71 protein-coding genes (2 of these 71 only partly in view) are annotated in these 50,476 nt (G+C 58.7%); 45 read left to right on the top strand and 26 right to left on the bottom strand.

Annotated features, from left to right (window positions below; translation table 11 throughout):
* Nucleotides 1–333, bottom strand: the 5' portion of a protein-coding gene (locus tag ACZ9EJ_RS13110) for a GIY-YIG nuclease family protein (protein WP_046642329.1). The gene continues 3 nt to the left of window position 1, outside the view; only the first 333 of its 336 coding nucleotides appear in the window; it begins with the start codon at nucleotides 331–333; the stop codon falls past the left edge of the window.
* 139 nt (nucleotides 334–472) lie between these two features.
* Here ACZ9EJ_RS13110 and ACZ9EJ_RS13105 point away from each other — a divergent pair, with 139 nt between their 5' ends.
* A complete protein-coding gene (locus ACZ9EJ_RS13105) occupies nucleotides 473–814 on the top strand; it encodes a DUF1491 family protein (protein ID WP_046642330.1) in 342 nt (113 codons plus the stop codon).
* 4 nt (nucleotides 815–818) lie between these two features.
* On the opposite strand, the gene ACZ9EJ_RS13100 is transcribed toward ACZ9EJ_RS13105, so the two are convergent.
* Nucleotides 819–1,859 (bottom strand): DUF2336 domain-containing protein, encoded by a 1,041-nt coding sequence (locus tag ACZ9EJ_RS13100; RefSeq protein WP_046642332.1) that lies wholly within the window; start codon nucleotides 1,857–1,859, stop codon nucleotides 819–821.
* Between the two features lie 653 nt (nucleotides 1,860–2,512).
* On the opposite strand from ACZ9EJ_RS13100, the gene ACZ9EJ_RS13095 reads away from it, so the two are divergent.
* The gene (locus ACZ9EJ_RS13095) at nucleotides 2,513–2,689 is read left to right on the top strand and encodes a hypothetical protein (RefSeq protein ID WP_251091071.1); all 177 of its coding nucleotides are present in this window, start codon (nucleotides 2,513–2,515) and stop codon (nucleotides 2,687–2,689) included.
* Between the two features lie 15 nt (nucleotides 2,690–2,704).
* Here ACZ9EJ_RS13095 and ACZ9EJ_RS13090 read toward each other — a convergent pair whose 3' ends face one another.
* Entirely contained in the window at nucleotides 2,705–3,256 is a 552-nt protein-coding gene (locus tag ACZ9EJ_RS13090) for a DUF1254 domain-containing protein (protein ID WP_046630051.1), read from the bottom strand.
* 127 nt (nucleotides 3,257–3,383) lie between these two features.
* The gene (locus tag ACZ9EJ_RS13085; protein ID WP_046629826.1) at nucleotides 3,384–3,977 is read right to left on the bottom strand and encodes a DUF1214 domain-containing protein; all 594 of its coding nucleotides are present in this window, start codon (nucleotides 3,975–3,977) and stop codon (nucleotides 3,384–3,386) included.
* A gap of 375 nt (nucleotides 3,978–4,352) precedes the next feature.
* Between ACZ9EJ_RS13085 and ACZ9EJ_RS13080 the strand changes: the two genes are divergently transcribed.
* Entirely contained in the window at nucleotides 4,353–4,832 is a 480-nt protein-coding gene (locus ACZ9EJ_RS13080) for a hypothetical protein (RefSeq protein WP_255737245.1), read from the top strand.
* Here the strand turns inward: ACZ9EJ_RS13080 and ACZ9EJ_RS13075 are convergent.
* Nucleotides 4,813–7,026, bottom strand: a complete 2,214-nt coding sequence (locus tag ACZ9EJ_RS13075; protein ID WP_046642335.1) for a transglycosylase domain-containing protein — start codon at nucleotides 7,024–7,026, stop codon at nucleotides 4,813–4,815. The two genes, ACZ9EJ_RS13080 and ACZ9EJ_RS13075, sit on opposite strands and share 20 nt — an antisense overlap.
* A 186-nt stretch (nucleotides 7,027–7,212) precedes the next feature.
* On the opposite strand from ACZ9EJ_RS13075, the gene ACZ9EJ_RS13070 reads away from it, so the two are divergent.
* Nucleotides 7,213–7,674: a YcgN family cysteine cluster protein gene (locus tag ACZ9EJ_RS13070; RefSeq protein WP_046630053.1), complete on the top strand. Its 462-nt coding sequence runs from the start codon at nucleotides 7,213–7,215 to the stop codon at nucleotides 7,672–7,674.
* A 10-nt stretch (nucleotides 7,675–7,684) separates the two neighbouring features.
* Here the strand turns inward: ACZ9EJ_RS13070 and ACZ9EJ_RS13065 are convergent, their stop codons facing one another.
* The gene (locus ACZ9EJ_RS13065; RefSeq protein ID WP_046642336.1) at nucleotides 7,685–8,686 is read right to left on the bottom strand and encodes an NADP-dependent oxidoreductase; all 1,002 of its coding nucleotides are present in this window, start codon (nucleotides 8,684–8,686) and stop codon (nucleotides 7,685–7,687) included.
* A gap of 57 nt (nucleotides 8,687–8,743) precedes the next feature.
* On the bottom strand, nucleotides 8,744–9,559 hold the full coding sequence (locus tag ACZ9EJ_RS13060; protein WP_046630054.1) for an oxidoreductase: 816 nt from the start codon (nucleotides 9,557–9,559) through the stop codon (nucleotides 8,744–8,746).
* An 88-nt stretch (nucleotides 9,560–9,647) separates the two neighbouring features.
* Here ACZ9EJ_RS13060 and ACZ9EJ_RS13055 point away from each other — a divergent pair, with 88 nt between their 5' ends.
* The 5 genes from ACZ9EJ_RS13055 to ACZ9EJ_RS13035 all read left to right on the top strand — a co-directional run bounded on the left by ACZ9EJ_RS13055 (nucleotide 9,648) and on the right by ACZ9EJ_RS13035 (nucleotide 14,951).
* A complete protein-coding gene (locus ACZ9EJ_RS13055) occupies nucleotides 9,648–10,079 on the top strand; it encodes a winged helix-turn-helix transcriptional regulator (protein ID WP_046642337.1) in 432 nt (143 codons plus the stop codon).
* A gap of 247 nt (nucleotides 10,080–10,326) precedes the next feature.
* Complete coding sequence (locus tag ACZ9EJ_RS13050) at nucleotides 10,327–11,439, top strand: helix-turn-helix transcriptional regulator (protein WP_080955854.1); 1,113 nt, start codon at nucleotides 10,327–10,329, stop codon at nucleotides 11,437–11,439.
* Nucleotides 11,440–11,590: 151 nt separating this feature from the next.
* Nucleotides 11,591–14,023, top strand: coding sequence for a heavy metal translocating P-type ATPase (locus tag ACZ9EJ_RS13045; protein ID WP_046642338.1), 2,433 nt, complete (start codon nucleotides 11,591–11,593; stop codon nucleotides 14,021–14,023).
* Nucleotides 14,020–14,451 (top strand): Cu(I)-responsive transcriptional regulator, encoded by a 432-nt coding sequence (gene cueR, locus ACZ9EJ_RS13040; RefSeq protein ID WP_046642339.1) that lies wholly within the window; start codon nucleotides 14,020–14,022, stop codon nucleotides 14,449–14,451. Before ACZ9EJ_RS13045 ends, cueR begins: the two co-directional genes overlap by 4 nt.
* A 299-nt stretch (nucleotides 14,452–14,750) precedes the next feature.
* Nucleotides 14,751–14,951 (top strand): heavy-metal-associated domain-containing protein, encoded by a 201-nt coding sequence (locus tag ACZ9EJ_RS13035; RefSeq protein WP_046642340.1) that lies wholly within the window; start codon nucleotides 14,751–14,753, stop codon nucleotides 14,949–14,951.
* Between the two features lie 78 nt (nucleotides 14,952–15,029).
* Here ACZ9EJ_RS13035 and ACZ9EJ_RS13030 read toward each other — a convergent pair whose 3' ends face one another.
* A complete protein-coding gene (locus ACZ9EJ_RS13030) occupies nucleotides 15,030–15,242 on the bottom strand; it encodes a hypothetical protein (protein WP_046642341.1) in 213 nt (70 codons plus the stop codon).
* A gap of 106 nt (nucleotides 15,243–15,348) precedes the next feature.
* Here ACZ9EJ_RS13030 and ACZ9EJ_RS13025 point away from each other — a divergent pair, with 106 nt between their 5' ends.
* Complete coding sequence (locus ACZ9EJ_RS13025; RefSeq protein ID WP_046642342.1) at nucleotides 15,349–15,705, top strand: hypothetical protein; 357 nt, start codon at nucleotides 15,349–15,351, stop codon at nucleotides 15,703–15,705.
* A gap of 168 nt (nucleotides 15,706–15,873) precedes the next feature.
* Here the strand turns inward: ACZ9EJ_RS13025 and ACZ9EJ_RS13020 are convergent, their stop codons facing one another.
* On the bottom strand, nucleotides 15,874–16,503 hold the full coding sequence (locus ACZ9EJ_RS13020) for an outer membrane protein (protein ID WP_046629834.1): 630 nt from the start codon (nucleotides 16,501–16,503) through the stop codon (nucleotides 15,874–15,876).
* Between the two features lie 170 nt (nucleotides 16,504–16,673).
* Between ACZ9EJ_RS13020 and ACZ9EJ_RS13015 the strand changes: the two genes are divergently transcribed.
* From ACZ9EJ_RS13015 to ACZ9EJ_RS13000, 4 genes are all read left to right on the top strand, one after another.
* Nucleotides 16,674–18,098, top strand: coding sequence for an MFS transporter (locus ACZ9EJ_RS13015; protein ID WP_251091070.1), 1,425 nt, complete (start codon nucleotides 16,674–16,676; stop codon nucleotides 18,096–18,098).
* Nucleotides 18,099–18,169: 71 nt separating this feature from the next.
* On the top strand, nucleotides 18,170–19,663 hold the full coding sequence (locus tag ACZ9EJ_RS13010; protein ID WP_046642344.1) for a protein adenylyltransferase SelO: 1,494 nt from the start codon (nucleotides 18,170–18,172) through the stop codon (nucleotides 19,661–19,663).
* Nucleotides 19,664–19,937: 274 nt separating this feature from the next.
* Complete coding sequence (locus ACZ9EJ_RS13005; protein ID WP_046642345.1) at nucleotides 19,938–20,504, top strand: hypothetical protein; 567 nt, start codon at nucleotides 19,938–19,940, stop codon at nucleotides 20,502–20,504.
* A 406-nt stretch (nucleotides 20,505–20,910) separates the two neighbouring features.
* Complete coding sequence (locus tag ACZ9EJ_RS13000; protein ID WP_046642347.1) at nucleotides 20,911–22,170, top strand: DNA-packaging protein; 1,260 nt, start codon at nucleotides 20,911–20,913, stop codon at nucleotides 22,168–22,170.
* Between the two features lie 27 nt (nucleotides 22,171–22,197).
* On the opposite strand, the gene ACZ9EJ_RS12995 is transcribed toward ACZ9EJ_RS13000, so the two are convergent.
* Nucleotides 22,198–22,323, bottom strand: a complete 126-nt coding sequence (locus tag ACZ9EJ_RS12995) for a hypothetical protein (protein ID WP_255736004.1) — start codon at nucleotides 22,321–22,323, stop codon at nucleotides 22,198–22,200.
* Nucleotides 22,324–22,482: 159 nt separating this feature from the next.
* Between ACZ9EJ_RS12995 and ACZ9EJ_RS12990 the strand changes: the two genes are divergently transcribed.
* From ACZ9EJ_RS12990 to ACZ9EJ_RS12940, 11 genes are all read left to right on the top strand, one after another.
* On the top strand, nucleotides 22,483–23,127 hold the full coding sequence (locus tag ACZ9EJ_RS12990; protein ID WP_046642355.1) for a chitinase: 645 nt from the start codon (nucleotides 22,483–22,485) through the stop codon (nucleotides 23,125–23,127).
* A 49-nt stretch (nucleotides 23,128–23,176) separates the two neighbouring features.
* Nucleotides 23,177–23,491, top strand: a complete 315-nt coding sequence (locus ACZ9EJ_RS12985; protein ID WP_046629838.1) for a Dabb family protein — start codon at nucleotides 23,177–23,179, stop codon at nucleotides 23,489–23,491.
* A gap of 40 nt (nucleotides 23,492–23,531) precedes the next feature.
* A complete protein-coding gene (locus ACZ9EJ_RS12980; protein WP_046642348.1) occupies nucleotides 23,532–24,719 on the top strand; it encodes a phage portal protein in 1,188 nt (395 codons plus the stop codon).
* 54 nt (nucleotides 24,720–24,773) lie between these two features.
* The gene (locus ACZ9EJ_RS12975; RefSeq protein WP_007774355.1) at nucleotides 24,774–25,034 is read left to right on the top strand and encodes a CopG family ribbon-helix-helix protein; all 261 of its coding nucleotides are present in this window, start codon (nucleotides 24,774–24,776) and stop codon (nucleotides 25,032–25,034) included.
* A complete protein-coding gene (locus ACZ9EJ_RS12970) occupies nucleotides 25,034–25,339 on the top strand; it encodes a type II toxin-antitoxin system RelE/ParE family toxin (RefSeq protein WP_007774357.1) in 306 nt (101 codons plus the stop codon). Before ACZ9EJ_RS12975 ends, ACZ9EJ_RS12970 begins: the two co-directional genes overlap by 1 nt.
* Nucleotides 25,340–25,563: 224 nt before the next feature.
* A complete protein-coding gene (locus ACZ9EJ_RS12965) occupies nucleotides 25,564–25,899 on the top strand; it encodes a DUF6107 family protein (protein WP_046642349.1) in 336 nt (111 codons plus the stop codon).
* A 200-nt stretch (nucleotides 25,900–26,099) separates the two neighbouring features.
* The gene (locus ACZ9EJ_RS12960; RefSeq protein ID WP_046642350.1) at nucleotides 26,100–26,681 is read left to right on the top strand and encodes an HK97 family phage prohead protease; all 582 of its coding nucleotides are present in this window, start codon (nucleotides 26,100–26,102) and stop codon (nucleotides 26,679–26,681) included.
* The gene (locus ACZ9EJ_RS12955; protein WP_080955856.1) at nucleotides 26,678–28,012 is read left to right on the top strand and encodes a phage major capsid protein; all 1,335 of its coding nucleotides are present in this window, start codon (nucleotides 26,678–26,680) and stop codon (nucleotides 28,010–28,012) included. The genes ACZ9EJ_RS12960 and ACZ9EJ_RS12955 overlap by 4 nt, the downstream gene beginning before the upstream one ends.
* Nucleotides 27,981–29,753 carry a recombinase family protein gene (locus ACZ9EJ_RS12950; protein WP_080955857.1) on the top strand — a complete coding sequence of 591 codons (1,773 nt, stop codon included), beginning with the start codon at nucleotides 27,981–27,983 and terminating at the stop codon, nucleotides 29,751–29,753. Before ACZ9EJ_RS12955 ends, ACZ9EJ_RS12950 begins: the two co-directional genes overlap by 32 nt.
* 86 nt (nucleotides 29,754–29,839) lie before the next feature.
* Nucleotides 29,840–29,986: a hypothetical protein gene (locus ACZ9EJ_RS12945; protein ID WP_476099228.1), complete on the top strand. Its 147-nt coding sequence runs from the start codon at nucleotides 29,840–29,842 to the stop codon at nucleotides 29,984–29,986.
* On the top strand, nucleotides 29,986–30,324 hold the full coding sequence (locus ACZ9EJ_RS12940) for a DUF2958 domain-containing protein (protein ID WP_046642351.1): 339 nt from the start codon (nucleotides 29,986–29,988) through the stop codon (nucleotides 30,322–30,324). The genes ACZ9EJ_RS12945 and ACZ9EJ_RS12940 overlap by 1 nt, the downstream gene beginning before the upstream one ends.
* A 40-nt stretch (nucleotides 30,325–30,364) precedes the next feature.
* On the opposite strand, the gene ACZ9EJ_RS12935 is transcribed toward ACZ9EJ_RS12940, so the two are convergent.
* Nucleotides 30,365–30,544 (bottom strand): hypothetical protein, encoded by a 180-nt coding sequence (locus ACZ9EJ_RS12935; protein ID WP_046642353.1) that lies wholly within the window; start codon nucleotides 30,542–30,544, stop codon nucleotides 30,365–30,367.
* Nucleotides 30,545–30,902: 358 nt separating this feature from the next.
* Complete coding sequence (locus tag ACZ9EJ_RS12930) at nucleotides 30,903–31,163, bottom strand: hypothetical protein (protein ID WP_476099226.1); 261 nt, start codon at nucleotides 31,161–31,163, stop codon at nucleotides 30,903–30,905.
* Between the two features lie 604 nt (nucleotides 31,164–31,767).
* Here ACZ9EJ_RS12930 and ACZ9EJ_RS12925 point away from each other — a divergent pair.
* The 7 genes from ACZ9EJ_RS12925 (at nucleotide 31,768) to ACZ9EJ_RS12895 (ending at nucleotide 34,546) form a co-directional block, all read left to right on the top strand.
* Nucleotides 31,768–32,391, top strand: coding sequence for an NUMOD3 domain-containing DNA-binding protein (locus tag ACZ9EJ_RS12925; RefSeq protein ID WP_476099224.1), 624 nt, complete (start codon nucleotides 31,768–31,770; stop codon nucleotides 32,389–32,391).
* The gene (locus tag ACZ9EJ_RS12920; RefSeq protein ID WP_046642727.1) at nucleotides 32,384–32,788 is read left to right on the top strand and encodes a hypothetical protein; all 405 of its coding nucleotides are present in this window, start codon (nucleotides 32,384–32,386) and stop codon (nucleotides 32,786–32,788) included. The genes ACZ9EJ_RS12925 and ACZ9EJ_RS12920 overlap by 8 nt, the downstream gene beginning before the upstream one ends.
* Before the next feature lie 31 nt (nucleotides 32,789–32,819).
* Complete coding sequence (locus ACZ9EJ_RS12915; protein WP_046642726.1) at nucleotides 32,820–33,083, top strand: NUMOD3 domain-containing DNA-binding protein; 264 nt, start codon at nucleotides 32,820–32,822, stop codon at nucleotides 33,081–33,083.
* Between the two features lie 61 nt (nucleotides 33,084–33,144).
* Nucleotides 33,145–33,354: a hypothetical protein gene (locus tag ACZ9EJ_RS12910; protein ID WP_046642725.1), complete on the top strand. Its 210-nt coding sequence runs from the start codon at nucleotides 33,145–33,147 to the stop codon at nucleotides 33,352–33,354.
* Between the two features lie 29 nt (nucleotides 33,355–33,383).
* On the top strand, nucleotides 33,384–33,680 hold the full coding sequence (locus ACZ9EJ_RS12905) for a hypothetical protein (RefSeq protein ID WP_046642723.1): 297 nt from the start codon (nucleotides 33,384–33,386) through the stop codon (nucleotides 33,678–33,680).
* A 24-nt stretch (nucleotides 33,681–33,704) separates the two neighbouring features.
* Nucleotides 33,705–34,196, top strand: coding sequence for a hypothetical protein (locus ACZ9EJ_RS12900; RefSeq protein WP_476099221.1), 492 nt, complete (start codon nucleotides 33,705–33,707; stop codon nucleotides 34,194–34,196).
* On the top strand, nucleotides 34,193–34,546 hold the full coding sequence (locus ACZ9EJ_RS12895) for a hypothetical protein (protein ID WP_046642683.1): 354 nt from the start codon (nucleotides 34,193–34,195) through the stop codon (nucleotides 34,544–34,546). The genes ACZ9EJ_RS12900 and ACZ9EJ_RS12895 overlap by 4 nt, the downstream gene beginning before the upstream one ends.
* A gap of 68 nt (nucleotides 34,547–34,614) precedes the next feature.
* Here the strand turns inward: ACZ9EJ_RS12895 and ACZ9EJ_RS12890 are convergent, their stop codons facing one another.
* The 3 genes from ACZ9EJ_RS12890 to ACZ9EJ_RS12880 all read right to left on the bottom strand — a co-directional run bounded on the left by ACZ9EJ_RS12890 (nucleotide 34,615) and on the right by ACZ9EJ_RS12880 (nucleotide 35,750).
* Nucleotides 34,615–34,935, bottom strand: a complete 321-nt coding sequence (locus tag ACZ9EJ_RS12890) for an NINE protein (protein WP_080955898.1) — start codon at nucleotides 34,933–34,935, stop codon at nucleotides 34,615–34,617.
* Between the two features lie 100 nt (nucleotides 34,936–35,035).
* Nucleotides 35,036–35,317, bottom strand: coding sequence for a hypothetical protein (locus ACZ9EJ_RS12885; protein WP_476099218.1), 282 nt, complete (start codon nucleotides 35,315–35,317; stop codon nucleotides 35,036–35,038).
* 49 nt (nucleotides 35,318–35,366) lie between these two features.
* A complete protein-coding gene (locus ACZ9EJ_RS12880) occupies nucleotides 35,367–35,750 on the bottom strand; it encodes a hypothetical protein (RefSeq protein ID WP_476099216.1) in 384 nt (127 codons plus the stop codon).
* Between ACZ9EJ_RS12880 and ACZ9EJ_RS12875 the strand changes: the two genes are divergently transcribed.
* The 7 genes from ACZ9EJ_RS12875 to ACZ9EJ_RS12845 all read left to right on the top strand — a co-directional run bounded on the left by ACZ9EJ_RS12875 (nucleotide 35,731) and on the right by ACZ9EJ_RS12845 (nucleotide 39,228).
* Entirely contained in the window at nucleotides 35,731–36,168 is a 438-nt protein-coding gene (locus ACZ9EJ_RS12875; protein WP_046642685.1) for a lysozyme, read from the top strand. The genes ACZ9EJ_RS12880 and ACZ9EJ_RS12875 overlap by 20 nt on opposite strands.
* Nucleotides 36,165–36,488, top strand: coding sequence for a PDDEXK family nuclease (locus ACZ9EJ_RS12870; protein WP_046642686.1), 324 nt, complete (start codon nucleotides 36,165–36,167; stop codon nucleotides 36,486–36,488). Before ACZ9EJ_RS12875 ends, ACZ9EJ_RS12870 begins: the two co-directional genes overlap by 4 nt.
* A gap of 82 nt (nucleotides 36,489–36,570) precedes the next feature.
* Complete coding sequence (locus ACZ9EJ_RS12865) at nucleotides 36,571–37,026, top strand: hypothetical protein (RefSeq protein WP_476099213.1); 456 nt, start codon at nucleotides 36,571–36,573, stop codon at nucleotides 37,024–37,026.
* 368 nt (nucleotides 37,027–37,394) lie between these two features.
* Entirely contained in the window at nucleotides 37,395–37,769 is a 375-nt protein-coding gene (locus ACZ9EJ_RS12860) for a hypothetical protein (protein WP_046642746.1), read from the top strand.
* A 23-nt stretch (nucleotides 37,770–37,792) separates the two neighbouring features.
* Nucleotides 37,793–38,260: a hypothetical protein gene (locus ACZ9EJ_RS12855; protein ID WP_046642732.1), complete on the top strand. Its 468-nt coding sequence runs from the start codon at nucleotides 37,793–37,795 to the stop codon at nucleotides 38,258–38,260.
* On the top strand, nucleotides 38,257–38,580 hold the full coding sequence (locus ACZ9EJ_RS12850) for a hypothetical protein (RefSeq protein WP_046642733.1): 324 nt from the start codon (nucleotides 38,257–38,259) through the stop codon (nucleotides 38,578–38,580). The genes ACZ9EJ_RS12855 and ACZ9EJ_RS12850 overlap by 4 nt, the downstream gene beginning before the upstream one ends.
* A 99-nt stretch (nucleotides 38,581–38,679) precedes the next feature.
* Entirely contained in the window at nucleotides 38,680–39,228 is a 549-nt protein-coding gene (locus ACZ9EJ_RS12845) for a T4SS efffector SepA family protein (RefSeq protein WP_476099211.1), read from the top strand.
* On the opposite strand, the gene ACZ9EJ_RS12840 is transcribed toward ACZ9EJ_RS12845, so the two are convergent.
* Nucleotides 39,225–39,503 (bottom strand): hypothetical protein, encoded by a 279-nt coding sequence (locus tag ACZ9EJ_RS12840; RefSeq protein WP_046642743.1) that lies wholly within the window; start codon nucleotides 39,501–39,503, stop codon nucleotides 39,225–39,227. The two genes, ACZ9EJ_RS12845 and ACZ9EJ_RS12840, sit on opposite strands and share 4 nt — an antisense overlap.
* A 94-nt stretch (nucleotides 39,504–39,597) precedes the next feature.
* Nucleotides 39,598–39,918 carry a DUF6804 family protein gene (locus ACZ9EJ_RS12835; protein WP_046642745.1) on the bottom strand — a complete coding sequence of 107 codons (321 nt, stop codon included), beginning with the start codon at nucleotides 39,916–39,918 and terminating at the stop codon, nucleotides 39,598–39,600.
* A gap of 85 nt (nucleotides 39,919–40,003) precedes the next feature.
* Between ACZ9EJ_RS12835 and ACZ9EJ_RS12830 the strand changes: the two genes are divergently transcribed.
* The 3 genes from ACZ9EJ_RS12830 (at nucleotide 40,004) to ACZ9EJ_RS12820 (ending at nucleotide 42,721) form a co-directional block, all read left to right on the top strand.
* Nucleotides 40,004–40,741, top strand: coding sequence for a DUF2971 domain-containing protein (locus ACZ9EJ_RS12830; RefSeq protein WP_052764736.1), 738 nt, complete (start codon nucleotides 40,004–40,006; stop codon nucleotides 40,739–40,741).
* Between the two features lie 80 nt (nucleotides 40,742–40,821).
* On the top strand, nucleotides 40,822–41,868 hold the full coding sequence (locus tag ACZ9EJ_RS12825; protein ID WP_046642689.1) for an SIR2 family protein: 1,047 nt from the start codon (nucleotides 40,822–40,824) through the stop codon (nucleotides 41,866–41,868).
* 232 nt (nucleotides 41,869–42,100) lie between these two features.
* Complete coding sequence (locus ACZ9EJ_RS12820) at nucleotides 42,101–42,721, top strand: recombinase family protein (protein WP_476099208.1); 621 nt, start codon at nucleotides 42,101–42,103, stop codon at nucleotides 42,719–42,721.
* 86 nt (nucleotides 42,722–42,807) lie between these two features.
* Here the strand turns inward: ACZ9EJ_RS12820 and ACZ9EJ_RS12815 are convergent, their stop codons facing one another.
* Nucleotides 42,808–43,743: a hypothetical protein gene (locus ACZ9EJ_RS12815; protein ID WP_476099206.1), complete on the bottom strand. Its 936-nt coding sequence runs from the start codon at nucleotides 43,741–43,743 to the stop codon at nucleotides 42,808–42,810.
* A 100-nt stretch (nucleotides 43,744–43,843) separates the two neighbouring features.
* On the opposite strand from ACZ9EJ_RS12815, the gene ACZ9EJ_RS12810 reads away from it, so the two are divergent.
* Complete coding sequence (locus tag ACZ9EJ_RS12810; RefSeq protein ID WP_046642700.1) at nucleotides 43,844–44,224, top strand: hypothetical protein; 381 nt, start codon at nucleotides 43,844–43,846, stop codon at nucleotides 44,222–44,224.
* A 262-nt stretch (nucleotides 44,225–44,486) separates the two neighbouring features.
* On the opposite strand, the gene ACZ9EJ_RS12805 is transcribed toward ACZ9EJ_RS12810, so the two are convergent.
* The 8 genes from ACZ9EJ_RS12805 to ACZ9EJ_RS12770 all read right to left on the bottom strand — a co-directional run bounded on the left by ACZ9EJ_RS12805 (nucleotide 44,487) and on the right by ACZ9EJ_RS12770 (nucleotide 49,174).
* Entirely contained in the window at nucleotides 44,487–45,185 is a 699-nt protein-coding gene (locus tag ACZ9EJ_RS12805; protein ID WP_476099203.1) for a hypothetical protein, read from the bottom strand.
* Between the two features lie 191 nt (nucleotides 45,186–45,376).
* A complete protein-coding gene (locus ACZ9EJ_RS12800; RefSeq protein ID WP_046642642.1) occupies nucleotides 45,377–45,682 on the bottom strand; it encodes a hypothetical protein in 306 nt (101 codons plus the stop codon).
* 65 nt (nucleotides 45,683–45,747) lie between these two features.
* The gene (locus ACZ9EJ_RS12795) at nucleotides 45,748–46,398 is read right to left on the bottom strand and encodes an AAA family ATPase (protein ID WP_046642641.1); all 651 of its coding nucleotides are present in this window, start codon (nucleotides 46,396–46,398) and stop codon (nucleotides 45,748–45,750) included.
* Between the two features lie 58 nt (nucleotides 46,399–46,456).
* Nucleotides 46,457–47,221 carry a hypothetical protein gene (locus tag ACZ9EJ_RS12790; protein ID WP_046642640.1) on the bottom strand — a complete coding sequence of 255 codons (765 nt, stop codon included), beginning with the start codon at nucleotides 47,219–47,221 and terminating at the stop codon, nucleotides 46,457–46,459.
* Nucleotides 47,222–47,324: 103 nt separating this feature from the next.
* Nucleotides 47,325–48,296 carry a hypothetical protein gene (locus ACZ9EJ_RS12785; RefSeq protein ID WP_046642639.1) on the bottom strand — a complete coding sequence of 324 codons (972 nt, stop codon included), beginning with the start codon at nucleotides 48,294–48,296 and terminating at the stop codon, nucleotides 47,325–47,327.
* A 49-nt stretch (nucleotides 48,297–48,345) separates the two neighbouring features.
* The gene (locus tag ACZ9EJ_RS12780; RefSeq protein WP_046642638.1) at nucleotides 48,346–48,771 is read right to left on the bottom strand and encodes a hypothetical protein; all 426 of its coding nucleotides are present in this window, start codon (nucleotides 48,769–48,771) and stop codon (nucleotides 48,346–48,348) included.
* Nucleotides 48,768–48,914, bottom strand: coding sequence for a hypothetical protein (locus ACZ9EJ_RS12775; RefSeq protein ID WP_476099200.1), 147 nt, complete (start codon nucleotides 48,912–48,914; stop codon nucleotides 48,768–48,770). Before ACZ9EJ_RS12775 ends, ACZ9EJ_RS12780 begins: the two co-directional genes overlap by 4 nt.
* Nucleotides 48,911–49,174 carry a hypothetical protein gene (locus ACZ9EJ_RS12770; protein ID WP_046642637.1) on the bottom strand — a complete coding sequence of 88 codons (264 nt, stop codon included), beginning with the start codon at nucleotides 49,172–49,174 and terminating at the stop codon, nucleotides 48,911–48,913. The genes ACZ9EJ_RS12775 and ACZ9EJ_RS12770 overlap by 4 nt, the downstream gene beginning before the upstream one ends.
* A gap of 92 nt (nucleotides 49,175–49,266) precedes the next feature.
* Between ACZ9EJ_RS12770 and ACZ9EJ_RS12765 the strand changes: the two genes are divergently transcribed.
* Together ACZ9EJ_RS12765 and ACZ9EJ_RS12760 are read left to right on the top strand one after the other, a co-directional pair.
* The gene (locus ACZ9EJ_RS12765; RefSeq protein WP_046642636.1) at nucleotides 49,267–49,692 is read left to right on the top strand and encodes a hypothetical protein; all 426 of its coding nucleotides are present in this window, start codon (nucleotides 49,267–49,269) and stop codon (nucleotides 49,690–49,692) included.
* Between the two features lie 97 nt (nucleotides 49,693–49,789).
* Nucleotides 49,790–50,476, top strand: partial view of a terminase large subunit domain-containing protein gene (locus tag ACZ9EJ_RS12760; RefSeq protein ID WP_046642635.1) — the 5' portion only. Its footprint extends 747 nt past the window's final position; only the first 687 of its 1,434 coding nucleotides appear in the window; it begins with the start codon at nucleotides 49,790–49,792; the stop codon falls past the right edge of the window.

Below are 50,476 nucleotides of genomic sequence, written 5' to 3'. Positions count from 1 at the left end.
GGTTGTTTCGGCACCGAGTTCGAAAGCCCAGTGGATGAGGCGGTCCTTCAGCGTCCGGTCGCGCAGGTAGCCGGTCAGTTCTTCGTCGATCTCTTCCAGCGGCTCCAGCACGAAATCCTCCGCGCGGTTGGCGTTCCAGGCTGCCTGCAGGCTCCGGCTCACATGGCTGCCGTGCTGAAGCGTGAACCACACGCGGTTCTGGATCTTGTCGAGGTCGCCCGCCCGGCCGACCCATGTCTGGCCGGTCGGAGCCAGCCGGATGATATAGATGCCGGCCGGGGCCTTGCGTTCCTTGTAGGCGGAGATCGCCGCTTTCCTGTCGATGGTGTTCATGTCCTTGCCTTCTTTGATGGAGGTTTGGGGTGGAGGCTCGGCTAATATCACCCGGGTAATATTATGGCAATAATTATATCCGGGTAAAATTGTGGCGAGGCAAGTTTGCGCCCGGTCACGAAGCACCGTATGAGGGGCCATGCGCCTGAAATCCGAAATCGTCGTCTCCGCCATGATCCGCCGCGTCTTCGGGCTCGGCGGTTTTGCCGCCGTCGAAAAGAAGGGTGCGGAGGCGGCGGGCGCGATCTTCATCCGCCAGCGTTTTCGCGATGGGCTGGAAACGCTCTACGCTCCGGCCCCGCAGAACTTCTTCGGCGAGGACGATGGCGGGCGCAAATTCGAGGTGAGGGCGGAGCGGGCCGAGCCGGAAGCCATCCGCGAGATGCTGTCGCGCGAAATGCGCTTCGATCCGGATCTCTGGCTGCTGGAACTGGAGATCGACGACGTCGCCGATCTTTTCGAGGTGGTGAAGCCCGGCTAGGCTTTTATCGCACCCGGTAGAGGCCGTTGAGTGGCTTGCGGGCGCTGGCGGTGGTGCGGATCACCCGCGGCTGGCGGCTGTCCTCCGCGCGGTTGTCGGCGAACATCGGCTGATGCTGCTGTTCCGGGTAGGTGTAGCTGTCGGCGCGGCGCCAGGCCTCAACGCGTTTGCCGCATTCGTCCTCGTCGAGCGCGTCCCAGAGCGCGGCGGCGCGTGTCACGCCGTCCTGTTCCGCACCCAGATGGTCGTAGAGCCGCTGCAGGATGAACAGCGCGTCCTCCGTTTCCATCGCCAGGCCCTTCAGCGTCGCCGCGAGCTGCTGGCCGGAAATGTCGAGCATGATCCGCTCCGAAAGCCAGTGGCTGGCGGAAAGCGTGTCGGCAAGCACGGTCGCGAACAGCCCGGTCTCGCGGTTGCGCGCGAAGCGGACGAGCAGCGCCTCCTGGATCGGCGAAAGGTTGCGCAAGCCCAGCCGGTCGGTGGCGGGCCGGTCGACATGGCCGGCAAGCGCCTTGATGCGGTTGCGCAGGAGTTCGTCGCGCATGTTGCGCTCGGCCTCGTCGACCATTTCCGGCGTCGGCCGTAGCGGCAGGAGCCCGTCGAGGTTTCGGGGCGCATCGCTGCGCTTGGTGCGGTCGTGGCGCAGCCCGACCAGTGCGTCGATCACCGTCGGCGACAGCGCCTCGCGGCGCACGATGGCTCGGGCATGAGCTTCCCCTTGCGTGCGGGCAATCGCGATCAGCGCATCGTCGGAAAGGCAGGTCGAGGAGATGAGGAAAGGTGCAGCCACCGCGATCGGCTGGCTGGCGATGAAGAAGGCGACTGCCGGCGGCACGGTCTTGCATTGCGAGAGCGCTGCGACCGCGTCGCGGCGGGCCTCCTCGGACGAAGCGGAAAACAGGGGGGCGAAGAGCTCGGCGAACTGTCGAAGTTCCGACCGCGAAGGGTACGGAAGACTTTCGAAGCTCGTCACGGTGGCCATCAGCACCACATCCTTTTTACGCATGGCCTGGGGCCTTTCAAGGTCTCGAAACTCATTCGTCACTGGCAAACTCGCAATCACGCAAAACAATCCGGAGTGCCGAACGCCGATCAGGTGTGCCGGAAAGCTCGCCTGGCGTTCTCATCGTACCTTGCCTGGGAAACTCCCGGTGGCGGGCCGTCCGCTCACGCAGCTGTCAGAACATCTGCACGATGGGGTCGCCTTGGTTTAACCGGATGCTAACTCTTGGAGGGTTAACGGTCTGTGAAAATGGTTCGTTTCGATACGCCGGTCATTTCTTGCAGTCCCACTGTTTTAGCCAGGAAATCGCAGGTCCGATCGACGCTTGCAAAGGCTGTGAACCAAACCGGCGCTTCTGCGTTTTGGGGTCGGACAACAGACATGCACCGGTAGCAAGTCCTATATTAGCAGTAATACATTGTTAACGGTGGTCTGGCTGAATCCAGGGGTAACCGGCGTGTATTTGCCGGGTTTCAGATGCCGGATGGCCCCGCGTCCCTGGGACCTTCCAGATAACGGCCGGTTCAGGCGGAACCGGCCGTTTATGTCGAAATGTCGTTGCGCTTTCGAACAAGGCGCACAGGCGAGAAAGGCGCGGATGCCCGGATTGTTTCGGGAAGCGTCAGGCCCTTTGGGAGGGCAGGGTGAGATCGGTCCGTCTTCATCCGTCTCGAATTCCGTAAACGGAGACGAGCATGGCAGAGATCGTAGTATTGAACAGATGGCGCAGCGACAATCAGCGCCGGCCGCAGATCAGGATCGGCGAAAGCGAAAACGCCGGGCAGCTTCTGCTGTTCACCGGCGTGCGGTACGAACGTTTCGAAGACCTGGGCGACCGCAAGGCTGAGAACCACGCGGTGCGTGCCGAATAGTGTAAAAAACGGAGATCAGAACCGGCTTCGGGAGCGCCATTCGAAGGGTGCGCAGGTGGCCTGGTTCAGGAATTGCGACACGATACCCGCAAAGCTTGGTTGCGGGACGAGACTTCTTAAGGCCACATACCCCTCCTCCTCCCGTGCTTCCACCAGGATCGACTGCGAAACCGCCTGCGGCAGCGCCTTGCGCAATGCCGTCAGCTGCACAGGCGACGCGATCACCACGTCCAGCACGCCACCGGCCGACGTCCGGTCATTGATGCTGAACACCTCGTTGGACGACTGGTCGTAGACGCCGAGCGACCAGAAGGGCACGCCTCCATTGGCGGCCGTCAGCCTCACCGGTCCCTCCGAGATATCGAAGGCGCAGACCGCCGCCTCGACGAACGGATCGTCCTTGGAAAGCCCGGCACGGTCCGGCTTTTCTCCCAGCCGGTAGAAACGGTAGATCTCGCCTTCCGCCAGCACCCGCGTATAGGCGTCGCGCTCGCTGAAGTCGGGCAGCGCCAGCACGATGATCAGGTGCAGCAGCGCCGCACCGACGAGGCCGGTGATTACCGCCATCAGAACCTTCAGCGCGAAACCCCGGGTCTCGGCCTTCCGGGACGCGAAATCCCTGGACCCCAAAGCTCTGATGCCCAGGCTTCTGAACCGCAGACGTCTAAATCTCGGACTTCCGAACCCAAGGCTTCTAGACATTGCCGCACCCGGTCTTCTCGATACGCGGCATGGTGAGGTCGATCAGCCCGGAACTGCCGGCCGTCGGCGTGTCGAACAGCGTCAGCGTCAGGCGGAACACGCCGGGCGCAGAGACCGCCAGCCAGTTGCCCGGCTTGGCAGTTGCGGAAATCGCGATGTCGAAACCGCCGTCGCTGCCGCTGTTGCGCAGCACGATGCGGGAATTGAGCGCGGTCGGCAGGTCCGACTGCGCCGAGGGCGGGGCGGCCCCGGGGGCCGCGGCAAACAGCGTCCAGAAACGGGCCGGCGGCGTGTGGCCGGTGAGGCGATAGGAGCAGTTTCCGGTCAGCCGCTCCCCGGCCTGGTCGGTCGAAGCGATGAAGGTGAGGCCCTCGGCGCTTGCGTAGATGAGCTTGCCGGCACTGGCCCGGTGCGATTTCGCGTAAGGATCCGCCTGCGCGGTCTGCGCATCGGGAAAGGCTTCCCACGAGCCGAGCTTGATCGCACCGAACCCGATCGTGGCATCCAGTGCCGCGAGCGTGGACCATATCCCGCCGCCGAAGGCGATGGTGAGCGCGATCGCTATGAGGAAGGGAACACGGAACACGGGTTTGCTTTGGCCCTCGGACAGCTGTGCCAGAGGGTTAGCATTGATTCTGGTGCGAAGGAATGGGTGAGCTGTGTCTTTCCGGCACGCTCGCCTCATGGCTTCCGGCGTGGAGCGAATCGCTTCCCGTGTCTCCTCGGAGAAAAGCCGGCCGCCCTTCCTCCCAGCCCCGCCGGATCGACGGCGAGAGGTCCGCTGCCTGTGCCGGGATCGGTCATCGAAGGCCTTTGCGTGCCATTCCCACACAGGTTCGATCTGAGGGTTAACCCTTTGATAAGATTGTTTCGAGCGGTTCCTGTGACTAAAAACCGCCCATGCCTTGCCCGGTTCATTCCTTGATTACCGTGTCTGCGACGACGTTCCGGAGCAGAGACGATGAGAACATGGATGATGGCAACCGGTGCATTGATAGCCGTGGCTGCGGGATTTTCGGGGGCCTATTACCGCCTGAAACCGGCGCCGGGGCCTTCGACCCCGAAGGACATTTCCCTCGACTTCATGACGCTGACCGAAAGCCAGCCGACGGAGGCGCGCCGCGCCATCGTCGATGGTATCGAGATCTGCCTTCCCCAGCCGGCGCGGGAAGGCTGGACGAGCCCGCCGGTCAAGAACCTCGCGGTCGACAGCTATATCCGCTTTTTCGAGCTGATGGGGCAGGAGGTAGGGCAGGCCGAACGCAGCGCCGAATTCCGTGCCTGGCTTTCGCAGTCAGGCGGCGGCCTGTCGGAGCGGGACCGGATCGCCTTCGGCAAGCTGACTGAGGGCGGCCTGCACGAAGGGGTGACCGCGCTCTGCATCGCCGCGACCGTGCGCGGCAAACTCGGAAGCCAGGGGTTCAGGGGTTTCTGGAACTGACGGCCGTTGCCTCGGCGACCGATCCCGTCGTGGTCTTGTCGGCCACCTTGGCGGTGGCAGGTCCGAGCGGCCGGGCCTCCTTCAGCCTTCCGGCGATCTGCCGCAGCAGGCGGGTGGATTCGGCTGACAGGGAACGCGGACGGATGAGCGCCTGAAATCCGGTATCGGTGGTGCCATCCTTCTTCTTGGCGACGGCGTTGCCCTTGTGGTCGCCGGTCGGCAGCGGGTTGTCGATGCCGGGAATGGCGCGCAACTCGATGCCCTGGTGGGCATAGTCCATCACCGTCTTGAAGGTAGCGGCCGGCAGCGAACCGCCGGTCATGTTGTCCATCGAGGTGAAGTCGTCGTTCCCGAACCAGACGGCGGTCGTGTAATTGCCGGTAAAGCCGATGAACCAGGCGTCGCGATAGCTCTGCGAGGTGCCGGTCTTGCCGGCCGTGACGATGCCGCCGTCGAGCGCGGCCCTGCGGGCGGTGCCGATCACCGGGATCTGCGACAGGATGCGGTTCATCGACGATGTCGCCTGCTCGGAGAGCACGCGCTTGGCCGGCGGTTCGTCGCGGTTGAAGTCGTAGAGCACGTCGCCGCCGTAGCCGAGAACCTGTTCGATGCCGTGGCGGCGCGATTCCATGCCGCCGGCCGGCATCACGGCGTAGCCGGTCGCCTGGTCGAGCACCGTCATTTCCGAAGTGCCGAGCGGGATGGTCTTGTCCTTCCTGAGCGGCGTTTCGACGCCGAAGGCCTTGGCGGTCTTCACGATCACGTCGGTGCCCAGATAGTCCTTGGCGAGCCTGACCGGCACGGTATTGAGCGACTGCGCCATGGCCGACAGCAGCGTCACCTTGCCCTTGTAGGAGCGCGCGTAGTTCTGTGGCGACCAGCCGTTCCAGGTGATAGGCGCGTCTGAAATCGTCGATTCCGGCTTGAAGCCGTTCTCCATGGCCGCCGAATAGGTATAGAGCTTGAAGGACGAACCCGGCTGGCGCAGCGCCTTGGCGGCGCGGTTGAACTGGCTTTCGCCGTAGTCGCGGCCACCGACCATGGCGCGCACGGCCCCGCCGTTCTCGATCATCACCAGGGCGCCCTGCTTGACCTTGAAGCTGTCGCCATATTCGCGAAGGCTCGATTCCACCGCCGATTCCGAGGCCTGCTGCAGGCCCATGTCGATCGTCGTGCGCACCACGACCGAATGTTCGTGGAGCTTGCCGGCCGAGGCCAGCCGCTGCACTTCGTCGAAGGCCCAGTCGAGGAAATAGTCCGGCGCCTTGACGTCGGCGCGGTCGACGACGGTCGCCGGGCTGCGGCGGGCGGCAATCACCTGGCCTTCGGTCATCAGCCCGCTCTGCACGAGGTTGGAAAGCACTTCGTTGGCGCGGGCGCGGGCAGCGGGAAGGTTGACATGCGGCGCATATTTGGCCGGCGCCTTGAACAGGCCGGCGAGCATGGCGCTCTCGGCCAGGTTCACTTCCGTGATGTTCTTGCCGAAATAGAATTGTGCCGCCGCCGCCGCCCCGAACGTGCCGCCGCCCATATAGGCGCGGTCGAGATAGAGCGACAGGATCTCCTTCTTGGAGAGGTTGGCTTCCAGCCACAGCGACAGGAAGGCTTCCTTGATCTTGCGTTCGATCGACCGTTCGTTGGTAAGGAACAGGTTCTTGGCAAGCTGCTGGGTGAGTGTCGAGCCGCCCTGCACGACGCCGCCGGCCTTGGCGTTTTCGCTCATGGCGCGGGCAAGGCCGAAGAAGTCGATGCCGAAATGGTCGAAGAAGCGGCGGTCCTCGGTCGCCAGCACCGCCTTGATCAGGTGGTCCGGCAATTCGTCGATCGGCACGGAGTCTTCGTGGATGATGCCGCGATGGCCGATGACGCTGCCGTAGCGGTCGAGAAAGGTGACGGCGAAATCGCCCCGGTTGCGCCAGTCCTCGTGGGTTTCCTCGAAAGCCGGCTGGGCGAGCGCCAGGAGCACCACGAAACCCGCCGTGCCCAAGGTCATTGCTTCGCCGGCGAGTTCGAAGCCGACGCGTTTCCAGCCGCGGACGCGAAAACGGCGGAAGAAGATGGTGATTTCTTCCCAGATTTCGCCGAGCCGGAAACCGAGGTTCCAGATGGTCGAATCGATCCAGGAATCGATGCGCAGCAGAAGGTGGCGCTTGCTGCGCGGCCGGTCGTCTGATGACTTTGGCTCGTCCTGCACCTTCGGAATTCCCCCGCCCTTTCGATGAGATGTGCTTGACGCGGTCCCTTCAAGGGATCAAGAGCTCTAGCCTCTCACCGTTAATCAGGTTTAGCTGACAAATGGTTGATGCGCGATATCAAAATCGCAACAGGTAAAATGCAGATATCGGGTTTTGTTCCGAACTGCCGCAAATGTGATATCCATATGACCGACGAACCTTTCTGGAAAACCAAACAGCTCGACCAGCTGACCCAAAATGAATGGGAAAGCCTGTGCGACGGTTGCGGCCTCTGTTGTCTCAACAAGCTTGAGGACTGGGATTCCGGCGACGTCGTCTTCACCTCCGTCGCCTGCCGCCTGCTCGACGGGGAGACCTGTCGCTGCAAGGACTACCAGCACCGCCAGGCGACCGTGCCGGACTGTATCCAGCTCACCCCGACCACGGTCAACGAGATCGCCTGGCTGCCGCCGACCTGCGGCTATCGCCTCGTCCGCGACGGCGAGGACCTCTACTGGTGGCATCCGCTGGTATCGGGCGATCCCGATACCGTGCACCAGGCCGGCATCTCCGCGCGCGGCCGCACGGTCAGCGAAAACGAGGTCGACGTGGAAGATTTCGAGGACTACGTGGTCGACTGGCCGCTGACCGTGGGCGAGGAACGCTGAGGACGCGCCGTCACTTCACTGCGACCACGACCTTCCCCTTGGCGCGGCCCTTTTCGACGTAGTCCAGCGCCTCGCTGGTCTGCTCGAACGGGAAGACACGGTCCATCACCGGGCGGATGTGGCCCGCCTCGATCAGCGAGGTGATCTTTGCGAGCTGGCCGCCGTTCGCCGTCATGAAGAGGAACGAATAGTCGACCTTCCGGCGTCCCGCTTTTCTCCTGATGCCGAAGCTCAGCAGGCGCATGACCTGTTGAAGCAGCCAGCCGGAACCGTTCTGCCGGGCGAAATCCGGATCGGGCGGGCCCGAAATGGAGATCAGCTTGCCGCCCGGCTTCAATACGTTCAAGGATTTCTCCAGCGTATCCTTGCCCAGGCTGTTCAGCACGACATCATAGCCCTGCAGCACCTTCTCGAAATCATCTTTCTTGTAGTCGACCACGACGTCTGCCCCGAGACTTTTCACAAGGGCGACATTGGCGGTGCTGGTGGTCGTCGCCACATGGGCCCCGAGATGCTTGGCGAGCTGGATCGCGATGGTGCCGACCCCGCCCGACCCGGCATGGATCAGAACCTTCTGCCCCTTCTGCAGGTTGGCCCGCTCGACAAGGACCTGCCATGCCGTCAGGGCGACAAGCGGAATGGACGCGGCCTCGACCATGGTGAGATTGCCGGGCTTTCTCGCCACATCGGCCTCGTCCATGGCGATATATTCGGCAAACGTGCCGATGCGATCCTGGGCCGGGCGTGCATAGACCTCGTCTCCCGGCTTGAAGTGCCGGACATTGGCCCCGACCCGGACGACGACGCCAGCCACATCATTGCCGAGCACAAGTGGAAGGCGGTAGGGCAGGATAAGCTTGAACTCTCCGTCCCTGATCTTGTTGTCCAGGGCGTTCACGCCGGCCGCATGAACCTCGACCATGACGTCGTTGTCGCGCAATGCCGGCTCGGGTATTTCGCCAAGCCGCAGGGCGCCGCCTTTGCGATAGCGATCGATCAGGAATGATTTCATCAGACTAACTTCCGTTTCCGTGGCGGCCGGCATCGCCGGCGGGCTTGCGATGAATGCTCAGACGGGAAGCCTGTTGAACTTCCGAAGGTTCTTGTCGACGATGGTTTCGGGCAGGAAGCGACGTACGAGGCGGATCTGTCCTGCCATTTTTCCGGCAGTGTAGCGCCGTTTGGGCAATGGCGCATTGGCGGCCTTTACGACGGCTTCGGCGACCACTTCCGGCGCATCTCCCTTCGCGACGATTTCGCGCATCAGCCGTTCCGCGTCGGCGCGGACCGCGTCATAGACGGAAAGCGGCCGGTCAGCGCGCGTCAGGTTCTCTTCGAAGGCGGTGCGGGTTACGCCGGGCTCGACAAGCACGACGCGGATGCCCTGGGTCCGCACTTCATGGTCGAGAGATTCCGAATACCCTTCGACGGCGTGCTTGGTCGATGCATAAAGGGCGTTGAAAGGAGCGGGGATCAGCCCGAGTATCGAACTCAGGTTGACAATGCGGCCCCGCTGATTGGCCCTCATCATCGGCAGGACGGCATTCGTCATCCGAATGATGCCGAACACGTTCACCTCGAAAATGGCCTTCGCCTGCTCGGTCGTGGATTCCTCGGCGCCGCCAAGCAGCCCGATCCCGGCATTGTTGACGAGAAGATCGATCCGCCCTGCGCGGCGCAGGACCTCGTCGACGGCATTTTGGACGGATGCGTCGTCGGTCACGTCGCAGATCAGCATCGTCACCCCGTCGGCCGTGTCCGGCATCGGCTTCCGGCTGGTGCCGAAGACCTGGTAGCCATCCCGCCGCAGCGCCTGTGCCGTCACCCGTCCTATTCCTGAGGAGGCACCCGTCACCAGGGCGACGCCACGTTTTTTCTTGCTCATCGGTTCCGCTTTCATTTTGCGATGGAACATTGTTGAGCGATCAGTTACTATCAAATCAGTACTAAGTCACTACTAAAAAGATATCGACATGAAAAATCTTTCTGACCAGCCCTGCCTGATCGCCCGGAGCCTAGCGCTTGTGGGGGACGCGTGGAGCATGCTGATCATGCGCGACGCCCATGCAGGGCTGACCCGCTTCGACGAGTTTCGCAAGAGCCTCGGCATTGCGCCGACCATGCTGACGGGACGGCTTTCAGGCCTGACGGAGGACGGGCTTTTGGAAAAACGCCGCTATTCCGAGCGTCCGCCACGGGACGAATATGTGCTGACGGAAGCCGGCCGCGACTTTCTGCCGGTTCTGTTTGCGATCGGCGCGTGGGGACGCAAGCATCGCGGTGGTGGCAAGGTGACCCGGTTCCTGGACGCCGAGACCGGAACGGAGATCGATCCCGTCACCATCGACCGTGTTAGCGGCGCTCCGATCGGAACGCGTCCTATCCGGATCTCCGCGCCCGAATGAGCCGCAACTTCGGTTGAAAACCCGGTCCTGAGTCCCGTTGCCGGTGGCTGTCCCTCGGGGCTAAACCGGCGAGCAAGGAACAGGCGGGAAGCGCCTCGAAGCACAGGTTTATTACCTGTCAATGACATAAGTTAAAGCGAGCTACGCGAGTTTTTCAGGTAATTCTACCAGTATGCCCGGGCGTGCGGAAACGCTAAGACTACGGTGACATTCAAGATTCATTCCGAATTCATTCGATGGCACCTAGATGAATGCAGAAGGCACGCTGGCAGACCGCCTCTACGAGGCAGCTCTGGTTCCTGAGCTTTGGACGGAAACTTGCGAGAGGATAGCGTTGGAGGCGGGGTCCAGCACGGCTTCGATCTTCACCATCGACGGCAGCGGCAATCATCGCTACGTCACCACTCCCAATATCGCCGACGCCTTTGCCGAGTTCGTCAGGAGCGAGCACAGGTTCAACAATGTCCGGCCCGCGCGCGGAATGGAGCGCTTCCCTTTCTCCTTCGCCAGGGAAGTCGACATCATGAGCGGCCAGGAATTCGAGGACGACCCGATCCGCCGCGATTTCCTGCTGCCCCACGGCATGGAGTGGGAGGCAGGCTGGGCCTTTCAGGAGCCGACCGGCCATGTCGTGGTCATCAGCATGATGCGCGCCAAGGGCATGACGCATTTCTCCGATGAACAGCTGGCGCACCTCAATCTGTTGAAGCCGCATCTCGCCCGGGCGGCCTACATCTCGTCGCGGCTGGCCTTCAACGAGGCGCGCTCGATGACCGAAACGCTGTCCATGCTGGGACTGCCGGCGGCAGTCATCGGCGACGGCGGCCAGATCATCGCCATGAATCCGGAAATGGAGGGCTTGAGCCCGCGCATCCGCACCGGTGCCGGCGACCGGCTGGTGCTGGAAGGGGCGGGCGCCGCCGCCCTGCTGGACGAGGCGATCGAACGCTACAAGGCGCAGTCTTCACCGACCGTGCAGTCGCTGCCGATGGCGGCGCGCGACGGCATTCCGCCGCTGATCCTGCATCTTCTGCCGGTCCGCCGCGCCGCCCGCGACATCTTTTCCCGTTCGATGGCGGTGCTCGCCGTCACCCAGGTGGGGCAGGTCGGCCCGCCGGACATGCGGGTGCTCTGCGGCCTCTTCGACCTCACCCCCGCGGAAGCCCGCGTGGCGCGCGGTATCGCGCTTGCCCAGACGCCGGAAATGATCGCCACCTCCCTCGGCATCTCGCTCGAAACCGTGCGCTCGCACCTGAAGAAGATCATGCTGAAGACCGGCACCACCCGCCAGGCGGAGCTGGTCCTGCTGCTGTCGGGGCTGAATGCGCCGAGCTTCGGCGGTGGCCCCAAGGATCTCTGACGCCTTTTCCAGCGTCCCATCGTCCGGAAGACCGGCCCGCCCCGAGAGCGATCGGGCCATCCCGCGGACGCCGCCCGAGAATTGCGATTTCACCCCTTGACCTTCCCATGATGGGAAGCTCCACATAGGGTGGGAAAGTGAGGTCCGTCGCATGAACCAGGCCGTCAAACCGATCCACAAAGCCGAGCCCTTCACCGTTCCCGTCGAGGGCATGACCTGTGCGTCCTGCGTGCGCCGCGTCGAGACCGCCGCGGCCAAAGTGCCGGGCATCGACAGGAGCGCCGTCAACTTCGCCACCAAGAAACTGACGGTGGAATCGGCCGAAGGCTTTTCGCCGGAGGAACTGACGAAGGCGATCAGGAAGGTCGGTTACGAGATCCCGCCCGGCGCCATGGACCATGCGATGCGTGAGGCGGGCATGATGCCGCCCGTGGCGCCGACGGCGCAGGCGGGGCACGAACACCACCACGAGCATCACCCCGGGCATTCCGCGCCAGGGGCCCACGACCGGATGGACCACGCCGCCATGGGCCACGACCAGGCGGGGCATGCCGGCGGGCATGACCACATGCACATGCACAAGGGCGAGGAGGGCGTGCTGAAGCGCGACCTGGCGATCGCCTTCGTGCTCACCCTGCCGCTGTTCGTCCTGGAAATGGCAAGCCACGCCTACGATCCGTTCCATCACTGGCTGATGGGCGTGATCGAGACGCAGAACCTTTATTACGCCTATTTCGCGCTGGCGACGGTGGTGGTCTTCGGCCCGGGTTTCCGGTTCCTGAGGATCGGCCTGCCGGCGCTTTTCCGCGGCGCGCCGGAGATGAATTCGCTGGTCGCGGTCGGGGTGCTGGCGGCCTACGGTTATTCGCTGGTGACGACATTTGCCCCGGATCTACTGCCGGAGAGCGCCCGTTTCGTCTATTATGAAGCCGCCACCGTGATCGTCACGCTGATCCTGTTCGGCCGGCTGCTCGAGGCGCGCGCCACCGGCCGCACCGGCGAGGCGATCGAAAAACTCAGCCGGCTGCAGGCCAAGACCGCCCGCGTCGAACGTGACGGCAAGGTGCTGGATATCCCCACCGAACAGGTGGTCGCCGGCGACGTGCTGGTGATCCGGCCGGGCGAGCGCATTCCGGTCGATGGCACCGTGATCGACGGTTCCTCGAATGTCGACGAATCGATGATTTCGGGCGAACCGCTTCCGGTCGCAAAGGCGGCCGGCGCCACGGTGGTCGGCGGTACGATCAACAAGACCGGTGCCTTCCGGTTCCGGGCCGACAAGGTCGGCCGCGACACGATGCTGGCGCAGATCATCCGCATGGTCGAACAGGCTCAGGGGTCGAAACTGCCGATCCAGGGGCTGGTCGATCGGGTGACCGCCTGGTTCGTGCCGGCGGTGATTGCGCTGGCCGCGCTGACCTTCGCCGTCTGGTTTTTCGTCGGCCCCGAGCCGGCGCTCGCCCATGCTCTGGTCAATGCGGTCGCCGTGCTGATCATCGCCTGCCCCTGCGCCATGGGACTTGCCGTGCCGACCTCGATCGTCGTCGGCGGCGGCCGCGCGGCGGAGCTTGGCGTGCTGTTCCGCAAGGGCGAGGCGCTGCAGGAATTGCGCAATGTCCAGATCGTCGTCGTCGACAAGACCGGCACCGTCACCAAGGGCCGGCCGGAACTGACCGATCTGGTGACGGCTGAAGGTTTTGCCGAAGACGAGGTGCTGGCGCTGGTCGCAAGCGTCGAGGCGCAGTCCGAACATCCGATTGCCGAAGCGATCGTCAAGGCGGCCGAAGCCAAGGGCCTGGTCGTGCCGAAGGCGGAAAAGTTCGCCTCGGTGACCGGTTATGGCATCGAGGCGGAGGTGGGTGGCCGCAGGGTTTCGGTCGGCGCCGACCGTTTCATGGAAAAGCTTGGCCTTTCGGTCGAGGCTTTTGCCGAGGCCGCCGCCCGGCTTGGCGATGAAGGCAAGACGCCGCTTTATGCAGCGGTGGACGGCAAGCTGGCGGCGGCCATCGCCGTCGCCGACCCGTTGAAGCCGTCGAGCCGTGAGGCGATCAGGGCGCTGCAGGCCATGGGTGTCGAAGTGGCCATGGTGACCGGCGACAACCGCCGCACCGCCGAAGCCATCGGCCGTCAGGTCGGCATCAGGCAAGTCGTCGCCGAGGTTCTGCCGGAAGGCAAGGTGGCGGCGATCCACGACATGCGGGCGGGTGGCCGTAAGCTGGCCTTTGTCGGCGACGGCATCAACGACGCGCCGGCGCTTGCCGAAGCCGATATCGGCATCGCCATCGGCACCGGCACGGATGTGGCGATCGAAAGCGCCGATGTGGTTCTGGTCGGCGGCGAACTTTCGGGCACGGTTTCGGCGATCGCCATGAGCCGCGCGACGATGACCAATATCAAGCAGAACCTGTTCTGGGCCTTCGGTTACAACGTGGCGCTGGTACCGGTCGCGGCCGGCGTGCTTTACCCGGCCTTCGGCTGGCTGCTGTCGCCGATGATCGCCGCCGGCGCCATGGCGCTGTCGAGCGTCTTCGTGCTCGGCAACGCGCTCAGGCTGAAGACAGTGAAAGTGGGAGAAACGATATGAATATCGGCGAAGCCTCCAGCGCGTCGGGCGTATCGGCCAAGATGATCCGCTATTACGAGGAGATCGGACTGATCCGCCCGATGGGCCGCAGCGGCAACAATTACAGGGTCTATGGCGAGGAGGAGGTGCATATCCTGCGCTTCATCAAGCGCGCCCGCAATCTCGGCTTTTCGCTGGAGGAAACCGAGACGCTGCTGAAGCTCTGGCAGGACAAGGACCGCGAAAGCTCGGCCGTCAAGGACGTCGCGACCGCCCATATCGGCGATCTCGAACGGCGCATCGCCGAGATGCAGGGCATGGTGAAAACGCTGAAACACCTCGCCCATTGCTGCGGCGGCGACAACCGCCCCAACTGCCCGATCCTCGACGACCTGGCGGGGAATGGGGTGGTGGGGGATCGGGCTGCGGGGAAGAAGATGCATGCCTGAAGGTCTCGCGATGGGAATCGCCCCTCATCCGCCTGCCGGCACCTTCTCCCCGCACGCGGGGAGAAGGACATATGCCGCGCCGGCTTCCCTGACATCGAGGCAGTACGCGTATTTCTTCTGTTCGTTATCTCGGAGGGGGCGGTGAGCATGCCGCTTGTGCCCTTCTCCCCGTCAAGACGGGGAGAAGGTGCCGGCAGGCGGATGAGGGGCAATTCCCACGCGTCTGACATGCATCCAGCACACTTGACCTTCCCTCCATGGGAAGGTGCACAACGAAAACATCGAACAAGGAGATTCCGATGACTGCGATTTTCACCGTGCCGGACATGACCTGCGGCCATTGCGAAAAGACCGTGCGCGGCGCGCTGGCGGAAGCCCTGCCGGGCGCGGCGGTGGCGATCGATCTCGCCGCCAAGAAAGTGACGATCGAAGGGGATGCGGTGAAGGCCGAAGAGGCGATCCGCGAGGCGGGGTATTCGCCGGAGCGGGCGGCGGTCTGAAGTGAGATTCCCTGGCCGATCGCGCGCATGGCGTTGAAAACCTTCGCGCAACCATCGCAGATCAGCGCGGCAAGGACCTCAATTCAACACCTGCAGGAGAAGTGATGGTGAGCTAAGGAAACCGCCGGCGACAAGGCCGACAAATCCAAGCGCGAGCGCGCCGCCAAGTCCGTGGTTCTGCCAGCCGAAATAGGCCCCAACGGCGGTCGCCATGGACATGATCAAAACGGTCCAGACGATCTCCAACAGCCAGAGCAGCCTTCCAGCAAGTCTTTGTTTTTCCTGCTCCATGTCCAAGATCAACTTTCGCGAGTACCTTCTTCCCCCGATGTAAGATCGGGCTTCTCCTTTCGCCAGGGGTAGTGTCCGGTCCTGACCGCAACTGAGGGGAATTGATGTGCGCAGAGCCATTCTATCGCTGCTGGTCGTCATTGCCATAAGCACGCTTGGTCAGGCTCAGATGCAGGAAAGCCCTAAGCGTAGCGACTATCCGTTCCAGTGCGGAGCAATCTTTGTGATCCTGGCCAAGGCATACGGCCAATCGGGCGAAACAGCCCGGGCTGTCGGGTATAAATCGAAATTCGATGATCTGTCGCGACGAGCTGAATCCGAGTTTGAGAAGCTCGGCCGAACAAAGGAGGAGGCCCGTGGCTACATGCAGGAGCATGTCACCGCGCTGTCTCTTCTGGCCGAAAAGGATGCGAGCCTCGTCGCCAATTTCGCCCGGCGCTGCAACGAGCTTTTTCCGAGCTAAGCCTCGCCGGGCAGGTCCTTCGCTTCCGACAACAATTTCTCAAAAGAACAGCAGACGCAGTTCATCACCTTCAAGGTGCTGACACGCCCCTGAGGACGCCGGCCGTCCGCCGAGATTCGGCTCCACCTTTCACAAGGTGGAGCAATGGGACCGGTCTGAAACGACGGCTTAGAACTTCACGCCGATGCCGACGTTGATCACGTGCTGCTTGAAGTCGAAATCGGCGCCTGCGAGGCTGCCGTTGCCGAAGTCGTTGTAGCGGTATTCGAGGCGGCCGAAGACATTGTCGGTGAAGGCGTAATCGACGCCGGCGCCGACCGTCCAGCCGTTGAGCATGTCGTCGTCGTCAAAACCGCCGCCGTCGATATGGGCGGTGGTGGCCGTCCAGCCGGCTGCCGCGAAGATCAACGCGCGGTCCATGGCATAACCGACGCGTCCGCGAACCGAACCGGAGAACCCGGTGTCGATGTCGATGCCGCCGGCATAGCTGTTCTCGTTCCAGTCGTAGTTGACGTCGCCTTCGATACCGGCCACGAAACCGCTGGAGAACTGCCAGTTATAACCGACGAAGCCGCCAAGCCTCCAGCCGTCGAAATCGTCCGAACCACCGCCGGGGGCATCACCGTCACCCCAGGCATAACCGGTGTGAGCACCGATATAGGGGCCGTTCCAGGAAAACACGACCGGCATTTCGACGGCCTGCGGGGCCTGCGGTATCTGTTCGACGGCGTCGGCTGCATAAGCAACGGAAGAGGCGGTCATGGCGGCCGACGCTGCAAAAATGAAAAGAGCCTTCATGGATATTTCCTCCGATTGTTGGTGAAAACGCAAATAGTGCGATTTGCTTGGAAAGCTGTAGCTAAAATACAACATCGCAAGAAATCTGCAATTACGCCTTAAGATGCTGAAAAAGCGTAGTTTTAATTTTTGGCTTTCCCCTTGACCTCAATCATGGTTGAGGTTGTAGCGTGCCCCGGACTGAAAAACCGGGCAAGGGGCAGGGCGTGTTGCAGGATGTGAATGTGGGCTGGTCGAGGCTTCTCAAAGGCCGCGAAGGGGCGATGCTGGGGCTGATCTCGGCGGGGATCGGGCTGCATGCCTTCAACCAGTTCGCCATCGTCGCGGCGCTCCCGCCGGCGGCGAAGGAGATCGGCGGCACCGGTTATTTCAGCTGGGCCTATACGCTCTATTTCCTCGGCTCGATCGCCGGCGGTACCGGGGCTGCGGCGATGCGCGACCGTTTCGGCGCACGCTTCATTCTCGTCCTTTCGGCACTGATCTTTGCGGCCGGCGGGCTGCTGGCGCTATCGGCGCCGGCCTTTTCCTGGATCATGGCCGGGCGGCTGCTGCAGGGTATTGCGGACGGTCTGATCGTGGCGATCTGCTACAGCCTCATCCCCGCCAACTTTCCCTCCGCGCTGATCGCCAAGGTGTTTGCGGTGGAGGCGATCGTCTGGGCGGTGGCGGCGATTGCCGGGCCGCTGGCGGGCGGGCTTCTGACCGAAGCCTATTCCTGGCGGGCGTCTTTCCTGGCCGTCTCGCCCTTCGTGGCTCTGCTGGCCGTCTTTGCGCTGACTGCGAAGGTGAGAGTGACCGAGGCGGCGCCGGTGCCGCTCTCCGTCGCCACCATCTCGCTCTGCCTGGCCGCTTCTTTCGTCCTCTCGCTGTCGTCGGTGGTGAGCGGCGGGGCGATGCAGGCCGTGGCGGTGGTCGCGGGCGCGGGGCTTTTCCTGCCGGCGCTGAAGCTCGACGGTCGGATCGGGCCAAGACTGTTTCCGGAAGGCGCCTTCCGGCTGGGTTCGGTGCTGGGGCACGGGTTCTGGGTGCTATTCCTGATGTCGGCGAGCCATTCGGTCGGCAGCGTTTATCTGGCGCTGATGATCGACGCCGTCTTCGGTTTCCGGCCGGCGGTGGTCGGTTATCTGGTGGTGACCATGGCGCTCGCCTGGAGTGCGGTCGCGGTGGTCGCGAGCAGGATTACCGCGCTGGCTCCGAGGCATCGGTGGATGCGCGCAGGCGCATTGTTTCAACTGGTTGGGTTCCTCTGCCTCGCGACTGCGTTCGCGAGCGGCTCGCTGGTGCTGCTGCTCGCGGGCCAGGTGGCGATCGGAACGGGTTTCGGCGTCGCCTGGGCAAGCGTCAACCAGGCGGCGATGGAAGCGGCAGCAAGGCAGGAGCGCGATCTCGCAAGTGCCTTGCTGCCGACGATTTCGACCGCCGGTTACGCGATCGGCGCGGGAGTTGCCGGGATGATCGCTAGCGCGACCGGGCTGGTTTCGGCGCTGGAAAACGGCGAGGCCGGCGGGCCGGCGCTGTGGCTCTACGGGACTGCGGCCGCCGGTGCGCTGCTGACCTTCCTCCTCGGTTTCGGGGTGCGGCTGGCCAAGCCTTGAGTGGCGCAACAAAAGCGCATTTCGCTTGTTCGGCGGGACAGATTTCCCATATTTGAAGAAAAGGTCGCCGCATCCCGGCGGTCAAAGGAGTCCTTCCCGTGTTCCAGTTCGACAATTCCTATGCCCGCCTGCCGGACAGGTTTTTCGCCTCCGTCTATCCCGAGCCGGTGGAGGGGCCGAAGCTTCTGAAATTCAACGGGTCGCTGGCGGAGGAGTTGGGCATCGAGGCGGATTTTTCCGATCCCGCCCGGCTGGCGGCGATTCTAGCCGGCAATGTCGTGCCACCCGGCGCCATGCCGATCGCCATGGCCTATGCCGGCCATCAGTTCGGCAATTTCGTGCCGCAGCTCGGTGATGGGCGGGCGATCCTGCTCGGCGAGGTCATCGACCGCAACGGCAAACGCCGCGACATCCAGCTGAAGGGCGCCGGACCGACGCCCTATTCCCGCAGGGGCGACGGACGCGCGGCTTTGGGACCGGTGCTGCGCGAATATATCGTCTCGGAGGCGATGAACGCGCTCGGCGTGCCGGCGACACGGGCCCTGGCGGCTGTCGCGACCGGCGAAAAGGTCTATCGCGAGACGGTGGAACAGGGGGCGGTCTTCGTGCGGGTCGCGGCAAGCCACGTGCGGATCGGCACCTTCCAGTTCCTTGCCGCCCGCGGCGACAATGACGGGGTCAAACTGCTCTCCGATTATGTGATCGAGCGGCATTATCCGGAGTTGAAGGCGGCGGAAAATCCCTATCTGGCACTGCTGCAGGGCGTGGCGGCGCGGCAGGCGGATCTGATCGCCCGCTGGCTGGGCGTGGGTTTCATCCATGGGGTGATGAACACCGACAACATGACGATTTCGGGCGAGACGATCGATTTCGGCCCTTGCGCCTTTCTCGACGAATACGACCCGATGAAGGTGTTTTCCTCGATCGATCAGGGCGGCCGCTACGCCTATCGCAACCAGCCGGGCATCGGACAGTGGAACATCGCGCGGCTGGCGGAATGCCTGCTGCCGCTTTTGGACGAGGACGAGGAAAAGGCTGTCGAGGCGGCAAATGCCGTGCTGAAGGCGTTCGGCGAGCGGTTCCAGAAAGAGTGGCTCGGGGTTTTCCGGGCGAAGCTCGGACTGTTCTCGGAAGCCGATGGCGATGGCGAGCTGATCCAGTCGCTGCTTGGCCTCATGCACGCGGGGCAGGCGGATTTCACGCTGACGTTCCGCAGGCTCTGCGGGGCAGCAGCAGGGACCGAGGGAGACGAGCTTTTCCTCTCCTCCTTCTCCGACCTCGCCAAGGCGCGCGAATGGCTGGAACTCTGGGGGACGCGGCTCGATGCGGAACCACAGGGGCCGACTGAACGGGCGCAGGCGATGCGGGCCGTCAACCCCGCGGTCATCCCGCGCAATCACAAGGTCGCGGAAGCCCTGGCGGCCGCCAATTACGGCGATTTCAGTTTCTTCGAACGGCTGCTGGAGGCGCTGGAAAAGCCCTATGAGGACCGGCCGGAATTTGCGGACTATATGCAGCCGCCGAAGCCCGAGGAACGGGTGACGCAGACATTCTGCGGGACGTGATCGCCCGTAAATTAATTTTTGCTAATTAGGAAAATAGTCCTTGACGGCGTGACGGTTGTTTGATAGGCTTTAGGCATAGTCGAAGAATTGCGCCGGCAGAAGCCTTCGGGCGGCCGGTGGCAAGACTTCCAGTCAAATTGGCCCGGTCCCCAAAGCCGGGCCTTCTTTTTATCTCGACAATCGGCAGCGGGGACGCGCAGCGACCGGAAACGGACGCGGCGGGATTTTCTGCGCCGAAATCTTGGCCTTTGTTCTGGCCCCGGGGATATCCCAGATGGATGAATTCGAGACGTTCGATCCGGCGCTTTTCGGGCTCTGGACGGAGACGCCTGCCTATGGCGACGGGCTCGTGATGGACGACGCGGTGTTGGCGGATGCGGTGCGCGGCGTGCTGCTGGAGACCAAGTCGGTTGAGGGCGCATTCTCTCCTGGCGAGGAACTGCGGCGGCTCTTGAACGAGATGACCATCGAGATGCGCGACCAGTTTTCGACCTTCCGGAGGATGCGGACCTCCGCGGAGGCAGCTCTCGAGGGTGGCGACGACGCCGCCCAGAAACTGGCGCGCGCCGACGTGAAGGCCGCCACCGACGCCATGTCGCTGATCGTCCGCACGCTCGAAAAGGTCGACAGCCTGCAGCGCCAGCTCGCCCGCGACCGCGACGAGGCCGCCGATCGTGCGGCGGACGAGGGCGGGTATGAGGAGGCTGTGCGTGAGGTCGAGGAACTTATCGAACGGCGCGCCCAGGAGCGTTTTGAGAAGCGGTGTCTCGCGGCTGGTATTGAGATTGGTGAGCCCGGTGGTGCGGGAGGGAATGGAGCGGTACCGCCTGACACCGGTTGAAGACGTTGTCGAAGCTGAGACGATCGAAACGCTGGCTGAATACGGGGAAACGATGGACCGGATCAGCAGTCTGCGGGCTCAGGCGCATGGAGCAATGGCAAAGGGTTATGCGGCGCTCGCTGAACCTGGCTGTAATGAAGGAGCGGCCGAAACGACTGTTGTTGAGGTCGGAGCGGGCGGGTGCGTCGAACTCCCTCTTCTCCCCAGCGGGGAGAAGTCCCGAGCGAAGCGAGGGGATGAGGGGGCCGGCGACGCCGGAGCGGTCGATCTGGCGGATCGAGGAATGCCTGAAGTAGAAATGGTGAGCGGGAAGGTGGCTTCGCCCCCCTCATCCGGTCCTTCGGACCACCTTCTCCCCGATGGGGAGAAGAGGGAGCCCGCGGAGGCGTCTCGGACTTCAGAGAACTTGCCGAGCAGGTGGCGTTACAGCACTCATGTCAGCTACTCCCGCGCCGCAAGCCGGGATTGGCGCCATACCGGCCGCGACGAACAAAAACCGCCCGCCGGAAACTGGCGCACCTGGTTGATCATGGGCGGGCGCGGCTCGGGCAAGACGCGGGCGGGCGCGGAATGGATCCACGGGCTGGCCTCGGCCGGCAGCAGGTCGGAGCTCAGGATCGCGCTGGTGGCGGAAACGCTGGGTGATGCGCGCGAGGTGATGATCGACGGGGTGTCCGGCATCTGCCGGATTGCGCGAAAGAATCGGCCGGATTTCGAAATCTCTCGCCGACGGCTGGTCTGGCCGAACGGGGCGATCGCGCAGATCTTTTCCTCGGAAGATCCGGAAAGCCTGCGCGGACCTCAGTTTCATTTCGCCTGGTGCGACGAGCTCGCCAAATGGCGGCATGCGGAGGAGACTTTCGACATGCTGCAGTTCGGGCTGCGGCTCGGGGCCGATCCGCGCCAGCTGGTGACGACGACGCCGCGGCCGGTGCCGATCCTGAAACGGCTGATCGCCGATCCGGGCACGCGGCTCGTCAGGATTTCGACCCAGGCCAATGCCGGCAATCTCGCTCCGGGCTTCATCTCGGCGCTGGAGGCACGTTACGGAGGAACGAGGCTCGGGCGGCAGGAACTGGCCGGCGAGCTGATCGAGGACCGCGAGGATGCGCTGTGGAAACGCGCCGACCTCGAAACCTTCACGATCCGGTTTACTGGTGCGCTGCGGCGCATCGTCGTGGCGGTCGATCCGCCCTCGGGCTCGGGCGAAAATTCCTGCTGCGGCATTGTCGTGGCAGGGATCGAGCCGAGCGGGCGGGCGGTGGTGCTGGCCGACTGTTCGGTGGAGGGCAAAAGCCCCGCCGGCTGGGCGAATGCGGTGGCGCGGGCCTATGCGCGTTTCCAGGCGGATCGGGTCGTGGCGGAAGTGAACCAGGGCGGCGAGATGGTGACGGCGATGCTGAAGAGCGTCGACGCAGGCCTGCCGGTGACCATGGTGCGGGCGACGCGCGGCAAGTTTTTACGCGCCGAGCCGGTGGCCGCCCTCTACGAACAGGGACGGGTGGCGCATGCCGGCCGGTTCGCGGAACTGGAGGACCAGATGTGCGATTTCGGCCCGGACGGCCTATCTTCAGGCCGCTCGCCCGACCGGCTCGACGCACTGGTCTGGGCGCTGACTGCGCTGATGCTGGAAGGTCACGGAGAGCCGCGCGTACGGGGCGTCTGAGCGCGGCTCATGTTCAGTTGATGATGATCAGCGCGGGGTGGCCGGCTTCGGCTGGGCGCTTTCGCGCATCTGTTTCCACTCGGATTCCATCCGCTCAAGGACATGCTGCGGGATCGGCTTGGAAGGGGCGGCCGGTGCGGGCTGCTGCATCATCGTGATCTCCGTTTTGATTAGAAGGCCGACATGAACGACCTATGGAGCCGTTGGTTCCATACCGTTACGAAAATGTAAACTCCCGCCTAAGCACTTAAAACGATTTAGTTTTTCTAAACCGATTGAAACTTGGTGACAGAAGTCAAGGACAGGTTTTTCATGCAGCTCAACCCACGCGCTTTCTTCGATTTCGTGCGGATGAAACTTTTCCAGGGTCGGCTGCGCGCCGGCCAGGTGGAGGGATTGACGGCGATTCTCGACGGTTGGCAGGCAAGGGTGGGGCAGGGCGGCACGCAGCCGCTGGCCCCATGGTCGGCGCAGCCGCTGGCCTATGTGCTGGCGTCCGCCTTTCACGAGACCGCCGCCACCATGCAGCCCGTCCGGGAGACCCTGGCGGCGAGCGACAGGTTGGCGATCGCGCGGCTGGAGGAGGCTTTTGCGGCAGGAAGGCTGGGATCGGTGAAGACGCCCTACTGGCGGCCGGACGCGGATGGAAAAAGCTGGCTCGGCCGCGGCTTGGTGCAGCTCACTCACCGGCGGAACTACGCGGCGATGTCCGGCGTGACCGGGATCGACCTGCTAGCCGATCCGGGCCGGGCGATGGAGATGCCGGTGTCGGTCGCGATCCTGATCGAGGGCATGCGGCGCGGCTGTTTCACCGGCCGCAAGCTCGACGACTATTTCGGGCCGGGGCGAGCCGACTGGGTGGGCGCGCGAAAAATCATCAACGGCAATGACCGGGCGGAACTGGTGGCACGGCATGCTCGGGTGTTTGCCGAAGCGCTGGACAGGACGCCGCATTGAAGCCCGTGGCGGGCCATGATAGCGAGGCCTCCGCATTGCTGGAGGTTCCATGATACGTCACATCGTGTTTTTCACGGCGCAAACAGGCGAGATCGAGCGGGTCCGGGCGGGCCTTTCCCTGCTGACCGGCAATCCGCATGCATCGATCCTGGAGATCGGCACCAATGTGAAGAGCGACCAGCTTGGCAACGAGGTCGATCTGGTCGTCTATGGCGAGTTCGAGGATGAGGCGGCGCTGGCCGCCTACAAGGCGCATCCGGTCTACCAGGCATCGATCGATATCGTCCGGCCGATCCGCGAGATCCGTTTGGCCGCCGACTTCGACAGCGCAAGCGCGGTGAAATCGCCCCTGCCGCTTCCCTAAGGCGGGCCTTGGCGCCCGCGATCGAAAAGGACAATCCACCATGAAATCTCCATTCCGGCGCCCGTGGTTTTCCACGGGTGGGCGACGGGCCGTGCCTGACATCCAGAAGACCGAGGCCCAGAAGACGGAGACCAAGATGGCCTCCGGTTTTGCGATCGTCTCCGGCGAGGGGGCGGCGCATTGGTCGGGACGGTCCTATGCGGCGCTGGCGCGGGCCGGTTTCATGCGGAACCCGGTCGCCTATCGGGCGATGCGGATGATCGCGGAAGCCGCCGCGGCCGTGCCCTGGCTTGCCTATGACGGGGCAACCGAGCTTGCCGAACACCCGGCGCTGGCGCTGCTGCAGCGACCGAACGGGCGGCAGGGCGGTCCGGATTTCTTCGAGGCGCTCTACGGGCACCTGGCGCTATCCGGCAATGCCTATGTCGAACCGCTGTCGATCGGCGGGGATTTGCGCGAGCTGCATCTGCTCAGGCCCGACCGGGTGAGCGTGGTCGAGGGCCGCGACGGCTGGGTGGCGGGCTACGATTATCGCGCCGGCGGCACCACGCGGCGGCTGCCGGCGGAGACGGATGGCGTCGCGCTGCTGCATCTAAAGCTGTTTCATCCGCTCGACGACCATTCGGGCTTTCCGCCGCTCGGGGCGGCGGGTGCCGCGCTCGACCTGCACAATGCGGCGGCGAGCTGGAACAAGGCGCTGCTCGACAATTCAGCCCGGCCTTCCGGCGCACTGGTCTACCAGCCGAAGGATGGCGGCAACCTTTCCGCCGACCAGTACGAGCGGCTGAAGGACGAATTGGAGGCTGGATATTCCGGCGCCGTCAATGCCGGGCGGCCGCTGCTGCTCGAAGGCGGGCTCGACTGGAAATCGATGGGCCTGTCGCCGAAGGACATGGATTTCATCGAGGCGAAGAACGGGGCGGCGCGCGACATCGCACTCGCCTTCGGCGTGCCGCCGATGCTGATCGGCATTCCCGGCGACAATACCTATGCCAATTACCAGGAGGCCAACCGCGCCTTCTACCGCCTCACCGTGCTGCCGCTGATATCCCGCACCGCCGCGAGCTTTTCCACGTGGCTGTCGCAGGCCTATGGCGAGCGGCTGCGGCTGGAGCCGGATCTCGACCGGATCGCCGGGCTCTCCGCCGAGCGCGAGGCACTGTGGGCGAGGGTCGGGGCGGCGGCGTTTCTGAGCGACGAGGAGAAGCGGGAAGCGGTGGGGTATTAATCGGGCACCTGGTGGTGTATTTGTAATACGCAGTATTACAAAATGGAGGCTGTCATGGCCAAGCCCACTCTCTCCGATCCGATCACCCTGCGCCTGCCGGTCGACATTCTGGAGGACATCGAGAAGATCGCCGAGACGGCGGATCGCAGCCGATCCTGGGTGATCGTGCGGGCGCTGAAATATTACCTGATGGCGGAGGGAAGTGAAATCCTCAGCATCCGGCGTGGCGGGGAAGATATCGAGGCGGGGCGGTTCGAGGATGCGGAGGAGTTTTTCACCGAGCTTGACCGTCTCAACCGCGAGGACGCCGCCTGATGAAGGTGTTCCTGTCGGAGGAAGCGATACGCTATGTCCAACGGGAAAGGGCGTATCTTGCCCAATTCAGCCGACGAGCATCCATTGCCTTTTCGGAACAGGTCAAGAGGGCGATACGGTTGATTGCTGATCATCCTCGTGTGGGGACCGCTGTGGCGCCGGTCGAGGGAATTCGCCGTTTCGTATCGGCGCCTTATCATTTGGACTACGTCATCCAAGCGGATCGGATACTGGTTGTTTCCATCATGCATGCGCGGCAGGGGCCAGCCGATCTCGAAAAGGACGAAGACGACGATTTCGAGTGAAATTGTTGAGGGCACACTTTCCGCAGGTCTGCTGAATGGGTCATCGAATGAACTCACTCAACTTGCGAAGTGCCGGACTCAACTTCCCAGCAGGTAGCCCCAACTGATTCCAAAGACTCATGGAAACTGGATCCGCTGACCCTGCGTCAACCGCGGAACGGCGGTTGCATGGCAACTGCGCCGTTGGGTCCTTATGCATGCATCATAAACAAGAGAGATTAAAAATGGCTGATCTCGGAAACGATCCGGGCGCCCTGGCCGGCATCTGGGTCGCCAAGGCGGTGGGCGCCACGGCCGGGGCCGGGGTGTCGCTGATCTATCTGCTGCCGAAGAGCCGCCGCGAGGCGGCGAGCCGGTTTCTGACGGGCTTGAGCTGCGGGATGATCTTCGGCGGGCCGACCGGGCTTTGGCTGGTCGAGCGGCTGGGGATCGGGGGAGAGCTTTCCGGCGCGGAAGTGATGCTGACAGGGTCGGCGGCGGCCAGTCTTTGTGCCTGGTGGGTGCTGGGCATGCTGGCGAGGATTGCCGCGCGATATGGGGGACGGGTGGGGTCGCCTTAGGCGCCTACCCCTCATCCGCCTGCCGGCACCTTCTCCCCGCAGGCGGGGAGAAGGAAATGTGTCGCGCCAGTTTCCCTCATCGCCGACGTCATTGGCATGCCAAGGCGTTGCCGCGTGTTCCTTCTCCCCGTGACAACGGGGAGAAGGTGCCGGCAGGCGGATGAGGGGCCGGCTCCAATTCAATCGCTAGGAGAATACCCATGCACGCTTACCGCGGGCCGCGTCCGACTGCGCGCAAATTCGCCAATCTGGAACTCGCAGGCATTACCGGCGACGGGGTGTTCTCCGGTTATGCCAGCGTCTTCGGCGAGATCGACCTCGGCAAGGATACGATCGAGCGCGGTGCCTTCCGCAACTGCCTCGTCGAGCGTGGGGCGATGGGGGTGCGGATGCTCTATCAGCACGACCCTTCCGAGCCGATCGGCGCCTGGCGGACGATCCGCGAGGATGCCCGCGGGCTTTATGTCGAAGGCATGCTGTCGCCCGGCGTCGCCCGCTCCCGCGAGGTGCTGGCGCTGATGAAATCAGGCGCGCTCGATGGGCTGTCGATCGGGTTTCGCACGGTCAAGGCCCGCACCGACGCCAAGACCGGCGTGCGCAAAATCCTCGAGGCCGATCTTTGGGAGATCTCGGTGGTGACCTTTCCGATGCTGCCCTCGGCGCGGGTCTCCAACGTCAAGCATGCGCGGTTCTTCCGCGACAGGGAAACCGAACTCGTCCGCCAGATGCGGCGGGCGGCGAAGATGATGATGAAATCAACCTTCAAAGGAAAAGCGATATGACGGAGCAGGCGAGAACGATGGCAAGCGTGGCGCCCGAGGTGAAGGCCCCCGAAGTGAAGGGAGTACCGGAAACGGTGACGGCGGCCTTCGACGAATTCATGGAGGCGTTCGAGGCCTTCAAGGAGGTCAACGACCGCCGCCTCGGGGAGATCGAGCAGAAGCTGACCGCCGACGTGGTGACGCGCGACAAGATGGACCGCATCAACCGCAGCATGGACGAGCAGAAGAAGGTGCTCGACCAGTTGGTACTGAAGAAGGCCAGGCCGCAACTCGGCCGCGGCGATGCGGAGCTTTCGGCCGACGCTGTCGAACACAAGGCGGCCTTTGACGCCTATGTCCGCCGCGGCGAGGAAAACGGTCTGCGCGAGCTGGAGGCCAAGGCGTTTTCGTCAGGGACCGGCGCCGACGGCGGTTATCTGGTGCCGCCGGAAACCGACACCGAAATCGGCCGGCGGATTTCGGCGGTCTCGCCGATGCGGGCGCTCTCGACCGTGCGTACCGTCTCCTCCGCCGTGTTGAAGAAGCCGTTTGCGGCGGCCGGGCTTTCGACCGGCTGGGTCGCGGAGACCGCGGCGCGGCCGCAGACCAACACCCCGCAGCTTGCCGAGCTCTCCTTCCCGACCATGGAACTCTACGCCATGCCGGCCGCCACCCAGTCGCTCCTGGACGACTCGGCGGTCGATATCGAGGCCTGGATTGCCGGCGAGGTGGACATCGTGTTCGCCGAGCAGGAGGGCGACGCCTTCATCCGCGGCGACGGCATCAACAAGCCGAAAGGGTTTTTGTCCTATTCGACGGTGGCGGACAGCGCCTGGAGCTGGGGCAATATCGGCCATATCGCCACCGGCGTTGCGGGCGGCTGGAAATCGACGGGGCCTTCGGACACGCTGATCGAGCTGATCTATGCGTTGAAGGCCGGCCATCGCCAGAACGGCACGTTCATGATGAACCGCAAGGCGCAGGGCGATATCCGCAAGTTCAAGGACGGCGACGGCAACTATCTCTGGCACCCGCCGACGTCTGCCGGCCAGCCGGCCTCGCTGATGGGCTTTCCGATCGCCGAAGCCGAGGAGATGCCCGACGTGTCGGAGAATTCGCTCTCGATCGCTTTCGGCGATTTCCGCTCCGGTTATCTCGTCGTCGACCGGGCGGGGGTGCGCATCCTGCGCGACCCCTATTCGGCAAAGCCCTACGTGTTGATTGTTTTTACACTACTTTTGCGCATCCTCTTAGCAACACTTTTGGGAAGCGCGGGCATTGACGAACATTTTAAAACGACCAGCGTACTCGTACATTCGTATGAGTACAGAGAAACAGATCAAGGGCGATAGTTTACGGCGTCAGTTGGTCTGGAGCGAGAACTTCGCACAACGGCATGACCTTGAACTGCAAGACACGACGGCCTTCGCAGATATCGGTGTCAGCGCATGGAAGGGCTTAAACCGTACAAAGGGAAGGCTCGGCGCATTCATCGAGTTGGTCCGAGACGGAACAATCCCGTCGAGCAGTTACCTGCTCATCGAAAACCTCGACCGCCTCTCACGAACGACCCCACTTGAGGCGTTGGACCTGTTCAAGGAAATCCTGAAACTCGGCATCACCGTTGTTGCCCGTGGTGAGTACGGCGAGGAAGAGATTTACACGTGGACCAGCATAAATTCCAATTCGAACCAACTCATCAGCACGCTCTCATCGATGCTCCGAGCCAATCGGGAAAGCGAACGTAAGAGCCAGATCATCAGAGAGGCGTTCGAGAACAAGCGGGCGTTGAGCCGGAAAGGCGTGAAGACCAATCAACGGCCTCCACATTGGATCACGGCAACAAAGATCGCCAAAGGTGAGTTCGAATATTCCCTCAACGATCGAGCGCCCCTCGTGCAGTGGATTTTCGAGCGTAGCGCAGATGGCGTAGGCTTCGACAAGATCGCTAGGGACTTGAATGCGCGTGGAGAGGCGACGTTAAAGCCTAGCAAGCAGGGCTGGTTTCACACGAGCGTTGCCAACATCATCACCAACAGGTCTGCGATAGGCGAGTATCAGCCGTATGAGGAAGTGGATGGGATGAGGATTGCGCGTGGTGATCCTATTACCAACTATTATCCGCCGGTCGTCACCAATGACCTATGGCTACGGGCACAGAAACTACCCCATCGAAATAGAAAAGGCGGTCGCGCTGGAACGAGGTTTAGCAACCTGCTCGATGGCTTGACCAGTTGCACTCACTGCCAATCGCGCATGTACATGCTCTGCAACAGTCGGAGTAGCAAGCAGTGGCAATACCTTGTTTGCAGTGGGAATTTCCGCAAACTTACCAAAGAGGTTGAGGTGGGGAGTGTCAAACAAACCGTCCCGATCTGCACCGATGGTACGGCACGTTTTCGTTACGATCTGGTCGAACAGTTCATCCTCGACAACGTGATGGAGTTTGGCATTTCGGATCATATGCGGATCAAGAAGGCCGACGCAGAACTGAAAGCCGTGGACGAGGCGATAGCCGATCTGTCGGTGAAGTTGGAAAGTCTTCGGTCAAGAGAACAGCGATTGTTGACCCTCGTGGAGACAGAAAACGACGATGAAATTCCCGGACTTCTCACCGCTCTAAAATCCCGCACCAAGGAACGCAAGGAAGCCGAAGAGCAACTTACGACGCTGACCCATGATCGCGATGTGACGATGGCGAAGCAGAAGGCGCTTGATCCGGCCAGTGCGATTGAGGTCATGCGCGAACAGTGGGAAACCAGCGAGGACGACGGTATCAGGTATGGCCTTCGTGTCCGCACCAACACCGCAATGCGCGAGGTTATCGACTTCATCACTTTCGACAGCATCGAACAGACCTACACCGTGATCCTGTTTGGTGGTCTCCGTGCGTACAAGTTCCCCAACGTCAAGTTCGTGAAAGGCCCGATCAAGGTCACTCCGATGGTTGTCGATCTCACTCGCTTTGCCGCTGAGATGCCCTCGCACTTCGACATTGAACGTGCGGATCAAGCCGGGAAAATCCCGCTCGATCCTAAACGGCGTCTGGTCAACGACATGCTCGTCCGTAAACGGCTGAAATCCGCATCGTAAAGAGTTGGTCGGGCTTCAACTCTTCACTCGCCCTTTGATTGTGCGGCTATAAAACTCTGAGTTGTTAACAACAACAGGAGTTTGCAATGCTGTTTCGGGTTTGGGGTAAGATCGACGGTGCGAAGTTTGATCAGGTCTATTCGAGCGTAGCGGAGTGGAAAGCAGAGCGCGCAATGATCGAGCGCGTTGCGGCTGTTTCGGTTCTCGGCATGGCAAGCGTTGAGGTGGCTTGATGGAATTGCTGCCGGATATGCTTCGACTGCGCCTGATGCTCAATCATCAACTGCGCAACGCTGACCACGTGCCGGTCGTGAAGTTCTTCACGCCATGGGCAAATGCGACGTGGTTGATCGTGGACATGGACCCCGACGACAGGGATCTGATGTTCGGCCTCGCAGACTTAGGTTTAGGAGAGCCTGAACTCGGATACGTGCTTCTCAGTGATCTTGAGGAACTTCGAGGGCCAGCGGGATTGACCGTGGAACGCGATCTCTATTGGAGACCGACTAAGCCGTTGTCGGTGTATCATCGCGCGGCTCGTGCTGCGCAACGCATCGTAGAACCGGATTGATCATGTGGCGGCTGGCTAATGCTGGCCGCCATAGCCATGACTAGCCGCCAGTGCGCTTGTCACGTTCGTTGCCAAACCGATATTTGTCCCGATAGTCCATATCATCCATGAACGTGCGGAACCTCCCGGCTACGAACAGGATACGGAGTGCTGCGAGTGAGCCGACAAAGTAGAAGAATTTCTGCCAGACCGTAGGATCGGTGAATAATGCGAAGTCCATGTGATTGCTCCTTTGACGCAAAAAGCCAGCGTTAGTGCCGCTGGCTTCAAAGGGCGAGTATTCATGTGCAGTAGGCTTAATGAGGGGGACAATGTCGAGCCAAAGTCCCCCTCACGTCGCGAGCATCAATTCGGCGGGAATCGTTGCTTGTGAATATCGTGGACCTATCGAGTTAATATTTCCGATCTTTAGATTAAATCAGCGCAGGATATTACTTCCGGTCACGCGAATTTTACCTGCGGTTTGCAAGATAGGCAAAAGGAAACCCACTCGGAAGGAGTTAAGAACCGAGTGGGCGTCGTGAGGAAAGATGAACCATAAGCAAGCGCCTCGGAGCATAGAGACGTATTCATCAATCCTATTTATCGGCTTGACTGGATTTGGCTGCTCTTAACTCAGCAAGCCATTGGTTCTTCGTTAGCGTGGTTCGCTCGACCACCTCTTCGACTAACTGCATCTGTCGATCATCCACTTTTCGTGTCCGACGTTTCCGGGGTTTGAGATTCGTTTGATTGAGATTTTCCATACCCGCATTATACGAGCCTTGGCTTGTCCATGCGATATTCATGACTACGGGCGAGACATCATCGCCCCGCCCGTTGAGCAGCCAGACGATCATTGCGTCCGCCGGTATTTACCCCAAAGTGCCGTGTTACCCGACACTTAGGAAACACTTCACAGAGGCTCATAGAGCAGCGGCACGGAAACGCGCACTGCGACTGCGCTGGCATTGCGAACGCAGCGGACGACGCTGTGTGACGTGCTGGCAAGCGTTCTGAACGCGGCTGCTTCACTCCAAGTGAGGGCTGGTTCGGTTTGCTTTTCGCGCCCCTTTTTCTCTCAACCCCAAGCGGAAACAAAAGCCTTGAACGGAGGAGCGAAGCGACCAAACCAATGGCTATGCCGCCAGTCGTAAGTGGAGTTTCCAACTGGAAACGAGCGCAGCGACACGCGAGTAGCAGAGATGAGCGGCTTTTGAGTGCCAACGAAAAAACGCGAAGCGATGCGTGAAGCCGCCATTTATGGGTCGTTGCTTCTAGCCAAGGTGGGGCTATCTACTTCTACGAAGTAGATGGTTCTACGTTGTTTAGTAGTAATGATCCATGCTTGTTTATAATAATATGGATCTAGTTTGTTTAGTACGTGAAAACAATATTGACGCCGGAAAAGTCAATCAAGCATAATGGATAAATAAAAGATAACATAATTATTCCAGGTGCTTAATGACTATTCGAATTTCCCCACAACAGGTCTTGGCCGCGATCACTGCTCCACGCACCGGCCGTTCGATCAGCGCGGAACTGCGCGAAATACTTGAAATCAAGTACGACGCTTCCCGCCGATATCAGACCAGCCGGAACAAGGTCGAATTCGACCTAACGCTGGAGGAATACATTGGGCTGATGACGCCTTGGCAACTCGCCCAGATGGAGAAGAAACTCGCTACGGGTAATCTCCGCAAGTTTATGGGTTCCGATTTCGGCTACGTGCTCGGCTGGAAAGACAAGGCTGGCAAAGCGTCCGGCATCATGAACGCTGAAACTGCCGTCTTCTGCAATCGCGAAACCAGCAAGCGTAATCTCCAACTGAAAAAGGGAGATAAGCAGACAGAGGCAGGTAAGGCCAAGATCGCCAAAGCCCGTACAGGGACGAAGCATTCGGCTGAAACCAAGGCTGCGATCAGCAAGACCAAAAAGGGCGTTGCTCTGACGGACGAGCATAAGGCAGCGCTGAGCGTTGCTAAGAAGGGCCGCAAAATGTCCGACGCGCACAAGGCCGCTATCGCTGTGGCTCAAGCAGCGCGACATGCTGCCCGCAAGGCAGCGAAGGAGGCAGGTAATGTCTAACCAGCCCGCGACGGTCGTTCTGGAATTTCCCATGCACATGGTGCTGGAAGAAACCATCGATATCGGTGACCGCCTCGAAATGATGCGGAAGACAAAATCCGGTCTGCAAACCTACGCGATCCTTTGGCAGTACGTGGATATTGCCGTGCTTGCCGCGCTCATGCGCCGCGAGTACCGGAGCGAGATCAACACCTTTTACAACAGTTCAGAGAATTCCAACTGGCAGGCAGTCGCAGCGGATGGCGAAGTTTATGTCTTCGAACACATCATCTGCCGCCGCTGTTGGGAAGACACTAATACCGGCAATTATGTCGGTGAGTTTGAGTTTGATAATCCGCAACTGGCGATGATCATCAAACTTGCAGCCAAGACACCCAAGGACGCTTGGTCATTCTAACAACAAGAACAAGAATAAGGAGATCGACCAAATGCAGGAACTAACACACGGACAGAAGATCAGTCAGGCGCTCAAAGGACGCAAGTTCAGCGCTGAGAGCAGGGCAAAGATGAGCGCTGCAAAGATGGGCAAGCCCCGTAGCGAAGAGACCAAAGCAAAGATCGCTGCTGCACATCTAGGAGTTCCACGTGATGAGGCAACTCGCAAGGCCATCTCAGAAGGCATGAAGGCCGCGATGAAGGTCAAGCGGGAGTTAAAGGCAGCGACACAATGGAAGCACCCGAATAACCGATAAGGCTGCGGTTTGATCACCAGAAGATAAATAAAAGATAGAAAACAAGAAGGAGCAAATCCCAATGACATACGTAAACCAGTTCCGAGGCCTCCATGGCGTAGTTGGCGTGGAGCAAGTGTTTATTCCCGAAGTGGGGAGCATTTTAGATAAGCAAGATGATCGTATCGCCGCAATCGAGAATGCAATCGACTTGATCAACAAGGCTATCGCGCAGATGGAAAGCAATCTCGCGGCACGTGGTCTGCTGAACGATCCAAAGAACCAATACTAAAATAATAAGAACACTAAGGAGTCTTTTTTATGTCAAGAAGCAGGGAACTCGTGGTGATAAAAAAATCATCACACAACAATAACGAGGAGATGAACAGGCTCTTCGACCTGTACCACGGCGGGAACTATTACGCAGATCGGACTAATCGCCAGCGTTTCATGTCAACACTTGGGTTGTTCTGGACCCTCTTCATGTGCATTGGTGTTGCTTTCGGAGCCTGCATTTTCGTGCAAGTCGCAGCAGCCATGTTCGGCGGTGTTGGAATGCTCTGCTCACTCGCATTATTGATTTTCGCTTACAGCGCACTCGCAAATTTTACAAAATAATAAGAACACTAAGGAGTTAGAACTATGGAATTTTCAAAAAGCGTATTCGAAGACATTTTCGAAGTCATCAACACGGTCATCGAAACTCATCCAGACGTACTCGCACTTGATCCAATTGCGGATCTCAAAGCGAAGTCAACCGTGCGTATCCCATACACGAGGAAGCCCAAACTGAACGCAGCATCAGCGTTCATGACGATCAAGAAGAAGCAGAAGAACTGGATCGGATTGCTGTTGGGTGAACTCTCGCATTTCGTGACAGGTGCTCAAGCGGACATCGCCATCATGCACACCACGGCTAACGCGAAGAGCAGCGTGAAGAGGGCAACTCAAATCTGGCATGAGTTTGTTGTCGAACTACACTCGGATAAGATCATTCACCGCAACGACATCAGCGAAGCGCAAGCACGTCAGTTGGTGAAATTGATCGATCTACTCGGCAAGAACGGTCACAAGTTGAAGGGATGTGGGAGCATCGAATTCTATGATGCTGAGACCGGGCAGGTGCTCGCATGAACCTCCTCAACCCCATTCGATACGCCCTAATCAAGTACCTCCCATCAGACAATAAGTTTAGGATCAAACTCATTGAAACCAAGAGGCAGTCTTGGTTTCTCGAATCTTTCATTGTTGATGACATCCAAAAGGCCGACCGTGTCTGGAAACGTGATGGCTGCGACCGTAGGTTCGACGTGGTGTACACGATCCCGTTTATCGGAGAGCGAAACGAGTGGAAGGATTTGGAACCGGGAAATATTGCCCATCCAGTCGCAGGATACGGCGTCTTGTACGGCACTTTCACGGTGTCATTCAGAACAAAGACCGACGCCATGCTTTGGAAACTCGCTCATGGCGGCGCAGCATAATCCCGTCCAGCAGCAGAAAACAAAATGACCGCCGAAGCGGTCATTTTTCATCAGTGAGTGAGCGAACGCTAGGCGATCTTTGGTGGTTCGCTGACAGCAGGTGCAGCACCCGGCACGTTCACGTGAACGTTGAAGATCGGTGCAACCGTGTTGGTGTTGGTGTTCGTGTTGTTGACGCCTTGGCCGTAGAGGCCATTCAGAATATTAGCCTGACGCACCATCGATCCCAAGAAAAACAGGTCGAACAATTGGCCGAGCCCAAGAAGGCCAAAAGTGAAAAGCCAGAGCAGGCCGGTCATCGGCCGGTTGACGTAGAAACGATGTATTCCGCAAACGCCCACGAGGCATAACAGCCACAATAGAAATGCGGTGAAACCCTTCTTCTGCATGATAAATCCCCCGAATGAAGTCTAATAGAGATATCACGCTTCAATGGATTCGCAATCTAAGATTTAGTTCGATCTCAGTTGTGAAAAGTATTTCAGCCGATCACGACGGGGGATTGAGGTGTTTGTTTATCATGGCGCTGATTTCCGCAATCGTACCAATCGCCAGTGCAAACGCTATCATATAGAAGCCCCGGTCGATCATGTCGGCGGTCGGCATTCGATTGGTTATTGTGGGATCTTTCTCCCATATCCCGAAGGCTATCAGCAGCCCACCCCCGGCCATCACGCCGCCGAGCAGCAGAAGAATAGTCGCGACGAAAAGCGTTATACGAGTAAAAAACAAATCAGTACCCCCTATTGATGCGCCGATATAAGCGCTCAATCCACATCCGGTCTAACGGTATTTTCCAGCCGATCCCAGTCGTGGTCTTTTAGAAACGGGTTGAGCCAAGGCGTAAAAAAGGCCCGCTGCGGGCGAGCCTGTTAGAGTTGGCATCTCGGCTAGGGGTAAAACCGTTATTGACGCTCTGGCAGACAAAATCGGCAACTGATGACAAGGTTCCGTCACAGTCACGCACGTTTTCGTTTGCCCCGCCGATGGCCCACGCTGCGGCCTCAGGAACGCAATGTTGCGCACCTCGGACGCTTAATCCGGCGGGAAAAAGGGAAGGGGTGATTGGCGGGAATGGCTCGTCAATCGGGCTGGCTGAGCCAACGGCGAAGCTTCGTTCACTGACGCTCACTCCGTAAAGCCCCGCTGCTAACGGGGCTTTTTGCTGCTCAAATAAATAATGGATGTTGAACAAAGCATCCATCGATCTCATCAAGTCCTTCGAAGGACTAGAACTCACCGCATACCTATGCCCCGCAAACGTACCGACGATTGGCTACGGCACGACCAAGGGCCTCTCACGTGCTGATGTAGGCAAGAAGACAATCACGCTAGCGGAAGCCGAGCGACTTCTCAGGGAAGATGTCCAGCAGTTCGAAGCCGCCGTTGACCGTCTCGTCAAAGTCCCCCTCACGGAAAACCAACGCGGCGCGCTGGTGAGTTTCACCTACAACTTGGGTGAGGGCAATTTCTCCAAGTCCACGCTGCTGAAACGGCTCAACGCTGGCGATCTCCACGGAGTAGCGGTGAGTTGGCCGCAATGGAACAAGGCCGGTGGCAAAGTCCTGGCTGGTCTCGTCAAGCGCCGTGCTGCTGAACTCCGACTGTTTCAGACACGATGAGCGGCTATCGAAATCGCCTAGAGACGAAGGTCGCAAAGACGCTCCCGGCAAGTTTCCAGTATGAGCCTCGCCGTTTCCCATTCCAGATCACTCGCCATTACCTGCCGGATTTTGTCGATGAGGCGGTCAAAGAGATCATCGAGGTCAAGGGCCGGTTCACGGCGGAAGACCGGCAGAAGCACAAGGCTTTCCGCAAGCAGTACCCGGATTGGACGGTCACGCTGGCATTCCAGAAGCCGGACACGCCCATCAACAAGGGCAGCAAGACCACCTATGCGGACTGGTGCGACGCCAACGGCATCAAGTGGAAGCAGGCCTGATAGCCTGTCACATCTTGAATGGTTAATAGCGAGTTACCAAGTATAGGTTGTAAATTCGGGTCCGGCCATGGAAGAGGAACCTATGGACAAAAACTTGCTCATTGCACTCTACGAAACCAAACGCTTAAATTTTCTGACCGCGTTCATTCAGAACCCCAAGAAGTTCAGCCAGTCTCTGGCCTATGCTTACGAGAACCGGATGGCGCCAATTTTTAACGAAAACATCGAGCGCGAACTTTATGGCGTAGACCCGTTCGCGGAAATCTATGCCGTCAAAGCCGAATTCATCAAGCAGGTGCTTGAACACATCGATGATCTGGATCAGGCCGGGAAGCACGAAGATTTGCAGTTTAACAAACTTGAAGACAAGTTCGGTGGCTACAAGGTCAACCGGATGGAGTTAAAAGCCGCAATCGAATACATGCGCATCGACGGCAGGTTCAGCGATGACGTGTATAAGGCGATTTCTTTGAACGCCCCGGTCGAAGCAAAACAATACGAGAAAGAATTCAAGCCGGACGACGTGTACTTCAGTTAGCGTTTGCTCAACGCTTTAGGCGAATTGGTGCGATGCCAACGGCATCGAATGGAAGCAGGCCTAAAAGACACACCACAGGTTATAATGAGCGCGCTGGTTCCACAGCCAGAGGATTGCATGTAAGTTCGACCTGTTCCCTCCCAGGAGATGCGGTTTGTCTCCTACATAGACCCGGCTTTTAGTCGGGTCTCTTTTTGTTCGGATGGCTCAGTTTTTCATCTAGTAGAAATCAACATGTCGCGAACACGCGGCGAACAACTGATGGATATCCCCAGAACACACACGGCGGGATAAGAAGCCTCCGATGGGCTGGTCCACTTAAATACTGGAGAAGACCAATACGTTTTGGTCACCAGTAGGGCAGACCAATGATCGAAACAATCGCCGCTTTTCTCGTCTCCATCGGAATCAATCCATCACACTTGCTCGCGGGTCTCGCCGGAGGCTTTGCAAGGATGATCGTGCAGGGCAAACGGCTCACGTGGGAAGTCGTCAGCGGTAGTCTCGTCGGCACCCTCTGTGCGGTCTACCTGACGCCGCTGATCGGCAAGTGGGCGCAGTTCGACATGGCAGATATCTCCACGAACAATGCGATGGCCTTCGCAATCGGCATCATCGGCCTATCGCTGGCTGAAGGCTTGGTGAAACTCGCTCAGCGTTGGGCTGCAAATCCAAAACTCCCCACAACCCCTACGCTCGACGCGCTGGCTGAAGTCACCAAGGACGAGCCAGAAGATAAATAACTGAAACAACAGGAGTTTCAGTTATGACGACCACAATCTCACATACCCCACTAAACATCGACAAGAAGGGTGACGTGTACATCTGCACCACTGCATCTGGCTCGGTGATTTCAACTGACCCGGAGGAACTTATTGCAGCAGTTGCGACCAATGTAGCAAAAGACCTAGCCGTCATCGTAGGCGAAGATGACGCGGCAACCTGGACCTTCGTTAAATCAGATGTCGCAGAACATTTTGTACTGATCGATTGCCTGACAGCCGGGATTTTACCTTCGAACATGAAGGTCGATCCTGCTTCACGGGCGTCACACGTCTCATACCTGCTTTCAAAATATCAGCCCGAAATGATCGCCGCCGTAGAGTGGATCAGGTCCAATACCAAAGGCAAAGTCAAACCGCTGAGCGCATCAAGCGGAAACGCCCACTATTTCATGTTCGAAAACCGAGATGAGGCATTGCTGTTCAAACTCGCTCATGGAGGTGAGCAATGAGCAAGCCCCACACGCTGTTCGTGGAAGTCGACAAGGACGCGGTGCTCTACGATGAGCAATACCTTTGCCTGAGCGCCTTCACGCTGCCCAGCGGCGTCAAGGTCCCCGACGCATACGCGGGGAAGAATGAGAACGAGAACTTCATCGTCGCCGCACAGGAACGGCTAAGACAAGCCGTTGTCGCGCTGCATGTCTACCGGCTGATCGAAGGCAACGCATGGCTGAACCTCAGAGAGATCACAGCGCGCGGCGATCGTTACGGCGCTGACGTTGAGTTCAATACCAAAGCCGACGCGATGCTCTGGAAACTTTCCCAATAGGATTTGATACGGATCTATCCCGTATTAGACCGTATAAGGATTGACACGGCTTATACGGTCTGATACTCATTGGCCATCGAAACCAGAAGGATCCAGTCGATGACCAAGAACATACTTGTAAATGATGATGTTTTCGCCCGCTTGCAGAAACTGGCCGAGCCGTTTGTTGACACCCCTGAGACGGTGATCACTAGGCTGTTAGACGCTTATACGGGCGTAAAGCCCTTTATCGATATGGGCGATAAGAAGGTATTCGACCCCCAAGTTCCGCCCAACCTCGTACACACCACGGTTATATCGGCAGTGGTCAACGGAGAGACGTTGAAGCCACAGGATACGTACTGGAACAATATCCTGATCGCGTTGATCAAGCGGCTTGCGGAGAAGGGAAAGTCGGCAAAAGAACTCCAGACGATGATCACCAGCAATACGGTGCTAGGTCAGGAGACTGCCAACGGATACAAATACGTCAAAGAGGCAGGTATCTCAGTTCAAGGTCTGGACGCGAATAACGCATGGAAGACGATCTCCTATCTGGCTGCGGTGAGTGAGCAAACGGTCGAGGTTATATTCCGTTGGCAAAACAAGGAGAACGTGGAGTTGGCGGGTGTTGTGGGGATGATGACCATTGGCAAATACGCGGACTAATCAGCAACCACAGCGACGAGCCGGCGATCCACAACGATAGCGTCGAGCAGGCTAACGTTCTCGTTCAGCACGTCGATAAGCCCATCAATATCAGGCAAGCGCAGGGTAAGGCGGTAAATCGCCATAGCCCCGAGCGGATCGATATCCGGGTCATTCCTCCGGAGTTCTTCCCGCTCGGATAAGGCATTGCGCTGGCATTCCTCGATGGATGTAGCGAACGCAAGCGGCTCATCACGGCCAGGTACAATCTGAAACCCGAACACAACTAATTCCATTCCCTCCTCCACGGTGAATCACCCGCATAGGTATAGCGGCTCTCAGTTATGGGGGAACCCGGCAAATATGAGGGGTTCTAGAAGGTCGTCGCTATCAAGGCTTGGCGATAGGTGCGTCTTTGCCGAGGCGCCAATAATAGACAAACACGGCTGCGCCAGCCAGATCGAGGAAGAACCAGATGCCCCGAGCAAGATGGACCGGGATGAGCGGGTTGAATAGCACGGCCATGCAAACCCAGATGTACGCCCAGCCAGTCATCCCTTTGTTTGCATCCCACTGGACGAAAGCCAGCCAAGCCGTCGACAAGCAGACGACCATGCGTAGGAACGTGTAAAAGGTATAGGGCAGGGGAAGTATGGCCAGCACTAGCAGCGCGGCGGGAACTAAAAGCAGGTTTCTAACATCGTTTGTCAATTGAATGCCCCTCGGAGAATCACTCGCATAGGTATAGCCTCCTGCGAATACAGGGGAACTCTCAAATTTCAGGGCGAACGGCTAGATGGTCAAAATCAACTTAAGAAAACCTATAACTCAGCCGAGTTCCAAGAGAGCAGCACCAGTCCCTACCAAGCGGCTGTACTACTTCACCACCAAAGAATACGCCTTGCAGAGCCTCCGTGATAAGCGCTTGAAGGTTGCTCGCTTCAATGAACTGAATGACCCCTTCGACTTCGTGGGAATTGCTCTGGGCCGAAGCCAAGATCGTATCGCAATCAAGCCGATAAAAGAACGTCTCGATTCCGAATTGGGTATCATTTGCATGAGTACGACGTGGCAGGAACCACTTCTTTGGGGCCACTATGCGGAAAAGCATAAGGGGATCTGCTTGCAGTTTTTGGTCACCGAGGGGCACTGGGAGGATGTCGAATATCGCGAAGAGAGACCAAAACTCACGACTTACCGAAAGAAGCAGGTGAGCGATCTTTCGCAAGAAGATATTCACAAATTGAGCAAAACCAAGTTCAAGCAGTGGGAATATGAGCGGGAGTGGCGAAAGTTCATCCACCTTGAGGATCCGGACCTAGTTACCGGCCACTACTTTCATTCTTTCAGTAAAGACATGAGGCTCGAGCGAGTCATCCTTGGCGACCGCTGCGACGTGGAAAAGAGGGTGATACATCGGCTCTGCGCGCACAACGGCCCAAGTGTCCGGTTGATAAAGGCTAAGCCGGCGAACCTAAGTTTCACTGTCTTAAGAGACAAAGCCTATGACGGGGAACTGCCCCGTGAACCCTAAGCATGCCAACCCGCATATTAACTTCTGTCACTAGTTTGGTTGAGAGACATTACTAATCGAAGGTCCGCAGGTTCTAGCCAATGTTCGAAGCAGGTACGGTTTTCGTTGTGGGTGCCGGTGCAAGTGCCGAATTTGGCCTGCCTGTGGGCTGGGCACTGGTTGAGCAGATACGCGAGAAGAGTAAGTTCAATTTCGACCACGGGTCATACCCAAAGGGTAACCGAAAAATCTTCGAGACCGTGTTCAGCAAATACGGGAAAGAGCAGAAACAGTTAGAGCAAGCGTTCATGGCCTTTGCGGACATTCAGCAAGGCGTCGAAACGGCAGGCTCGATTGATGAGTATATAAACCGCTACAGCGACGACAGCCTGATAGCGGAGTTGGGAAAGTTGTTGATCGCCCATTCCATCTTGGAAGCCGAAAACAAATCCAAGTTAATGCCCGCAAAGGGGCAGGAGGCCGAGGGGATAAACTGGAACAGCGTGCAGGATACGTGGATCTCTCCATTTGCTCGCACATTATTCGACGGCATTAAGGCAAACGATGTCGAGAGTATCGGCAACGGCATTAAAATTATCTGCTTCAACTATGACCGATGTATCGAACACTACCTCGAATACGCAATCATGAGGGCCTATCGCGGCGTAGAACGCAAACAGGCGAGACAAATCGTCGACAATATGCAAATCCTCCATCCATACGGTTCACTCGGTACGCTGAACAACTTCTCCTTCGGTACGCCCATAGAACACACCAATCTTTATAACGTGACAAAAAACCTAATAACGTGGTCTGAGACAATCAGCGACGAGACTCTACCAGACGCAATGCGGCAAGCAGTTTTAGACGCGAGGACGATTGTGTTTTTGGGTTTCGCATTCGCCAACCAGAACCTCAAACTCTTGAAACCCGAAATGGCAACGTCGAAGCCATACTTCACCAACGTCTATGCGACTGCCTTTGGACTGACGAACGACGTTGAGGAAAGTCTACGCCGGAAAATAGGTCGGCTTGTCACACCTAGGGACTATCTAATTTCGGATCCACAAGAGCGCGCGATCAAGTTCAAGTATGGAATGAAATGTAGAGAGTTCATGGACACGCAGATGCTCAACATTGCCGTGTGAACGAGATCAACCATACAACAGCGACATAATAAGCGGAAAACAGACTTCACATAATAAACACGTCTACCGCGTCCGCGCTCGTCCCGGTACGGATAATTCCGCTCTGACAGCATCAGCACCATAGGGCCAGACATTCTTGTCCTTTTGCATCAAAGGGCAACCGATCTTTTCACTCGCCCTTTAATCTTTTCGGCAGCAGACAAAGAACGCACGTTCAACGTCTGAGGTCGCCATGCAATACGTCGCTTACTATCGTGTTTCCACACAAAAGCAGGGTCAATCAGGTCTCGGACTTGAAGCCCAACAAGCAGCGGTCAAACTGTTCGCTGGTTCGCATCCGATCATTGCCGAATACACTGAGGTTGAGAGCGGCAAGCGCGATGACAGACCCCAATTAGAAGCCGCACTAGACCACGCAACAAAGAGTAAGGCAGTGTTGGTCATTGCCAAACTAGACCGGCTATCACGTGACGTTCACTTCATCAGCGGATTGCTCAAGCGTAATGTTCCGATCAAAGCATGTGATATGCCACACGCGGATAACTTTCAGTTCCACATAATGGCAGCAGTTGCGGAGAAGGAACGCGAGATGATCGCGGATCGGACTAAAGTGGCAATCGCTGCAAAGCGCGCACGTGGTCAAGAATGGGGAACAAATGCTGCGCGAGTAGATGAAGCAAACACCTTTGCAAGATCGATCCACAAAGAGATCCAGATGCTCATCAACAGCGGCATTGATACACCAGCAGCGTTGGCGCGTGCTCTTAATGAACGCGGTGTACGGACCTCTAAGGGCGGTCTATGGGGTACGGGTCAAATCGTCCGGCTGCTTGCTCGGCTAGGCCTGGGGTAGGGTACGTACACCCCCTGTGGACGGGCAGCGATATCTATATACGTTGAAATCCTACAGATGTTGTTTTGCGTGCTTTCCATATTCGGTCAGAATGGAATGAAATTCGGTGAGTGTACCAGCACTGTTTCATTGATCGAGGCTCTAGCCTGATCGCTTATCCTCGACCAGAAATCACTTTTCTCGAGTTCCGGCGCCGAATGAAATTCGACCGGCTCTGAACCACTCAGCGTCAGTACGAGGTGATCGTCTCTGAAGGACAGAGTTGTGCCATCAGCGAATTGTTTCATGCGCGGCGACGGTGGAATCGGCGGTTTGCGCACTGACTTCGGGAATGAGGCAATTGACATGCGATCAACAGAAATCATGTTCGCCAACTTGTCGAGTTTCTGTTCAAGAAGGACAAAGCGGGCATCATCCTGAGTTACCTCGCCGGCCGGTAGGGCAGCCTTTGTAAGTTTCATCAACTTGACCAGAGAGAAAACCTGCTCACTGTCACTGGAGCCGTTAACAGTGTCAGCAATGGCCTTAACGATCTCGTCTCGGGCAGCAAGAGTGTTCGCGATCCTCAATGTGTGATCGTATTCGATGTCGCGGAAACCTGACACATCGAAAATCCGCCGCGTCTTGTCATCCTTGATCAGAACTGTCGGTTTGTCGAACGCCTGCCGGATCCCGTACTCAAACAACACGTTTGCGTTATTTGTCGAGAGGTCGCAGATGCACAAGTCAGCGGTTGCGACTCTCGTAACGACTTCGAGTTGGATCAGGTGCGCAGCGCTGGTGCTGGTAGCCAGAGAGCACTTATATCCTGCTGCCTCGACCGAGGGCCGGATAAGTTGGTTGTACACTTCGGAGAAGTGACCGACAGGATAACCTTCCACGTCAGATATGGGCATCATAACAAAGCATGTCTTGATGCTCGCGTCAGGCGATGCCACTTCCTCGGATCGAATTTTCCTTGTCAACGTCAACGCAGTGCCCCCATTCGATGAAAACGTAGAATGCAGCGCTTTCGCCAGCAAGTGAAATCTCCGGTTGCCCTGAACTATCAACGGCTATTGATAGGAGAGCACGGCAGCAACGGTGCTGCTGGTGCAAAGGTAGATCGAATTGACAAACGCTTTGGAAGTACTCAAGTCCGCTGCAACGACCGGTGCTGCAGGCGGTCGTAACCCGCTGGAGATCTTCAACAGCAAGATCGATGCGCAGATCGCATATGCGGGTCAAGTGAAGGACGGCAAAGCGATCAACACGCGGTCGCTGTGGTTCCGCAAGGATGGTGCCGGATACGTTGTCCGCATCGGTCGCAACGGTTTCGAAATCGCTGGCAGCAAACTGTTCAAGGCTGCTGATCTCGACGTGGTGGTCGAGGTACTGAAGGCGGCGAAGGATGTCATCCAAGCGGATAAGAAACTGCAGGATACGATTGCCCTGCACAGCATGGAGCGGTCGGAACGGTTGAAGGTCGGACGCGCTAAGAGCAAGGCGAAGAAGGCCAAATAAACGATTTCGGATTGCGCAATCCGAATGGAGCCCCAGCGGGAAACTGCTGGGGCTTTTCCATGTCCTCATGCTTGGCCTGGCTACAAGCGCGGCTAACTGCGAGAAGCAGCAGGAAAGACGCACAGATGCTCTTCCGCTGCGGTCGTGCAAGCAAATGCATCGGCATGTGCGGCAGGGCTGGACGCGCTGTATGAGCCTCCAGAGGAATAACAGGTATTGCTAATGAAGGCCCGCATTTTGCGGGCCTTTCTCCGTACCGTGCTTAAGATCGTGCGGACGAGATCACTTGGAAATTGGTTCCTGCCCGAAGTTCTGCGCTTCCATCGACATATACGATTTTCGCCCACCCGAGGTCGGCATCTACCTCGCTTTCATTCAACGCCGCTGAAAGAACCTTTTTGCCATTATAGGTCATTCCGGCCCTTTTTATTTCTTCGATGGTCTCTAGGGCAAGTTTTTCCCGTCGCTCAAGCCGTGAACTGGCCTCGATCGTCCGCTGTTGAGCAGCGCGTGTCTTCTGCTCCGCACGCTTCGACGCGGCGTCAGTCTCGTCGGCGATGATCTTCCCTACTATCGCAGGTAGGAGGTTCTTGTCATTAACCGCGAGGTACGCGGTCGCCAAACGTTCTTCCGCGCTACGACCGAAGCCGGCTATGTTCTGGACAGCCTGCTTCACCTCATCATCGAACTCTGTGAGGGTTTTCCAGGCGGCTGTGTCAACTACGGACGCGGAAGGCGCCACAGGTGTATCCTTGGGAGGCTGATCTGCTAGCGCAGTATACGATTGTTGTGTCTGCGGAACACTAGCGCCAGACATAGCCAAGATAATGATGCCAACTAGGCCAAAAAGGAAACAAATCAGACCCCACATCGCAGGATCTTTGTTTCGACTACGAGCCATTTCCATTCCAACAAAGGCGCAGAGAAGACCGACGCCGAAATACACAACAAGAAATAACAAGTTTACCCCCATACCTCGAAAATTGCCTCAATGCCTTGGGGTAACATAATCATGCGCAAGAGTTCCAGTTTAATATATTGTCCTGCTCTACGCAGTGGAGTGACGACGAAGACGTTCCCACTGTGCAAATTCCTCGGCTAACTTCTTTCGCCGTATGCACGCAAGAAAGCCCCGAAACGGGGCTTCTGTTATCAAGGGGCTTTCTCGGCAGCATCTTGCGCGGCTTTTAACTCCGCCCAGAACTCGGCCAACACGCTATCGTCCCCATCGTGGATGAACCGGTCTTGCGGCCCGATATCACCCGCGAGAGCCGCGACATAGATGGGATGACGTTCAAGCCATCCCTCTGGCAGCAACCCGTCGAGGCGCATCTGTAGCACCACCATCTGGCAGCGCAGCGCATCGATTTCTGTTTTAACCGGACCGTATATATCCGGCATCTCTGTCTGATAATGATGGATAGCCGTTTCGGCTTCGAATAGTGCATCGCTAAGCATACGCTTTACTCCTTGGTTTGCGATTTTGGGGGAGAAAGTGCCGTGTAAAACGACACTTCCGGGTGTCACGGCTGAGAACGCCGCGTGATGATCTCTTCGAGAACGCCGTACATGTCTCGGTACGAGCACAGACCCGAATTGTCTCGCGTCAGGGCTGCTCGAACTGCATCATCGCTCAAGGTGATCCCTTCGGCCGTCAGGATCGACTGCGCAGCGGGCAACACGTCAGAAACCGTAGTCGCTGGCACGTGGACTTCTTTGCAGCGGTCACGCACAGGGGCGCTCAACGCGTTCACGTTGTTGGTCGTCAGGATGAAGAATACGCCCGAGCCGGTGGACGGGAATTTCGTCATCAAGCCCTTGAGAGCGTCCATCGCTTGTCGGCTGAAATTGTCCACTTCATCCAAGATGACCACACGGATGCCCCGAGAATTTGCCGGAAACAGCCCGATTGAGTTGTTGATCCTGCGAACCGCGTCGATACTCGTGTCTTGGCTGACATCGATTTCGTGAATATCCGACACGTGCATATCCGGTGCCATCTCCATCGCCAGTGCGCGAGCAAATGCCGTCTTGCCGGTGCCATGGACGCCGTACAGGAGCAGGGGTCGTGTGATGGTCCCACGAGTGTACCCGCTTGCGGCGAGCAACATCTTGGGATCATGGGTGAAGTCTTTGAGCGCAGACTTGGGCGCGTACTTTTCAATAAGTCCCATTGGGAAATTCCTTTCATAGGTGAGGGACGCGCCGGGACTAATACCCGGCGCTTTGCGCTCACTTGCTGGCTTCGACAGCAGCGTCGATGGCGTCTTCTTGCTCATCGTGGAGGGGCGCGGGTTCGCTTGCAAAGACTTGGCTGAAAGCGGGTGATACCGGCGATTCCATCGCCTCGCCCATCTTGCGATAGAGCGTTTCGAGAACGTCACTGTCCGTGTAAGAGAACAGGACGTCGATATCGCCCGCGTCGTTGATCTTGACGAGAAGCGCCGCAGTCGGCGTTCTTCCGGTGGTCTTGATTTTTGCTGCCGCCGGGTTCGGAGCCGGAAGTGTTAGCGGGGTGGAGTACCGGCCATTGATCACGTTCAGCGCCTTCGAAACGTGCGCAAGGTCAGCAGCCTTTTTTGCTTCGTTGGTTGTGGTCGAGCCGCCAGTACGGATCTTCTCAAGGCCACCCTCGGAAACGATCCAAGCGGACAGAGCAGCGGGAGCGATCCCGGCAGTGTTCGCCTTTTCCATAACGGTCGCGTAGGCGCTTGCCTTAGCGTTATCGATGCCACGGAACACCAATTTCGCCGCGATGCCGAACACAGTCGAATTTTTCTGCGTCTTGATGTCGTTGGCCTTTGCCGCAACCTTCAAGATGCTGATGTCATAGGTCTTGGCGATTGCCATGGCCCGCTCCATGACCTTGTACAATGCGGCGGTGGATGTAGCCTCATGGGCCTGCCACGCTGCAAATTCGTTCGACGCCTCATCGAGGTCGACGAGCAGAGCGGTATCAGCGATACCCGAAAGCGCTTTTTGTGTGATGATGGTCATTATGAATTCCCTTCGTTGTCGTGATTGACGAGGGAATTTTTAAGCCGGGACGCATCGTTTGAGAGGTCGAGAGAATGGCTAAGAAACGAGGAAAATCAATAATTTAGGATATTCTGAGATTGGTGCTAGGTTTGCGGCCTTTTTTCCGGCCTTCAAGTTCGGCCAGGTACTTGCCGTAGCAATAGGAAACTCGCACCGCGAGGTCATCGTCCGGTAGGAATTGCCGGGAACCCATTGCCTCTTGATCCGCACTGGCAATGGCAATGCCGAGCCGCTGGATTTCGCCGGTTGGAGCATATTTTGACTGCGACAGCGCAAGCGCCTCGAACGCGTACTGCTCTTTATAGGTCTGGATCAGAGGATCATTCGGAGGAAGGTTCTCCAAGTGCGTTACGATCCCGTGCAGCAATGTGCAGGCTCGCGTGAGTTCTTTGTTGCGCCACAGGTAGCGGCTCTTAATCGCAGGCATACTGCGCAGGACTGCCAGCCGGTCTGTTTCGTCGCCGTCTGCGCCGGGGACCAAGCCCTCAGAGAGAAGATGTGCGCGTTGTTCGGGGTAGAGGCTGATTGTGTGTTGGAGGGTTTCGGTTGAGATCGGCTTCTTGATGTGCCGCCGTTCCCATTGATCCATCGTTTCGATCTCGCGGCGCTCGTGAGGCAAGAAACCATCTTCCCAAAAGCCTCTCGCATCTCGATCCAGTTCGTCAATGCGCTGCTCGATGGTCACGGCCGTAGGAGAGTGAGCGGGTTGTTCCAAACTCAACTTCATCAGGACCGCAGCCTGCATCCGCTGCTTTGCAATATGGGCGAGATAGGCAGCGCGATCCGGCTCAGCCATTTTTTCGGCCTTCTTTGCATCGGCTCGCGCAAATCGGGTGTGGTGTTTCGCGGGGGTCAACTGCGCATTCATCATCGCGTGACCGCGATCGAGGAGGGTAGCAATGTTTTCGACAGCCTCTTCGGGGGTATCAATCCGAAAGCACTCTCGGATCATGCGCAGTTTCTTGATCTCGTCCGATACGTCAGGGGTTTTTCTTCGCGTTCCTGCGGCCTTTATCAGCGCCTTCTTTGCCACCGCTCTACCTCAAAGTGTCGTTTTACACGGCACTTAAACCGCTAAGGCATTAAGGTTCCTCTACCGTGTCGTCCTGGTCCTTTGGAGCGGGTAGGGTCTCAACATAGTCGGCCTCGATGACCTCGCCGCGTGTCTTGGCAATCCGTGCGAGGAAGACATCCAAAGGCGTAACGGTCACATCGACATCGACCTTCTGCGCGGCCTTGCTGACGAACGGGTCGATGAAATATGCGGCGGCTCGTTGGCGTGTCGCGGCGTTCTCGCTGCTCATCATCAACTCTCGCATTACCTCAACAGCGTCCAGCGCGTTCATCTGCACGGCTTCCTTGATCTCGGCTAGTTCAGGTGGTCTGCCTTTGATGTTGCCGCTCTGGCCCTTTTTCCATCCCATGTTTTTCAGTGCCTCTTTCCGTTCCGGCGTGACGATCGTTCGTTTGTCGTCTGGCTTTGTTGATTTCAGTCTCGGGATTTTCATCTCTTCTTCTGCCCCTGCTGAAGTGAGTTCCGCAACAAGGCTGCCGCCTTCCTTCGAATCGCCTCGTTCGGGCTGTTTTTCGCCAGATCGAGAATTTTGTCGTGCAGCGACTGGATTTGCTTTTTCGTCTTTTTAGTCATCATTCGGTCTCCAAAGAGCGGCCACCCAACTTGCGCAGGAATGCGAGAGCATCTGCGTTCTGAGGAAAGTCCACGCGGAAGCCCAAAGGTGTTGTTTCGTAGATGCTAAAGTTCTCGGTGATGTTGTCTGTGATCCACTTGCCGAACCGCTGTTCAATCCATGTGCGTTGAGCAGTTTCAGTATCCAGCGCTGGATTAGCAGCGATGAAGTTCTCCATGTCACCGCGACGATGACCGCCTGCGACTTCGTATTCAATTTTCATTTGCATTCCCCGCGCCGTGCGCAATATCAACCATTCACAAGTATTTAACTCGGGGTCATCAAAACCATCATCAAACCGAAAAGGAGAACAATATGAGTGATGAAATCAGAGCCATGTTCGCGGCGAAGCGAGCAGAGGCACCAGCACGCGGTCAACGTGACCCAATTACGCTGTTCAAGACGTCAGTTCAGACGCAAATCAAAAAGATGGATCAGGAAATGAAGAAGCCGGGTAGTGCTAAAGGCACAGCGGCGACCAACTGGTTCAAGTCCTACGGAGGTGGCTATCGTTTGCAGTTGGGCAAGAAGCCCATCGAATTGGACGGAGCAAAGTACTGGCAAGTCAACGATCTTGAAGAAGCGAAGGTGCTGTTCGAAGGCGCGCTAACGCTTGCTGATACGGATCGCGAGTTCCAGAAGGCAATTCAGGCGGCCAAGGTTGAAGCGGACACAGCGACTGTTAAAGAGGCAGCAACAGCGAAGCCCAAAGGTAGCGGTAAAAAAGCAGCGAGCAAGTAAGACAAGAGCCCCGGATTTTCCGGGGCTTTTTCATTTGAAGCAGCAAACGGGAGTGGACAGGTAAATACCGCCGGTAATAACAGCCGGTTGTATTTGAATGAAAATAACAAAAGAGCAGGAAGAGGAACTAAAGAAGTTCCTTAAACGCTGCCAAGATGATGTCGGGTACTTCGCGGAAACTGTGTTCGGACCTGAGAACGCACTTCGCGCAAAACAAATCGAATTCGCACAAGCCTTTCAGCAGAACAAGCGTGTCACCTTCAAGGGTGGTGTAGGTTTCGGCAAGACGCGCGGGCTTGCGATCCTCGTGTGGTGGGCATTGTTCACGCACGATGACGTTCAGGTAACAGTTTACGGCCCAAACGAAGGCCAGTTGGAACGCGGTCTGTGGAAAGAACTGGCGCTCTTGCATGGCAAGATGGATGCCGCGTTTGCGGACCTCTGGACGATCACAGCACGCAAGATCGAGCGCAAGAACAGACCAGCCTCATGTTTCGCGACATTCGCGCTCGCCAACAAGGACAACGTGTCCTCGGCTCGTGGTGTCCACATGGACAACAACTTTGTCTTTGTGGACGAAGCCACTGGTGTCCCTGATGAAGTCATCGAAGTCCTCACCAACGTCCTGATCGACAAGAACGGCAAACTCTGCCTGATCAGCAACCCATCGAGCACAAGCGGCTATTTCTACGAGACGTGGAACGGCCCGATCTCTGTGTTGTGGACCAAGGTTCACGGCAAGATGACAGACGCGCCGCACGTCACAGCAGATGACCTGTTGGCG

This window comes from Neorhizobium sp. USDA 3394 (assembly GCF_056280385.1).
The sequence above is the reverse complement of the archived record's forward strand: the minus strand, read 5'-3'. Positions and strand labels throughout refer to the sequence as shown.

What these genes read in the sequence shown, in the direction of transcription:
- ACZ9EJ_RS13105 (WP_046642330.1), top strand. Translation starts at nt 473, where the DNA reads ATGCGCCTGAAATCCGAAATCGTCGTCTCCGCCATGATCCGCCGCGTC.
- ACZ9EJ_RS13060 (WP_046630054.1), bottom strand. Translation starts at nt 9,559, where the DNA reads ATGAGCAAGAAAAAACGTGGCGTCGCCCTGGTGACGGGTGCCTCCTCA.
- ACZ9EJ_RS12900 (WP_476099221.1), top strand. Translation starts at nt 33,705, where the DNA reads ATGGAATTTTCAAAAAGCGTATTCGAAGACATTTTCGAAGTCATCAAC.
- cueR (WP_046642339.1), top strand. Translation starts at nt 14,020, where the DNA reads ATGAATATCGGCGAAGCCTCCAGCGCGTCGGGCGTATCGGCCAAGATG.
- ACZ9EJ_RS12910 (WP_046642725.1), top strand. Translation starts at nt 33,145, where the DNA reads ATGACATACGTAAACCAGTTCCGAGGCCTCCATGGCGTAGTTGGCGTG.
- ACZ9EJ_RS12840 (WP_046642743.1), bottom strand. Translation starts at nt 39,503, where the DNA reads ATGGAATTAGTTGTGTTCGGGTTTCAGATTGTACCTGGCCGTGATGAG.
- ACZ9EJ_RS13095 (WP_251091071.1), top strand. Translation starts at nt 2,513, where the DNA reads ATGGCAGAGATCGTAGTATTGAACAGATGGCGCAGCGACAATCAGCGC.
- ACZ9EJ_RS12990 (WP_046642355.1), top strand. Translation starts at nt 22,483, where the DNA reads ATGCAGCTCAACCCACGCGCTTTCTTCGATTTCGTGCGGATGAAACTT.
- ACZ9EJ_RS13065 (WP_046642336.1), bottom strand. Translation starts at nt 8,686, where the DNA reads ATGAAATCATTCCTGATCGATCGCTATCGCAAAGGCGGCGCCCTGCGG.
- ACZ9EJ_RS12975 (WP_007774355.1), top strand. Translation starts at nt 24,774, where the DNA reads ATGGCCAAGCCCACTCTCTCCGATCCGATCACCCTGCGCCTGCCGGTC.
- ACZ9EJ_RS13050 (WP_080955854.1), top strand. Translation starts at nt 10,327, where the DNA reads ATGAATGCAGAAGGCACGCTGGCAGACCGCCTCTACGAGGCAGCTCTG.
- ACZ9EJ_RS13070 (WP_046630053.1), top strand. Translation starts at nt 7,213, where the DNA reads ATGACCGACGAACCTTTCTGGAAAACCAAACAGCTCGACCAGCTGACC.
- ACZ9EJ_RS12865 (WP_476099213.1), top strand. Translation starts at nt 36,571, where the DNA reads ATGGACAAAAACTTGCTCATTGCACTCTACGAAACCAAACGCTTAAAT.
- ACZ9EJ_RS12830 (WP_052764736.1), top strand. Translation starts at nt 40,004, where the DNA reads ATGGTCAAAATCAACTTAAGAAAACCTATAACTCAGCCGAGTTCCAAG.
- ACZ9EJ_RS12970 (WP_007774357.1), top strand. Translation starts at nt 25,034, where the DNA reads ATGAAGGTGTTCCTGTCGGAGGAAGCGATACGCTATGTCCAACGGGAA.
- ACZ9EJ_RS12955 (WP_080955856.1), top strand. Translation starts at nt 26,678, where the DNA reads ATGACGGAGCAGGCGAGAACGATGGCAAGCGTGGCGCCCGAGGTGAAG.
- ACZ9EJ_RS13030 (WP_046642341.1), bottom strand. Translation starts at nt 15,242, where the DNA reads ATGGAGCAGGAAAAACAAAGACTTGCTGGAAGGCTGCTCTGGCTGTTG.
- ACZ9EJ_RS13045 (WP_046642338.1), top strand. Translation starts at nt 11,591, where the DNA reads ATGAACCAGGCCGTCAAACCGATCCACAAAGCCGAGCCCTTCACCGTT.
- ACZ9EJ_RS12890 (WP_080955898.1), bottom strand. Translation starts at nt 34,935, where the DNA reads ATGCAGAAGAAGGGTTTCACCGCATTTCTATTGTGGCTGTTATGCCTC.
- ACZ9EJ_RS12765 (WP_046642636.1), top strand. Translation starts at nt 49,267, where the DNA reads ATGAGTGATGAAATCAGAGCCATGTTCGCGGCGAAGCGAGCAGAGGCA.
- ACZ9EJ_RS12915 (WP_046642726.1), top strand. Translation starts at nt 32,820, where the DNA reads ATGCAGGAACTAACACACGGACAGAAGATCAGTCAGGCGCTCAAAGGA.
- ACZ9EJ_RS13035 (WP_046642340.1), top strand. Translation starts at nt 14,751, where the DNA reads ATGACTGCGATTTTCACCGTGCCGGACATGACCTGCGGCCATTGCGAA.
- ACZ9EJ_RS12925 (WP_476099224.1), top strand. Translation starts at nt 31,768, where the DNA reads ATGACTATTCGAATTTCCCCACAACAGGTCTTGGCCGCGATCACTGCT.
- ACZ9EJ_RS13020 (WP_046629834.1), bottom strand. Translation starts at nt 16,503, where the DNA reads ATGAAGGCTCTTTTCATTTTTGCAGCGTCGGCCGCCATGACCGCCTCT.
- ACZ9EJ_RS12850 (WP_046642733.1), top strand. Translation starts at nt 38,257, where the DNA reads ATGAGCAAGCCCCACACGCTGTTCGTGGAAGTCGACAAGGACGCGGTG.
- ACZ9EJ_RS12920 (WP_046642727.1), top strand. Translation starts at nt 32,384, where the DNA reads ATGTCTAACCAGCCCGCGACGGTCGTTCTGGAATTTCCCATGCACATG.
- ACZ9EJ_RS12790 (WP_046642640.1), bottom strand. Translation starts at nt 47,221, where the DNA reads ATGACCATCATCACACAAAAAGCGCTTTCGGGTATCGCTGATACCGCT.
- ACZ9EJ_RS12825 (WP_046642689.1), top strand. Translation starts at nt 40,822, where the DNA reads ATGTTCGAAGCAGGTACGGTTTTCGTTGTGGGTGCCGGTGCAAGTGCC.
- ACZ9EJ_RS12820 (WP_476099208.1), top strand. Translation starts at nt 42,101, where the DNA reads ATGCAATACGTCGCTTACTATCGTGTTTCCACACAAAAGCAGGGTCAA.
- ACZ9EJ_RS12935 (WP_046642353.1), bottom strand. Translation starts at nt 30,544, where the DNA reads ATGGACTTCGCATTATTCACCGATCCTACGGTCTGGCAGAAATTCTTC.
- ACZ9EJ_RS12995 (WP_255736004.1), bottom strand. Translation starts at nt 22,323, where the DNA reads ATGATGCAGCAGCCCGCACCGGCCGCCCCTTCCAAGCCGATCCCGCAG.
- ACZ9EJ_RS12780 (WP_046642638.1), bottom strand. Translation starts at nt 48,771, where the DNA reads ATGAAAATCCCGAGACTGAAATCAACAAAGCCAGACGACAAACGAACG.
- ACZ9EJ_RS12905 (WP_046642723.1), top strand. Translation starts at nt 33,384, where the DNA reads ATGTCAAGAAGCAGGGAACTCGTGGTGATAAAAAAATCATCACACAAC.
- ACZ9EJ_RS12960 (WP_046642350.1), top strand. Translation starts at nt 26,100, where the DNA reads ATGCACGCTTACCGCGGGCCGCGTCCGACTGCGCGCAAATTCGCCAAT.
- ACZ9EJ_RS12770 (WP_046642637.1), bottom strand. Translation starts at nt 49,174, where the DNA reads ATGAAAATTGAATACGAAGTCGCAGGCGGTCATCGTCGCGGTGACATG.
- ACZ9EJ_RS12860 (WP_046642746.1), top strand. Translation starts at nt 37,395, where the DNA reads ATGATCGAAACAATCGCCGCTTTTCTCGTCTCCATCGGAATCAATCCA.
- ACZ9EJ_RS12845 (WP_476099211.1), top strand. Translation starts at nt 38,680, where the DNA reads ATGACCAAGAACATACTTGTAAATGATGATGTTTTCGCCCGCTTGCAG.
- ACZ9EJ_RS12875 (WP_046642685.1), top strand. Translation starts at nt 35,731, where the DNA reads ATGTTGAACAAAGCATCCATCGATCTCATCAAGTCCTTCGAAGGACTA.
- ACZ9EJ_RS12985 (WP_046629838.1), top strand. Translation starts at nt 23,177, where the DNA reads ATGATACGTCACATCGTGTTTTTCACGGCGCAAACAGGCGAGATCGAG.
- ACZ9EJ_RS12775 (WP_476099200.1), bottom strand. Translation starts at nt 48,914, where the DNA reads ATGATGACTAAAAAGACGAAAAAGCAAATCCAGTCGCTGCACGACAAA.
- ACZ9EJ_RS13055 (WP_046642337.1), top strand. Translation starts at nt 9,648, where the DNA reads ATGAAAAATCTTTCTGACCAGCCCTGCCTGATCGCCCGGAGCCTAGCG.
- ACZ9EJ_RS12940 (WP_046642351.1), top strand. Translation starts at nt 29,986, where the DNA reads ATGGAATTGCTGCCGGATATGCTTCGACTGCGCCTGATGCTCAATCAT.
- ACZ9EJ_RS13090 (WP_046630051.1), bottom strand. Translation starts at nt 3,256, where the DNA reads ATGGCGGTAATCACCGGCCTCGTCGGTGCGGCGCTGCTGCACCTGATC.
- ACZ9EJ_RS12980 (WP_046642348.1), top strand. Translation starts at nt 23,532, where the DNA reads ATGAAATCTCCATTCCGGCGCCCGTGGTTTTCCACGGGTGGGCGACGG.
- ACZ9EJ_RS12795 (WP_046642641.1), bottom strand. Translation starts at nt 46,398, where the DNA reads ATGGGACTTATTGAAAAGTACGCGCCCAAGTCTGCGCTCAAAGACTTC.
- ACZ9EJ_RS12965 (WP_046642349.1), top strand. Translation starts at nt 25,564, where the DNA reads ATGGCTGATCTCGGAAACGATCCGGGCGCCCTGGCCGGCATCTGGGTC.
- ACZ9EJ_RS12855 (WP_046642732.1), top strand. Translation starts at nt 37,793, where the DNA reads ATGACGACCACAATCTCACATACCCCACTAAACATCGACAAGAAGGGT.
- ACZ9EJ_RS12880 (WP_476099216.1), bottom strand. Translation starts at nt 35,750, where the DNA reads ATGGATGCTTTGTTCAACATCCATTATTTATTTGAGCAGCAAAAAGCC.
- ACZ9EJ_RS12945 (WP_476099228.1), top strand. Translation starts at nt 29,840, where the DNA reads ATGCTGTTTCGGGTTTGGGGTAAGATCGACGGTGCGAAGTTTGATCAG.
- ACZ9EJ_RS12895 (WP_046642683.1), top strand. Translation starts at nt 34,193, where the DNA reads ATGAACCTCCTCAACCCCATTCGATACGCCCTAATCAAGTACCTCCCA.
- ACZ9EJ_RS13005 (WP_046642345.1), top strand. Translation starts at nt 19,938, where the DNA reads ATGGATGAATTCGAGACGTTCGATCCGGCGCTTTTCGGGCTCTGGACG.
- ACZ9EJ_RS13080 (WP_255737245.1), top strand. Translation starts at nt 4,353, where the DNA reads ATGAGAACATGGATGATGGCAACCGGTGCATTGATAGCCGTGGCTGCG.
- ACZ9EJ_RS12930 (WP_476099226.1), bottom strand. Translation starts at nt 31,163, where the DNA reads ATGATCGTCTGGCTGCTCAACGGGCGGGGCGATGATGTCTCGCCCGTA.
- ACZ9EJ_RS12800 (WP_046642642.1), bottom strand. Translation starts at nt 45,682, where the DNA reads ATGCTTAGCGATGCACTATTCGAAGCCGAAACGGCTATCCATCATTAT.
- ACZ9EJ_RS12870 (WP_046642686.1), top strand. Translation starts at nt 36,165, where the DNA reads ATGAGCGGCTATCGAAATCGCCTAGAGACGAAGGTCGCAAAGACGCTC.
- ACZ9EJ_RS12950 (WP_080955857.1), top strand. Translation starts at nt 27,981, where the DNA reads ATGAGTACAGAGAAACAGATCAAGGGCGATAGTTTACGGCGTCAGTTG.